This is a genomic window from Streptomyces sp. NPDC005263, assembly GCF_042872365.1.
Classification (GTDB): domain Bacteria; phylum Actinomycetota; class Actinomycetes; order Streptomycetales; family Streptomycetaceae; genus Streptomyces.
The window spans coordinates 111,977-168,909 of record NZ_JBIAKJ010000011.1 but is presented as its reverse complement, the minus strand read 5'-3'; the positions used below and the strand labels follow the sequence as shown (position 1 = coordinate 168,909).

Sequence of the window (56,933 nt, the reverse complement as noted above, 5' to 3'; positions counted from 1 at the left end):
GAAAAGAGGCTCGGCGATGAGTGCGCCGAAGGCCGGAACGGCCAGAGCGACGATCTCTCGATCGTGCCGTCGCCGGGCAGCCCTGACGGGCGCGGGAGCCTGTGTCATGGGCATCAATCTAATCATCCACAGGTAAGAGATGCAATCTGTTATTGACCCTTACTTCGGTGACGTGGGCGCCCGCGCTGCGATGTGACTTCATGTGATCTTGGTCCGACTGGGGAAGTTTTTCTTCTGCACAGCCGGTGGACGGTAAACCTGCAGCTCAGACCGGTTACCGCAGAATGGGATGAAGCTTGTTCACAGCCCTGTCCACCGGGTCGTGCACAGGTTTTGTGGAGTTCTCCACAGCATCTGGGCCGTCGTCCACATGGCCTGTGGATAACCAGATTGGCTGACGGTGCCCGCGGGCCTACGGTGGTCCGGCGCCCACTCCGTCCGTCGGCCTGAAAGTCATCACAGAACCGACGCGTCAGCACCGGAGTTGGGCCTCTCACTTGTCAGTGCCGTGCCGTAGAAAAGAGGGGCACGGCAGAGGTCCGCTTCGCGGACGGGAGGAGGTGGCTCGGGTGAGCATTTCCGAGCCCTTGGACGATCCTTGGGCCGACAGTGGTCCCAGTGATCGTCTGCCCTCTTCCCGTAGACGCGGGAACGGAGCCCGGGGCCGCGACGAGCAACACGACCGCGGTGGGGACGGGGCCTGGGACGGTGGTGGTTCGGCCTTCGAACGTGTGCCGCCGCAGGACCTCGATGCCGAGCAGTCCGTTCTCGGCGGCATGCTCCTGTCCAAGGACGCCATCGCCGACGTCGTGGAGATCCTGAAGGGCCACGACTTCTACAAACCCGCCCACGAGACCGTCTACCAGGCGATCCTCGATGTCTACGCCAAGGGCGAGCCGGCCGACCCCATCACCATCGCCGCCGAGCTCACCAAGCGCGGTGAGATCAACAAGGTCGGCGGCGCATCGTACCTGCACACTCTCGTCCAGACCGTGCCGACGGCGGCCAACGCCGAGTACTACGCGGAGATCGTCCATGAGCGGGCGGTGCTGCGCCGCCTGGTCGAGGCCGGTACCCGCATCACGCAGATGGGATACGCGGCAGAGGACGACGTCGACGAGATCGTCAACCGCGCCCAGGCGGAGATCTACGCGGTCACCGAGCAGCGCACCAGCGAGGACTATCTGCCGCTCGGCGACATCATGGAAGGTGCCCTCGACGAGATCGAGGCGATCGGTTCCCGTAGTGGCGAGATGACCGGCGTGCCCACCGGCTTCACCGACCTCGACTCGCTCACCAACGGCCTGCACCCGGGCCAGATGATCGTCATCGCGGCCCGTCCCGCCATGGGCAAGTCCACGCTCGCGCTCGACTTCGCCCGTGCGGCGTCGATCAAGAACAACCTGGCCAGCGTCATCTTCTCCCTCGAAATGGGCCGCAACGAGATCGCCATGCGTCTGCTGTCGGCCGAGGCGAGGGTCGCGCTGCACCACATGCGTTCCGGCACCATGACGGACGATGACTGGACCCGCCTGGCCCGCCGGATGCCCGAGGTGTCGTCCGCTCCGCTCTACATCGACGACTCCCCGAACCTCTCGATGATGGAGATTCGCGCGAAGTGCCGTCGGCTGAAGCAGCGCAACGACATCAAGCTCGTGATCATCGACTACCTCCAGCTGATGCAGGCCGGTGGTTCGAAGCGTTCCGAGAGCCGTCAGCAGGAGGTCTCGGACATGTCCCGTAACCTCAAGCTCCTGGCCAAGGAGCTCGAGGTCCCGGTGATCGCGCTCTCGCAGCTCAACCGTGGTCCCGAGCAGCGCACGGACAAGAAGCCGATGGTGTCCGACCTGCGTGAGTCCGGCTCCATCGAGCAGGACGCCGACATGGTGATCCTGCTGCACCGTGAGGACGCCTACGAGAAGGAGTCGCCGCGCGCGGGCGAGGCGGACATCATCGTGGGCAAGCACCGTAACGGCCCCACGGCCACGATCACGGTCGCCTTCCAGGGCCACTACTCCCGGTTCGTGGACATGGCGCAGACCTGATCCGGGACTGATCCGACCGGGGTGGCCGGCGTCGGCTCCTGTCAGGCGGACTAAGCTGTGCGGCCATGAATACCGGGACGGCATCGCGCCACACACGGATTGGTGACCCGGTGCTCTTCTGAGCGCCGTGCGGGCCGGTGTGGGCCCGCCGTTTGATCGGGGATCGTGCGCTGCTGCGCGGGCTCCGCCTCCGTCGTGTTGATCACAGGCTCAACACATCAACCACGACAGGAGAGTTCATGCCCACGAAGACGCTGCGGATTCCCACCACGGACGGCCAGGCTGACGCCTTCGCAGCCTTCCCCGACCGCGCCGAGCGGCATCCAGGGGTGCTCATGTACGCGGACGGTTTCGGCATCCGGCCGGTGCTGCGCGAGATGGCCCGCGAACTGGCCGGGCACGGCTACTACGTGCTCGTCCCCAACTCCTTCTACCGGCACGGACCGACACCGGTGATCGAACTTCCCGAGTACATCGGAGAAGAGGCTCGGCCCGCGGTCTTCGCCCAGCTGATGCCCCTGATCGAGGCGCACACCGCCGAACGTGTCCTGAGCGACGCCGACGCCTACCTCAGGTTCCTCACCACCCAGCCGGAGGTCGGCGCGGGACCGGTCGCGGTGACCGGCTACTGCATAGGCGGCCTCTACGCGATGCGCACCGCCGCAGCCCACCCCGGCCAGGTGGCGGCCGTCGCCGGATTCCACAGCCCCGTGAGCGCCGACGGACCCGAAAGGGATCGGCTCCTCGAAAGGATCACCGCCGAGATCCATCTCGGCCACGCCGAAACCGATGTGACACCCGAGGCTCTCGGCGAGCTCAACCAGGCCCTGGACACAGCCGGTGTCAGCTATACCTCCGAGATCTACCCCGGCACCCTCCACGGCTTCACCATGTCCGACACCGACGCCTTCAACCCCGCCGCACTGCAGCACCACTGGGACCGCCTGCTTCCCCTCCTCGGCCGCACACTGGCCAACAGTGAAGCCGAGCGGCACAACAAATGAAGTCGACGCCCGCCGGGTCCACGGGGTGGACTGGTGGAATGACGACACCTCAGGAAGAGCTGCTGCCCGGTACCCGCCGTGCCTTGCTGCACCGGATCGCCGTGGCTCAGGCTGAAGGGCGAGCCCCCTCACTGGTCGCCACCGTGGTGCGGGGCGGGCGAGCCGTGTGGCACGGCTCGCGGACATCGGTGGACGGACACGGCCCCGACGAGGACGTGCAGTACCGGATCGGTTCGATCACCAAGACCTTCACTGCCGTTCTCGTCCTGCGGCTGCGCGACCAAGGCGTGCTCGACCTCAACGACCCGTTGGAGAAGCATCTGCCCGGCACCGGGGCGGGGGAGGTGACTGTCGCCGAACTCCTCGCCCACACGGGTGGGTTGGCGGCCGAGTCGCCCGCGCCATGGTGGGAGCGCACCCCGGGGACCCTGCGGCAGGAGCTCACCGACGTCCTGGGCGAGCAGCCCTTCCGGCATCCGATCGGGCGCCGCTTCCACTACTCCAATCCGGGCTACACGCTGTTGGGAGCGCTCGTCGAAAAGCTGCGTGGGGCTCCGTGGGAAGAGGTATTGAGGCGTGAAGTGCTCGAACCTCTGAACCTGCGCCGCACGAGCGTGCAGCCGCAGGCGCCCCATGCCGGTGGCTGGGCGGTGCATCCCTGGGCGGATGCGATGCTCCCGGAGCCGGCCGAGGACCTGGGCCGGATGGCACCGGCCGGTCAACTGTGGTCGACGACAGGTGATTTGGCGCTCTTCGCTGCCTTCCTCGCCAAGGGGGACGATCGGGTGCTCGGCGCGCGGAGTGTGCAGGAGATGCACACTCCGGCAGCGCCGGCGGTGGTCGTGGATCTCGTGGACGGTGCCACCTACGGGCTTGGCTTGCAGATCCAGCATCGGGACGGCCGAGTGCTCGTGGGGCACTCGGGTTCACTGCCGGGGTTTCTGGCCAACCTCACCATCAGCGTGGCGGACGACGTCGCGGCCGTTGTCCTGGCCAACTGCACCTCCGGGCCACTGCTGGCCGACGCGGGGGCCGATCTCGTTCGGATCGTCGCCGAGGCAGAGCCGCGGATTCCCGATCCCTGGCAACCTCTGGCCGAAGTCGACGCGTCGGTAATGGAATTGGTCGGCCAGTGGTACTGGGGGACCCATGCCTTCGGTCTGCGACTGATGGCCGACGGGGTCGTCTCACTGGAGCCGCTGTCCGGCCATGGCCGCCGTTCGCGGCTCCGTGCCAACGGCGACGGCACCTGGACCGGCCTGGAGGGCTACTACGCCGGAGAGCTCCTGAAGGCCGTACGGCGGCCGGACGGATCCGTGAGCCACCTCGACCTCGGGTCGTTTGTGTTCACGCGTCAGCCGTACGAGGAGGGGTCCTCCGTGCCGGGTGGGGTGGACCCCGAGGGGTGGCGGGGGATCGGTTAGACGTCCTCGCGCATGGGGGTCTGTTTCACGTGAAACAGACCCCCATGTCAAGCGGCACCGATGTCACAGGTGGAGCTTGAAGCCCACGTGTGAGGCCGCGAAGCCGAGCCGTTCGTAGAAACGGTGGGCGTCCGTACGTGTGGTGTCCGAGGTCAGTTGAACCAGTTGGCAGTCCTGGCGGCGGGATTCCTCGATGGCCCACTCGATGAGCCGTGTGCCCAGGCCACTGCCACGCTCATCGGCGTGGATGCGTACACCTTCGATGATCGACCTGGTGGAGCCGCGCCGGGACAGTCCGGGGATGACCGTGAGCTGAAGCGTGCCGACGACGCGGCCCTCGCGTACGGCGACCACCAGGTGCTGGTGAGGGTCGGACGCCAGACGCTCCAGCGCCGCCAGATACGGGGTCAGGTCATCCAGTGACTCGCGTTGGGCGCCCAGGGGGTCGTCGGCGAGCATCGCGACGATCGCGGGCACGTCGACCCTCGTGGCGGCCCGAATCTCAAGATCTTCCATGGGCGCACCCTAGGGCCGGGGCGTCACCGCAGGACAGCCCGCCTCCCAAAGTAGCAGTCGTTTGCAGATAAAGCGCGCCTGCAACTATTGTGTCCGTGTATTACGTGCTCTTGCAATCGTCTGGGAAGGTGTACCGCCATGCCGCTCGCGCTTCTTGCCCTCGCGATCGGGGCCTTCGGAATCGGAACCACCGAATTCGTGATCATGGGCTTGCTGCCGGAGGTCGCGGGTGACTTCGGGGTCTCCATCCCCACCGCCGGTTTTCTGGTGACCGGCTACGCCGTCGGTGTCATGCTCGGCGCTCCGCTGATGACCGTGCTGGGCACGAGGGTCTCCCGCAAGCGGATGCTGATGCTGCTGATGGGTCTGTTCATCCTCGGCAATCTGCTCTCCGCCCTTGCTCCGGCATTCGCCGTCATGCTGATCGGCCGTGTGGTTGCCTCCCTCGCCCACGGGGCGTTCTTCGGTATCGGCTCGGTCGTCGCGGCCGACCTGGTCGCACCCGACAAGAAGGCCGGCGCCATCGCGATGATGTTCACCGGTCTGACCGTGGCCAACGTGGTCGGTGTCCCGCTCGGCACACTCGTCGGGCAGTCCGCCGGCTGGCGCGTCACCTTCGGGCTCGTCGCGGCCCTGGGGGTCGTCGGCCTGTTCGGTGTCGCCCAGCTTGTTCCCGACATGCCCAAGGCCGAGGGCGTGCATCTGCGGCATGAACTGGCCGCGTTCAAGAACGCGCAGGTGCTGCTCGCGATGGCGATGACCGTCCTCGGTTTTGGTGGAGTCTTCGCGGCCATCACCTACATCGCGCCGATGATGACCCATGTCACCGGCTTCGCGGACGGCTCGGTCACCTGGCTGCTGGTGCTCTTCGGCCTCGGCATGGTCGGCGGAAACCTCATCGGCGGAACGTACGCGGACCGGGCCCTGATGCCGATGCTGTACGTCTCCCTGGGGGGCCTTGCCGTCGTACTCGCGCTCTTCAGCCTCACCGCCCACCACAAGGTCCTGGCGGCCGTCACGATCGTGCTGATCGGTGCTCTGGGCTTCGCCACAGTGCCGCCCCTGCAAAAGCGCGTCCTCGACCAGGCACACGGTGCCCCGACGCTGGCCTCGGCCGTGAACATCGGTGCCTTCAATCTCGGTAACGCACTCTCCGCCTGGCTCGGCGGCCTCGTCATCTCGGCCGGCCTCGGCTACACCGCCCCCACCTGGGTCGGCGCCGCCCTGGCAGTGAGCGCCCTGCTGCTCGCGCTGCTCTCGGCCGCTCTGGAGCGCCGCGGCAGCAGGACCAGCACGGTGGTCAGGCAGGGCGCGCCGTCGGACCAGCCCGCCGCCGCCTGCCACTGATCCGTGCCGGCCACCGCGCGCCGGTTCCTGGAACCTCCGGGGACCGGCGTCGTTCTGTCAGTGGGTCTCAGCCTGCCGCCACCGTCAGCGGAGCGAACCGCCGACTCCAGTCACCGGGCAGTTCCGCGATGCCATACGCCATCACCGCGTTGAAGGCCACGGACACCAGGCCCCGCTCCTTCGCCCACGCCAACAGCTCTTCGTGCCGTACGTCGATGTCCGTGCGCAGTGGGCGGTCGGAGTGGGCGGCGAGGGAAGCGAGCAAGGCCTGCGCAGTCCGGGTGTCGCGGGCGATCAGCGGGCCGACGACGTGGGTGTCCATGTTGGGCCACGCGCCCGCGTACCCGATGACCCGCCCGTCCTCCTCAGCAACGCGCAACTGGTCGGCGAAGGCGGGCAGACGGGTGATGATGTGGGTGCGATCGGCGCCGAACGCTTCCTCATCGAGTTGGAGGATGCTGGTGAGGTCTTCGGCGGTGGCCGGGCGGGTGGTGACCCCCGTGTGCGTCCCGTCCGGTGTGAAGTGGCCCTGTAGCATTTCGGCCCGGCCGATGACCTTGAACCCGAGTTCTTCGTAGAGCGGGCGGCCGTTCGGCGTGGCGTGCAGGGTCAGCGGTGTGGTGCCCATGGCCGAGACGACGTGCTGCATGAGTCGGCGCCCGACGCCCTGGCGGGAATGCCGTTCGGCGACCAGAACCATTCCGATGGCACCGAGGTCGGGGCGCTCCTGCAGGCCGTACTCGGTGATGACGCATGCGGCGACGAGCCCGCCTCCGGGGTCGTCGATGCCGTACCCCTTCCCGGCGGTGAGGAGGAGGCCCCACTTGTGTTCCTCGCGTGGCCACCCCCGGTCCTCGGACAAGTCGGCGCACGCGCTGTGATCACGAAGCGTCAGACGGCGGATGGGCAGAGCGCTGGAGGAAGGAGTCGGCACGCACGTCAGGCTGTCCGAGGTGTGCCCTCGACGTCTACCTGTTTCCGGGGGACGTATGAGCTTTTGGCCATGTCGTAGCCAACCCAACAGGGCCGCAAGAGGCGCTGGGTGTTTCACGTGAAACATCGACGAACGGATTCTGTCCAGGGGCAGACGATCAAGAAGCCGAAAATGCGCCCCGCTAGCCTCAGCGCATGGCGAGACTGCATCTCTTCGACCTCGATGGCACGTTGTTGCACGGATCCACGGCACCGGTGGAGATTTCCCGGCAACTCGGTCTGGAAGCCGAGACCGTGGCGCTCGACCAAGCCATGGGGGCGGGGCTGATCGGGCCTCGCGAGTACGCGGCGGAGGTGTACGCGTTGTGGGCCGACCTCACCGAGGCGCATGTGGCGGCGGCCTTCGACGGCGCACCGTGGTTGGCTCGGATCCGCGAGGTCTGGGCGGAGATCAGAGAAGTGGGTGACTACTGTGCCGTGATCTCACTCTCCCCGTCCTTCTTCGTGGAACGACTCATCGGCTGGGGTGCCCACGCGGCGCACGGTTCTCTTTTTCCCGCAGTGCCCTTCAGGGAACCGGTGGACCCCGCCGGAGCCCTCAGCGCAGCGGCCAAGGTGCGGATCGCCGACCGGCTGTGCGAGGAATTCGCTGTCGCGCGGGCCGACTGCGTCGCGTACGGCGACTCGCTCTCCGACAGGGACCTGTTCGGCGTGTTGCCGGTCTCCGTCGCGGTCAATGCGGATCGTCATCTGTCCGGCCTCGCAACCCACTCCTACATGGGGAGGGATCTGTGGGAAGCGTATTAATTGGTACGGCACGCCCGTTAATTGATGGAATTGATGGTTCCCTCCCCACTCAATTCGTGGTGGAGGAGGCGGGACTTGTGTGCAGACCGTCGGCCGGTATGGTCGACTCCGGTTCGGGTCGGGGCGAGGTGTGCATCCTGTGCACCCTGTGCGGACCCGGAGCAAGGCATTGCAGTTTAGCGGGACGGAGTGATTGAAGACCCGTATTTCCGGTTATGCGACCGGGGTGTCCCTACCGCGGTGGGAGGCTGCGGTGAGAGTCCTGCGGGCAATGTCACACTCTCGCCTTACTTGTCCGTACGGGACCGGAACACGGGTTGAATGTGGCCGCATCGGCTGCGGCAGCGAACGGGGTAAGCACGCCGTCTGTGGGGGAAGCAGGCACTTTCCGACCGAGGAAGTGCGCAGACCGACCGAAAGATGTTCGAGGCGAGGCACACCATGGACGCTCCGACCACCACGTCGGCCGACAACGGCACGTCCAGCGGCGGAGGCGGCTGGTTCACGCCGCACAAGCAGCCGACGCCCCCGGGCGGTGAACGGGAGGCAGCCGAGGGCAGCCGCCTTGCGGCGATGCGCCCCGTGGGCAGGACCACGGCAGGAACCGGCACCACCCCCCAACCGGAGGGACCCACCCCGTCCGCAACGGATGACGCCCAGCGGCCCCCCTCGCCGACCGCTGAACCTTCCGACCCGGCAGCGGACGACCTGCCGCCGCCCCTGACAGCCCCGGAACCGGCCCTGACAGGCGCCGCCGGCCCACCGCCGTCCGCACCCGGGGCCCCCTCGACAGCGCCCCCCGCTTTCACCCCCGCCCCCGCCCCCGTCACTGCGAGCGCCCCGAGCCCGGCTCCGCTCACCGACGCCGCGCTCGCGGTGGCCCCGCCCACCGGAGCCGAGCTCACCGAAGACCCGCCCACCGGTCAGAGTGTCCCGGTCCAGCCTCCCGCCCCGGCCGAGGACGCCTCTCCGGACGCCGTCCTCATCCGCAGGACCATGGCCGAGATCGGCCCGGTCGCCGACAAGGTCACGTCGTACTTCTACGCACTCCTCTTCGTGCGACACCCCGACCTCCGACCGATGTTCCCGGCGGCGATGGACGCCCAGCGGGACCGCCTGCTGAAGGCCCTGCTCACTGCGGCCGAGCACATCGACAACTCGAAGGTCCTCGTCGACTACCTGCAGAATCTCGGCCGCGGCCACCGCAAGTACGGCACTCGGGCCGAGCACTATCCGGCGGTCGGCGAATGCCTGATCGGCGCCCTGAGCAAGTACGCCTCCCGGTGGGACGCGGAGACGGAAGCCGCCTGGGTCCGTACGTACACGACAATCTCGCAGGTCATGATCGACGCGGCGGCCGCGGACGAACTGCGCGCCCCGGCCTGGTGGCACGCCGAGGTCGTCTCGCACGATCTGAGAACGCCGGACGTCGCGATCGTCACCGTCCGCCCCGACCAGCCCTATCCCTTCCTCGCCGGCCAGTACGCGAGCTTGGAGACACCGTGGTGGCCGCGGATCTGGCGGCACTACTCCTTCGCCTGCGCACCCCGCTCGGACGGTCTGCTGTCGTTCCACGTCAAGGCCGTCCCGGCGGGCTGGGTCTCCAACGCCCTGGTGCACCGCGCCCGTCCCGGTGACATCGTCCGGCTCGGCCCGCCGGCAGGTTCGATGACCGTGGACCACACCTCCGACAGCGGACTGCTCTGCCTGGGCGGCGGCACCGGCATCGCGCCCATCAAGGCGCTGGTGGAGGACCTGGCCGAGCGCGGGGAGCGTCGACCGGTCGAGGTGTTCTACGGCGCTCGCACCAACCACGACCTCTACGACATCGACACGATGCTCAGGCTTCAGCAGAACCACCACTGGCTCTCGGTCCGCGCGGTCGTCGACCAGCAGGCGCATCTCCAGCTCCCCGACGCCATACGCGAGTACGGTCCGTGGAACGAGTACGACGTCTATGTGTCGGGCCCACCCGGCATGATCCGCAGCGGGGTGAGCGCCCTCAAGGACATCGGCATCCCGTTCGAGCGCATACGCCATGACTCGTTGGAGGAGCTCGTCGCCGCCCAGTGAACCCCGGCCGCGGTCAGCCAGGTCCGAACCGTCAGCTGGGCCTGACGTCTGTCATCCGAGGTCCGGTGCGTGCATGGCGCGTACGCCTTCGATGTTGCCGTCCAGGTAGTGCCGCAGGGACAGGGGCACGAGATGGACGGATGCGATGCCGATCCGGGTGAAGGGCACCCGCACGATCTCGTACTCGCCGATGGGCTCGTCCACCTCAGGACCGTGACGCAGAGCGGGATCCATCGATTCCAGATGGCAGACGAAGAAGTGCTGCACCTTCACGCCGGTGGCGCCGCCGTCCTCGCCGATGTGCTCGACCGTGTCGACGAAGCACGGCACCACGTCGGTGATCTTGGCGCCGAGTTCCTCGTACACCTCGCGGTGGAGGGCGTCGATGACGGTCGGGTCGTCGGGCTCGACCCCGCCGCCGGGAGTGAGCCAGTAGGGATCCGTACCAGGCTTGGTGCGCTTGATCAGGATCAGGTCGTCACCGTCCAGCAGGACGGCGCGTGCGGTGCGCTTGACCACGGGTCGGACGGTCATGGGAGGAATGTGGCCCCGTTGGTTCCACGTGAAACATCGCGAGTTGTCACCGGGTGAATCCAGCCTGTCACCAGCGGAAATCGAGGCTCAGCACCAGTCGCCGGCCGTCCGGAGAAGCCACTCGTGTGCCCGTGCGATATGAGGCATCGCGAGCGTTCCGGTCCGCACCGACAGGAAGTACGTGCGTAGCGGTGGCACCGCGGGATCGTGCAGCGCGACGACGTCACCGCGCCGCAGAGCGGTGGCGCACAGATAGCGGGGCAGCACGGCGAGCCCGGCGCCCGCGGCCGCGCACGCCAGGGCCGCACGCAGGTCCGGGACGATCACGGTGCCCGGGGCGGCGGGGCGGGAGTCGAAGACGGAGGCCCAGTAGCGGGAGACGAAAGGCAAGGACTCGTGGACCTCGACCACGGGGACGCTCTCCAGCGCGTGTGCCCCCTTGAGTGCCAGAACGTTCTCCAGCGCTCGTGTGCCTCTGCGGCGGGGTTTTCCGGAGCCGAGCAGTTCGACCCACCGTGGAGCGGCGACCAGGACGTGTTCCTCGTCGCAGAGCGGAGTCGCCGTGAGCAGACCGCCGCGCGGACGGGCCGTACTGATGGCCAGATCATGATGTCCGGCGGCCAGCCCCTCCAAGGCTTCCTCGGCGTTCCCGAAGGAAGTGCGCAGCGCGAAACCCTGTCCGTCCTCGCCGGTCAATGCGGTGAGCGCCGGTAACGCCCGCTCGGCGGTGAACTCGGGAGGCCCGACGAGATGCAGGGTGCGCAGGGAGGACTCGTCGTCGAGGCCGGTCTCGGCGATCTCCACCAGGGCGTCGAGGTGCGGAGCTGCCTTGTGGGCGAGTTCGTCGCCGATGGTCGTCGGGGTCACCCCGCGGGCCTGCCGCAGGAACAGGGGGCGTCCCAACTGCCGCTCCAGCGTACGGATCTGCGAGGTGACGGCCGGCTGGGACAGTCCGAGCAGAGCGGCGGCGCGGGTGAAGGAACCGGCCCGGTGCACCGTCACAAAGGTGCGCAGCAAGGCCAGATCCATGGCGAACGCCCTCCCCTTCCCCTTCTCCCGCCCCGAGGCAGGGCCCAACTATAAATATGTCGATAGGCCTCTGTCGCTACTGTGATTGGACACTGACACAGAGTCAACTAGCCTTGGTCGGGTGGTTCTTCGCGCGCAGAACCGGGGACGGTCCGAGCCACGAGGGGGGAGGCTCGGACCGTCCGTTGTAGGTGGCGGAAGCCGCAAACGGGGCGGGTACGACGCGGTCAGGGTGCCGAGGCATCCAACGCACGCAGCACATCGGCCACCAGGTCCTCAGGGTCCTCGGCGCCGACCGAGAAACGGATGAAGCCCTCCGGCACGGCGTCGCCGCCCCACCGCCCACGCCGCTCGGCCGTGGACCGTACCCCGCCGAAACTGGTCGCCTCGTCCACCAGCCGCAGCGATGCGAGGAAACGGTCGGCCCGCGCGCGGGTGGCCAGCGTGAAGGAGACCACGCAGCCGTAGCGGCGCATCTGTTGCGAGGCGACCTGGTGCGAGGGGTCCTCGGGCAGCCCGGGATAACGCAGCCCGGTCACCTCGGGGCGCTCCCGCAGTGCCTCGGCCAGCACCAGGGCGGTCGCGTTCTGCCGGTCGACCCGCAGGTGCAGCGTGGCGATCGAACGGTGCGCGAGCCAGGCCTCCATGGGGCCCGCGATCGCCCCGGCGATCTTCCGCCAACGGCGTACGGCGGCCATGGCCTCGGCGTCGCGACCGGTGACGTATCCCAGGAGGACATCGCCGTGGCCGGTCAGCTGCTTGGTGCCGCTGGCCACGGAGAAGTCGGCGCCCAGCTCCAGTGGGCGCTGCCCCAGCGGTGTCGCGAGCGTGTTGTCGACCGCCACCAGGGCGCCACGCGCGTGTGCCGCTTTGACGAGCCGTCGGATGTCGCACACGTCGAGCCCGGGATTCGACGGGCTCTCGATCCACAGCAGCTTCACGCCGTCGAGGACATCGAGTTGAGCGTCGTTGCCGGTCGGCGCGGTCCGCACCTCGATGCCGTATGCCTCCAACTGGGCACGCACCAGCGGCAGCGCCTGGTAACCGTCGTCGGGCAGGACAACCGCGTCCCCCGCGCGCAGCTGTGAGAACAGCACCGACGAGATGGCGGCCATCCCGGAGGCGAAGACGAGCGTCTCGACGCCGTCCTGCCCGGGCGCTTCCAGACCGCCGATCGCGCGCTCCAGCAGGGTCCAGGTGGGGTTGTCGTCGCGGCCGTAGCCGTAGGGACCCGTCACCTCACCCGGCAGATGGAAGTGCGCGGCGAAGACGGGGCCGGGCAGGGTCGGCTCGTGCTTGACCGGCTCGGGCAGTCCGGCCCGCACCGCCCGCGTGCCGTCCCCGACGCCCGCAGAACCCGCCGTGCCGATCTCGTCGCCCTCGCCGGAGCCGCTCATGCTGCCCGCCCCTCCACATCCTCGCGTACCGCGGCGAGCAGACCCTCGCTCGCCGACTCCACCATCTCGAGGCACTCCTCGAAGCCGTCCATCTCCCCGTAATAGGGGTCGGGCACATCGAGGTCGGCGCCCGCGGCGGGATCGTAGGAACGCAGCAGCCGTACCTTGTCCGCGTCCTCCGGGGTGGGCGCGAGACGGCGCAGTGCCCTGAGGTGGCCGGTGTCGAGGGCGATGACGAGGTCGAGGTGGGAGAACCAGGAGGGCTGGAACTGCCGGGCGGTGTGCGTGCTGTCGTAGCCGTTGTCCACCAGAACGGACACCGTACGCGAGTCGGCACCGTCACCCTCGTGCCAGCCGCCCGTGCCGGCGCTGTCGATCTCCACCAGGCCGTCGAGCCCGGCCTCCCGCACGCGGGCACGGAAGACCGACTCTGCCATCGGGGAACGGCAGATGTTGCCCGTGCAGACGAAGCAGACGCGGTAGGTCATGGTGTGTTCAGTCCTCGTCGGGCAGGACGACGTGGAGCGCCCACGAGACGATCGAGATGATCAGGCCGCCCAGGACGGCCGTCCAGAAGCCCTCCACGTGGAAGCTCAGGTCGAGCTTGTCGGCCAGCCACGAGGTGAGCAGCAACATCAGGGCGTTGACCACCAGGGTGATCAGGCCGAGGGTCAGGATGAACAGCGGGAAGGTGAGTACCTTCACGATGGGCTTGACCAGGAAGTTCACCAGCCCGAAGACCAGGGCGACGAGTATCAGTGTCCAGATCTTCTTGCCGGTGCTGTCACCTGTCAGGGTGATCTTGTCCAGCAGCCAGACGGCGACCGCCAGGGCGCCCGCGTTGGCGATCGTCTTGACTACGAAATTCTTCATGTGTCTGATCGTGGCAGACGAGATCGGTTACGAGTACGGGCAGGGGCGGACTAAGTAGATGAAGGCATTCCGGTTGGATGAACTGGAGGCGGAGCGCGCCGCCAACGACGGCGCGTACCTGCAGTTCCTGCGCGAGCGGAACATGTCGGTCGGGCTGTACGCGCTCGACGCGGGCGAGCGCGACCCCCAGCAACCGCACAACCAGGACGAGGTGTACTTCGTCGTCAGCGGTCGCGCGGCGATCACCGTCGGCATGGAGACCACCGAGGTGGCGCGGGGCAGCGTGGTGTACGTACCGGCCGGTGTCGCACACAAGTTCCACCACATCAGCGAGGACCTCAGGGTGATGGTGGTGTTCTCTCCGCCCGAGAGGTGACCCACGACGTCAGGGTTCCCTAGGGGATCAGTCAGGGGCGGACAAGGGATGCGAGGCGTCCGCCGGCCACTTCCTCGCCCTAGCATCGAGTGCAGGACATTGGAAGATCCGGCACCAAGAGCGCCGGGTGTGGACAGGTATCGGAGAGGTTGGGGCGATGCGAGAGATCTTCGCGGGACTGCCGTGGTGGATTAAGTGGGTTGCGGTGCCGGTCATCGCCCTGGTCGTGTTCGGTGGGCTGATCGCCAGCGTCGTCGGCTTCGTCATCGGATTGCTGTTCAAGCTGCTGGTCTTCGTGGCGCTGGTCGGCGGACTGATCTACGTCGTACGGAAGTTCACCTCCAGCTCCTCGTCACGCAGCGACTGGTGATCGCCCGGTGCGACCGGGCCGTCTCGGGCGACAAGTGAGAGGTTCACGCAGGGCAACCGGCGATCGGTAACAGGAATCACCGGTTCCCTCGCGCGAGGGAAGTTTCCCGGGCAGGCCGTCTGCGAGCGACGAGGGGCGATTAGAGTCCGGACGCGTCGCGGGGGACGAGCCCCCGTGAGCGGCGTACCAGCCCTCCCGTGTTCCCCAGCACGGACCGCCCCCTCGCGCTTCGGGAGTGCCCCTTGGCCACGGTTGACACCGCCCACACGCAAACCCCCGGACCCCCCGCTGAGGCCCGGGTCGCCGTGCCGGCTCCGGAGTCCCGGATCCGCCCGCCCGAGCAACCCGCGGCGCCGACAGGACGCCCGCGCTCGTCGACGACATCCACCGAGCGGCCCGCGCTGTCCGGGCTTCCCGCACAGCCACGCTCGCCGGTGTCCCCACCCGCGCAGCGGCAGACGCGTCCCACGCAGCGGCAGACGCCTCCCGCCCAGCGGAACGCGACGGAATCCACCACGGCACCGCACTCCGCCACCCTGATCGGGTCGGTGCAGCGCGCCATGCGCCTGCTGGAGGCCGTCGCCGAGCACCAGCACGGAGCGCCCGCCAAGCAACTGGCCCGCGAGACGGGTCTGGCCCTCCCCACCGCGTACCACCTGCTGCGCACCCTCGTGCACGAGGGCTATCTGTCCCGGGACAAGGGACTGTTCTTCCTCGGTGAGGCGGCCGAGCGACTGGGCAGCAGCGGCGCGCGGCAGAAACGTCGCAGCACCGTCGTCGACACGCTCGCCGACTGGCGTGACGCCCTCGGGGTCCCCGTGTACTACGCCATGTACCGCGACGGCGAGATCGAGGTCGTGTGCGTCTCCGACGCCCCCGGCAATCCGGCGGTCGAGGAATGGGCCGACTTCCGCGAGACCGGGCACGCGCACGCCATCGGCCAGTGCCTGCTGGCCCAACTGGACGAGGACGACCGCCGCGACCACCTCGACCGGCACCCCGTGCAGTCCCTCACTCCGTACACGGTGCGTGACAGTCACACACTGCTACGGCGGCTCGAACGCCTACGACGGATGGACGCGGTGACGGAGCGCCAGGAGTACGCGCTGGGCGCGGTGTGCTCGGCGATTCCGATCACTGTGGGCACGACAGCCGCGACCATGGCCATTTCTCTTCCCGCGCACCAGGCTGATCGTCTGCCCGCGGCGACGCGGCAGTTGCAGAACGCGGTGGGGCGGCTTCTCGGGTCGCTCGCGCTCTCTATCAGTATCTGAAAACTCACTCCTTGTGATCTAGCGTACACGTTCAGCAAGATGCCAACAGTGTCAGAGGGATCATTCCCGGCCAGACGACGTCACACGACGGGGTAGGCGATGCGAGAGTCCGTACAGGCAGAGGTCATGATGAGTTTTCTCGTGTCCGAGGAGTTGTCCTTCCGCATCCCGGTGGAGCTGCGCTACGAGACCTGCGATCCGTATGCCGTCCGGCTGACCTTTCATTTGCCCGGTGATGCCCCGGTGACCTGGGCCTTCGGTCGTGAGCTGCTGGTCGACGGAGTGGGGCGGCCGTGCGGGGAGGGCGACGTACGGGTCGCACCCGCGGACGCCGACACGCTGGGTGACGTACTGATCCGGCTTCAGGTCGGCAGCGACCAGGCCCTGTTCCGCTCGTCCACGGCACCGCTTGTCGCGTTCCTCGACCGCACCGACAAGCTGGTGCCGCTGGGCCAGGAGGGTGCACTTGCCGACTTCGACGCCCACCTCGACGAGGCGCTGGACCGCATCCTGGCGGAGGAGCAGAGCACGGGCTGAAACGCTACGGCACGCAGGAACGCTTCTGTTCGGGTGATGCCAGGGAGTGCGACGGAGGAGGTGCGCCGAGTCCTGCCGAGCCTTCCCCGTCAGTGCTTGCGTCGACGTCCCTTCCCGCCGCGTGCCGGAGCGGGGCGGTCGACCACCGGCACCGGTCCCGTCCCTGTGACTCCCGCCCCTGCCACGGCGGCGGACGTCGCCGTTTCGGGCCGGTCGGCCGAGACCACCAGGGCCGCGAGGGCCGTGGTGACCGGCACCGAGGCGACCAGGCCGATCGAGCCCACCAGCGTGCGCACGATCTCCTCGGCGACCAACTCGCTGTTGGCGACCGCCCCCACGCTGCTCTGGGCGATCGAGAAGAGCAGCAGCAGCGGCAGGGCGGCGCCCGCGTAGGCGAGGACGAGTGTGTTGACGACGGACGCGATGTGGTCGCGGCCGATGCGGATGCCCGCGCGGTACAAGCCGCGCCAGCCCATCGACGGGTTGGCCTCGTGCAGTTCCCAGACCGCCGACGTCTGGGTGACCGTCACGTCGTCCAGGACACCGAGCGAACCGATGATGACGCCGGCGAGCAGCAGACCGCTCATGTCGATCGACGGGTACAGGCCGTGGATCAGTCCGGTGTTGTCGTCGGTGTTGCCGGTGAGCGCGGCCCAGCCGATGAACTGCGATCCCAGAACACCGATCAGGAACAGCGAGATCAGGGTTCCGAGCACTGCCACGGAGGTCCTGGCCGACAGTCCGTGGCACAGGTACAGCGCGATCAGCATGATGGCGCTCGCCCCGATCACCGCCACGAGCAGAGGGTTCGAGCCCTGCAGGATCGCGGGCAGGATGAAGAAGTTCAGGATCATGAAGCTGATGGCCAGCGCGACCAGTGCCATCACGCCGCGCAGTCGGCCCACCACCACCACGGCGATGGCGAAGATCCCGGCGAGCAGCGCCATCGGCAGCCTGCGGTTCACGTCGGTGACCGAGTACTGAAGGTCTTTCGGCGCGGAGGGCTCGTAGGCGACCACGACCTTCTCGCCCTCGTGCAACTGCCGCGATTGATCCGGCTGCACGATCTCCGTGAACGTACGGCCCTTGTCCTCGCCGGAGTCGACCCGGATCGTGGCCCGCTTGCAGGTGCCGTTCGCCTGTTGCTGGGCGGACGAGCCCCCAGCGGTGGACGTGTCGCCCGTCGGAGCACCCCCGGAGGCGTTCACCGACTTGCAGCTGAGGCTCACGACCTTCGTGACCGTCGCCTGCTGCGTCTGCCGGTCGAAGCCGACGCCGGTTCGCTCGTGAGCGGGCGCGCCCCCGGGCCACAACACCGCGAGCCCGATCAGCACCGCGGCCCCGAACGGGATCAGGATGGCGGCGATGACCTTGCGCAGGTGCTGGGAGACGGGGGCAGCCGGAGTATGACTGTGGCTGTGACCGTGTGAGTGCCCGGGCCCACCGCCCTCGAGATCCGGCCCCGGTCCATCACCGTCACCAGGCCCGTGGCCATGACCGCCCCCGTGCCCGCCGCCCTCGCCTGGCCCGGACCGTGGACCGGGGCCGCCCCCGGAACCGCGCCCGTGTCCCGGTCCGCCACCGGAACCGTGCCCATACGCCGGCCCGTCACCGGGCCCGTACCCGCCCCCGGGCCCTTGCCCGGCACCGGGCCCCTGCCCACCACCGGCCCACTGCCCACCACCGGCCCACTGCCCGCTACCAGAGCCATGGTCGCCATCTCCGCGACCGAACCCGCGGCGCGGTTCGGGCGGCGGGTACCCAGGCTGATCTGTCGTGGTCACCGACCGATCATCGCAAGAACGACAGGGGCCCTCTGTTCAGCGCGCCCGAATTGACGCTAGCGTGGAGCCACCTTTGAACACGCGGGAGCTCGGAGCACCGGGCTGAGAGGGCGCTGACCTCCGTCCCAGCCATGTTTCACATGAAACATCGCCACATGTGAGTGATGTTGCACACGAAACGTCGGCAGACGGAAGCGGCTGCGTCGACCGCCGAACCTGTTACCGGGTAATGCCGGCGTAGGGAGTAGGTCACATGACCAACAAGGACGCACGCACGCCTGCCTCCGTTCAGGACGAAGAGTCCCAGGAGGCCGGGAAGTCCATCGGCTGGCACAAGGCGTATGTCGAGGGCTCACGCCCCGATCTGCGGGTGCCGGTCCGACAGGTGCACCTCACCAACGGTCAGTCGGTCACGCTGTACGACACGTCCGGCCCGTACACCGATCCGCTGGTCGAGACCGATGTCCGCAGGGGTCTGTCGCCCCTCCGAGAGAACTGGATCGTCGGTCGCGGCGACACCGAGGAGTACGCGGGCCGCCCCGCCCGTCCCGAGGACGACGGGATCAAGCACACCTCACCCCGAGGGGGCCTGCGCAATCTCGACGCGGTCTTCCCAGGACGGCCCCGACTGCCGCGCCGCAGTCGCGACGGGAACGCGGTCACTCAACTCGCGTACGCCCGCAGGGGCGAGATCACGCCCGAGATGGAGTACGTGGCCCTCCGAGAGAACGTTTCCCCCGAGGTGGTCCGGGAGGAGATCGCGGCAGGCAGGGCCGTGCTCCCCGCCAACGTCAACCACCCGGAGATCGAGCCGATGATCATCGGCAAGCGGTTCCTGGTGAAGGTCAACGCCAACATCGGCAACTCCGCGGTCACCTCCTCCATCGAGGAGGAGGTCGAGAAGATGACCTGGGCGACCCGCTGGGGCGCCGACACGGTCATGGACCTGTCCACCGGCCGCAACATCCACACCACTCGCGAGTGGGTGCTGCGCAACTCCCCTGTTCCCATCGGCACGGTGCCGCTCTACCAGGCCCTGGAGAAGGTCGACGGCAGGGCCGAGGAACTGACCTGGGAGATCTACAAGGACACGGTCGTCGAACAGGCCGAGCAGGGCGTGGACTACATGACGGTCCACGCGGGCGTACGGCTGCCGTACGTACCGCTGACGGCGAACCGCAAGACCGGCATCGTCTCCCGCGGTGGGTCGATCATGGCCGCGTGGTGCCTCGCGCACCACAAGGAGAGCTTCCTGTACGAGAATTTCGAGGAACTCTGCGAGATCCTCGCCGCCTACGACGTTACGTACTCGCTCGGCGACGGCCTGCGGCCCGGTTCCATCGCGGACGCCAACGACGAGGCGCAGTTCGCCGAGTTGCGCACGCTCGGGGAACTCAACCGGGTCGCCAAGCGTTTCAACGTACAGACCATGATCGAAGGCCCGGGACATGTCCCGATGCACAAGATCAAGGAGAACATCGACCTTCAGCAGGAGATCTGCGATGAAGCTCCGTTCTATACGCTCGGCCCGCTGACGACGGACGTTGCGCCGGCGTACGACCACATCACCTCCGGTATCGGTGCCGCGATGATCGCCTGGTGGGGCACGGCCATGCTCTGCTACGTCACGCCCAAGGAGCACTTGGGCCTGCCCAACCGGGACGACGTCAAGACCGGTGTCATCACCTACAAGATCGCCGCCCACGCAGCCGACCTCGCCAAGGGGCACCCAGGTGCGCAGGAGTGGGACGACGCGCTGTCCGACGCCCGCTTCGAGTTCCGCTGGGAGGACCAGTTCAACCTCGCCCTGGACCCGGACACGGCACGGGAGTTCCACGATGAGACGCTGCCGGCCGAGCCCGCGAAGACGGCTCACTTCTGCTCCATGTGCGGACCCAAGTTCTGCTCGATGAAGATCTCCCAGGACATTCGCCGCCGCCACGGCGGAAGCCCGGAGGAGATCGAGGAGGGCATGGCCCAGAAGTCCAAGGAGTTCGCGGCAGCGGGCAACCGCGTGTATCTGCCGATCGCGGACTGACCCGGCAGCCCTTCCGCCCGGCACAGGTCCCCGTTCCTGACCGGCCCGCTGGGACGTGGGCCGGACAGGGGGCTTGAAGCCGGCGGAAGCCCCCGACGTCGGTCATCGGCTTGCGCTCCCCTGAGTGGGGGCGCAAGCCGTGAGGGCGGAGCCCGACTGCTACTCGGGCTGGTGGTCCGGACCCCCGAAGTCCGGGCTGGTGTAGTCCGGGCTCGTGAAGCTCGGGCGCGAGCCGCCGGCGCCTTCGTCCGGGCTGCTGAAACCGGGACGGCCGTAGCCCAGGTTCGGCATGCGGCTGGTCGGTGCCGGTGGTTCCATGCGGCGCAGTGCGGCGGTGCCGGGGTCCGCGAGCGCCTCTCGCAGAAACGGCATGATGCCGCGCTCCAACAGTGCCTCGCGCCAGTCTTCCCTGGCCCGGGTCACTTCCGCGCTCATCTCGCCGTACGCACCGGCCGCGAGCGCGGGCCTGTTGCGCAGGGCGGTGAGGAGCAGTCCGACGGCGGCGACGAGGATCGCTGCCGCGGTCACGGCACCGAACACCCATCCGGTAGTGAGCATGGTCTGGGCGAACGCCGGCTCGGGGTCGAGCATCTTCAGGATGTAACCCACGAGCAGGAAGATCGCCGCGGCGGTTCCGGCCAGGACGGGTGCCAGGACAGCGACGACGGCGATGGCGCCCGCGCCGGTGGTCTCGGCGACCTCTCCCATGGTGGCGGCGAGCCCCATCGTGCCGGTGCCCGGATCCGCGGATCCGGTTTCGCGGTTGGACGACGGGGTGGACGGCGCCGGGTGGCGCAGTTCCTCGCGGACCTTCACATAGTGCTGGTACTCGGTCGCCGCGGCCGCCGTGATGAGTGCGGTGGCGTTGAGCGCCATGGTGCGCAGCTGTTCCGGGTTGAGCCGTTGTCCGACATCGGCCAGTTCCGGTCGGTGTGGTGCGGAGCGCAGCACCTCATCGAGGATCCGCTCGTAATCCTGGCGGTCCTCGCTCAGCAGGTGCTGCGGAACGCTGTTCATGTGCATCCCCCGATGCTCCGTAGGGCTTGGGGCTCGCACGCTGACGAGCCGTCGGGCAGAAACGGAGGGGAGCCTGCTACGGATAAGCCGATGGTAGAGCGATGACGGTACGGCGTGACAGGGGGTTTACCTAAAATGCCCTGTGGCCAGTACCGTCGTCGGTCGGACCTCCGTGGGGGAGCGCCTGCCCTGTGAACGTTCAGATATCCAACGGCAGTTGCTGGACCAGCAGCTTTCCGGCCATGGTCACGCCGCCGTCCATCGCGATGGCGAGTCCCTCGGCGTAGAGATGCGCCCCCTCGACCACGGGACCTGAGGGGTCGTCGCCGTCCTCGGAGCCGACCTGGCCCAGGAGGTAGGGGATGGGGCTGTGGCCGTGGACGATCCGGGTGCCGCCGTACGTGTCGAGCAGGGAACGCACATGGTCGGGGCCGCCTTCGTCGCGGAAGGAGAAGCGCCTCGTGAACTTGCGGAACAGGTCCCACACCTCGTCCGCGTCATTGCGCGTGATCGTCTCGCGAACGGTGTCGTTGACCGCTTCGATCGAGTCGCCGTAGTCGAGGTAGGCCGTGGTGTCGGAGTGCACGAGCAGATGGCCGTCGACCTCCTCCATGGCGTCGAGGCGGGCCATCCACTGCAGATGGTGGTCCTGGAGACGGTCCATGTCGGTCTTCTGACCGCCGTTGAGCAGCCAGGCCGCCTGGAAGGTGGCGGTGCCCGCGCCGGAGTTGACGGGAGTGTCGCCGAACCGCTTGGCACCGAGCAGCAGCAGCTCGTGGTTTCCCATGAGCGCCTTGCAGTAGCCGCCTGCCGCGGCGGCCTCGGCGGACAGCCGCATCACGAGGTCGATGACGCCGATGCCGTCCGGGCCGCGGTCGGTGAAGTCGCCGAGGAACCACAGCCGGGCGGTGCCCGCGCACCAGTTGCCCTCGGCGTCCAGGAGCCCCTTCTCCTGGAGGGCGCCCACCAGCTCGTCGAGGTAACCGTGCACATCTCCGACGACGAACAGCGGGCCGGGGCCGGCCGTCGGCTGCGGGGCCGGGACGGGCTCGGGATCGACGGCCGTCTGAAGCGTGTCTCCCCGGTTGATGACCGGCAGGTCGCGCTCCGTGGGGGTGTAGCCCTCCGGATGCTGCAGCGGTTCCTCGACCGGGCTGACCGTGTCACCGGCGTGCACGCCCTGCGGGTACGGACCGGTCTCATGGACGTACGCGGGCACCCGGAAGTCGCGCAACGTCGCCGTCCGCTCCACCTCGGGTCCCTGACCGGCCCCCTGAGTCATCAGACCCCTCCACCATCGCGCCGCACCTGCACCGCATCGGACTGCCTGGTCGCAGCGGCCCGCGGTGTCGTGCGCCCATCATAGGAATGCGGATCGCGCTGTGTGATGACCCAGGGGTGGTGAATCCCATCAAGACTCCAGTTCATCGCGGCTTTCGCCCCGATTGCGCAGGTCTTCGACCGCCCTGTGACCAACGTCGCTGCGGGGGTGACGGCCCTTGTCCCGCCGCGTGGAACGCGCTTGCCATCCCCCAGCCGCCGCGGCGCTACTTCTCCTCGGGTGACCGCGGCGGGCTGACCGTCGTCCGCGGCGGACGTCGCTGGGACGAGGTACGCACGATCAGCTCGGTCGGTATCACCTGCTCGACCGGCTGGTCCGACGCGACCCCCTCGATGGCGTCGATGAGGAGCTGGACGACGGCGGTGCCGATATGGCGCGGCTTCAGCGAGAGCGTGGTGATGGGGGGCTCGGTGTTGGCGTACACGGCGGATTCGCTGCAACACACCAGAAGCAGGTCGTCGGGCACGCGCAGCCCGTAGCGGCGGGCCGCGGTGAGCAAGTCGGTGCCGTTCGGGTCGAAGAGACCGTAGACGGCGTCGGGGCGGTCGGGGCGGGCGAGCAGCCGGTCCGCGGCGACGGCGCCCGCGCACGGATCGTGCGCGGGATAGGCCTCGTACACCGGATCCTGGCCCACACGCTCGCACCAGCGCAGGTAAGCGGTGGTCGACAGATGGGTGTACGTGTCCGTGGTGGTTCCGGTCAGCAGACCGATCCGCCGGGCGCCGGCGTCGGCCAGGTGGTCGAGGATGCCGAGTACGGCGGCCTCGTGGTCGTTGTCGACCCAGGCGGTGACCGGGAGCGGGCCCGCCGGGCGGCCGTCGGAGACGACCGGTAAACCCTGCCGGACCAGCTCGCTGACGACCGGGTCCTGGTCGGAGGGGTCGATGACGACCGTGCCGTCGAGGGCGACGTTCGACCACACGTCGTGGCGGGAGGTCGCGGGGAGGATGACGAGGGCGTAGCCGCGGGCGAGTGCGGCCGAGGTGGCGGCCCGTGCCATCTCCGCGAAGTACGCGAACTCGGTGAAGGTGAAAGGTTCATCCCCGTATGTCGTCACGGTCAGACCGATCAGTCCGGACTTGCCGGTACGGAGTGTGCGGGCGGCCGCCGACGGTCGGTACCCCAGCCGGTCGGCGACCTCGCGGACATGGCGTCGGGTGGCGTCCGGGAGCCTGCCCTTCCCGTTGAGGGCGTCGGAGACGGTCGTGATGGACACTCCGGCGGCGGCGGCGACGTCTCTGATGCCCGCCCGCCCCGGCCGACTGCCTCGCCGTGAGGTTTCCGCGCGGCTCACCTGGTGCTTCCCTGCTGCTGTCATGGCGAGCCGATAGTAGGGCTCATGCGGTGGGGTAGGGCGGACGCATATGCACGCGTTGACAGGCACGTTTCTGCAAGGTGTTAGTGGGTCAATAGCCTTGGAAACTAAGGTAGTTGAGTGATCCAGAAGCAGGAGGTGACTTGTCGGCGCGCACCGGCCTGCCAAGTATCTGATGTTTCGAAGCGGTCTCAACTCACCTTTACGGGGGACGCGCGCCACGGCGCGAGCTACCGGCGCGTAGATATATGTAGCCGCGCCCCTGGATTCGTACGCCTTCGTACGGTGATGCCCTTGATGGTGGTGACGACGTCGGCCGCGACGCTCGAGATGAGTGCCGCCGGCGGACGAGGTCACCGCGCACCTGTACGCAGCGGACCCGAATCCTCATAGGGTGAGGAGCATGGGAGCCGGTGGTGCTGACGTCCGCCGGTGGTCAGGAGGAGGACTGTGGTGAGCGAGACGAACCCCAAGCTGCGTGCCGAGCTGGAGGGTATCCCCGCCTATGTGCCGGGCAAGCCCGCCGCGGCCGACGGCCCGGTCGCCTACAAACTGTCCTCCAACGAGAACCCGTATCCGCCGCTGCCCGGCGTGCTGGAGACCGTGGCGGCCGCCGTCTCGTCGTTCAACCGCTACCCGGACATGGCCTGCACGGGCCTGATGAACGAACTCTCCGAGCGCTTCGCCGTTCCGCTGTCCGACCTGGCCACCGGTACCGGCTCGGTCGGGGTCGCGCAACAGCTGATCCAGGCGACCTCGGGACCCGGCGACGAGGTGATCTACGCCTGGCGGTCCTTCGAGGCGTATCCGATCATCACCCGGATCAGTGGGGCCACGCCGGTGCAGGTGCCGCTGACGTCGGGCGATGTGCACGACCTGGACGCCATGGCGGACGCGATCACCGAGCGGACCCGGCTGATCTTCGTCTGCAACCCCAACAACCCCACGGGCACGGTCGTACGGCGGGCCGAGCTGGAACGGTTCCTCGACCGGGTGCCCGGGGATGTGCTGGTCGTGCTGGACGAGGCGTACCGCGAGTTCATCCGGGACGCCGAGGTGCCGGACGGCGTGGAGTTGTACCGCCGGCGGCCGAACGTCTGCGTTCTGCGCACGTTCTCCAAGGCGTACGGCCTCGCCGGCCTGCGTGTCGGCTTCGCGATCGCCCATGAGCCGGTGGCGGCGGCGCTCCGCAAGACCGCGGTGCCCTTCGGCGTGAGCCGGATCGCGCAGGACGCGGCGATCGCCTCGCTGCGGGCCGAGGACGAACTGCTCGGCCGGGTGGGCTCGCTGGTGTGCGAGCGCACCCGCGTGGTCGACGCGTTGCGGGCCCAGGGCTGGACGGTGCCGGAGACCCAGGCCAACTTCGTGTGGCTGCGGCTGGGGGAACGCACGGTCGAGTTCGCACAGGCGTGCGAGCAGTCGGGGGTGATGGTCCGGCCGTTCGCGGGCGAGGGTGTGCGGGTCACGGTCGGGGAGACCGAGGCGAACGACATCTTCCTCAAGGCGGCCGAAGGGTTCCGCAAGGAGCTCTAGCCACGGCTGTGACAGGGGGGTTTCCCGAGAGGGGGACCCCCCTTCGAGTGTCGAAAATCCGTGCGTCATAATTGCTTGTGAATGTGAACGCGTTCACAAGCGTGTCCCGATTGATCCAGTGATGTGTGTAACAAACGGGACAAAAGCCCGCTGTACCTCGGCGACGTAAGGAGAGTGACGACGTGGAACTGGCTCTGGCGCCGGAGACCCTGGCGCGTTGGCAGTTCGGGATCACCACCGTCTACCACTTCCTGTTCGTCCCGCTGACGATCTCGCTGGCCGCTCTGACGGCCGGACTGCAGACCGCGTGGGTGCGCACGGAGAAGGAGAAGTACCTCAGGGCCACCAAGTTCTGGGGCAAGCTCTTTCTGATCAACATCGCGATGGGTGTGGTCACCGGCATCGTGCAGGAGTTCCAGTTCGGCATGAACTGGTCCGACTACTCACGCTTCGTCGGCGACGTCTTCGGCGCCCCGCTCGCCTTCGAGGCCTTGATCGCCTTCTTCTTCGAGTCCACCTTCATCGGCCTGTGGATCTTCGGCTGGGACAAGCTGCCCAAGAGGATCCATCTGGCGTGCATCTGGATGGTCTCGATCGGCACGATCCTGTCGGCGTACTTCATCCTGGCAGCCAATTCCTGGATGCAGCACCCGGTCGGCTACCGGATCAACGAGGCGAAGGGACGGGCCGAGCTCACCGACTTCTGGCAGGTACTGACCCAGAACACCGCGCTCGCCCAGGCCTTCCACACCCTCTCCGCGGCCTTCCTCACCGGCGGCGCCTTCATGGTCGGCATCTCCGCCTTCCATCTGCTGCGCAAGAAGCACATCCGCGAGATGAAGACCTCGCTGCGCCTCGGCCTGGTGACCGTCGCCATCGGCGGCCTGCTCACCGCGGTCAGCGGGGACACCCTCGGCAAGATCATGTTCGAGCAGCAGCCGATGAAGATGGCCGCCGCCGAGGCGCTGTGGGACGGCGAGGCACCCGCACCCTTCTCCGTCTTCGCCTACGGCGACGTCGACGCCGGCCACAACAAGGTCGCCGTAGAGATCCCGGGCCTGCTGTCCTTCCTCGCGAACGACGACTTCAGCTCGCATGTGCCGGGGATCAACGACGTCAACAAGTCCGAGCAGGAGAAGTTCGGTCCCGGTGACTACCGGCCCAACATCCCGGTCGCCTACTGGGGCTTCCGCTGGATGATCGGCTTCGGTATGTCGTCCTTCGCCATCGGGCTGGCCGGACTCTGGCTGACCCGCAAGAAGTTCCTGCTGCCGCAGCACCTCAGGGTCGGCGACGACGAGGTCCCGCATCTTGTCCTCTTCGGGAAGAAGGCGCTCGGACCGAAGCTCACCACGTGGTACTGGCGCCTTGCGATCTGGACCCTGGCCTTCCCGCTGATCGCCAACTCCTGGGGCTGGATCTTCACCGAGATGGGCCGCCAGCCGTGGGTTGTCTACGGCGTCCTGCAGACCCGGGACGCGGTCTCCCCCGGTGTCTCCCAGGGTGAGGTCCTCACCTCGATGATCGTCTTCACCAGCCTCTACGCCATCCTCGCCGTCATCGAGGTCAAGCTGCTGGCGAAGTACGTGAAGGCCGGCCCGCCCGAGCTCACCGAGGCTGACCTCAACCCGCCCACGAAGATCGGCGGCGACTCCCAGGACGCCGACAAGCCGATGGCCTTCTCCTACTAGGCCGAGGGAGCTGCACAGCCATGGAACTTCACGACGTCTGGTTCGTACTCATCGCCGTCCTGTGGACCGGCTACTTCTTCCTGGAGGGCTTCGACTTCGGGGTCGGCGTCCTCACCAAGCTGCTCGCCCGCGACCGGACCGAGAAGCGGGTGCTGATCAACACCATCGGCCCTGTCTGGGACGGCAACGAGGTGTGGCTGCTGACGGCCGGCGGCGCGACCTTCGCCGCCTTCCCCGAGTGGTACGCCACGCTCTTCTCCGGGTTCTACCTCCCCCTCCTGCTCATCCTGGTCTGTCTGATCGTCCGGGGGGTCGCCTTCGAGTACCGGGTGAAGCGGCCCGAGGAGAACTGGCAGCGCAACTGGGAGACAGCGATCTTCTGGACGTCGCTGATCCCGGCTTTCCTGTGGGGTGTGGCCTTCGGCAACATCGTGCGGGGCGTCAAGATCGACCGGAACTTCGACTACGTCGGCACCCTCTGGGACCTGCTCAACCCGTACGCGCTCCTCGGTGGTCTGGTGACCCTGACGCTGTTCACCTTCCACGGCGCGGTGTTCACAGCGCTCAAGACGGTCGGGGACATCCGGGTGCGGGCGCGGAAGATGGCGACGGTCGTCGGTCTGGTCGCCGCGGTCCTGGCGCTGCTCTTCCTGCTGTGGACTCAGGTCGACGGCGGGGACGGCGCGAGTCTGATCGCGCTCGTCGTGGCGGTCGGCGCACTGGTCGCCGCTCTCGTGGCCAACCAGGCCGGGCGTGAGGGCTGGTCGTTCGCGCTGTCCGGTGTCACCATCGTGGCCGCCGTGTCGATGCTGTTCCTGACGCTCTTCCCGAACGTCATGCCGTCCTCGCTCAATGCGGACTGGAACCTCACGGTCACGAACGCCTCGTCGAGCCCGTACACCCTGAGGATCATGACGTGGTGTGCGGCGATCGCCACGCCGATCGTCATGCTCTATCAGGGCTGGACCTACTGGGTGTTCCGCAAGCGGATCGGTACGCAGCACATCGCCGCCGACACCGCTCACTGAGTCCGACGGGGGTGTGGGAGCGTGGTTACGCGTTGTTTCACGTGAAACACGGTGGACGGCACCCCCTGGACCGAAGGGCATGTTTCACGTGAAACCGATCGATCCGCGTCTGATCCGGTACGCCCGCACCACTCGCCTCTTTCTGGCGGCGGTCGTCGGCCTGGGTGCCGTCGGTGCGGGACTGGTCATCGCGCAGGCGATGCTCATCGCCGAAGTGGTGGTGGGAGCTTTCCAGCACGGCATGTCCGTCGCCGGCCTCCGCACCCCCCTGCTGCTGTTGGTGGCCGTCGCGGGTGGGCGTGCCCTGGTCTCCTGGCTCACCGAACTCGCCGCGCACCGTGCGAGCGCGGCAGTGAAGTCGGAGCTTCGGGGGCGGCTGCTGGAGCGAGCTGTCTCGCTGGGGCCCGGGTGGCTGAGCGGACAACGGACGGGATCACTGGTCGCGCTCGCCACGCGGGGGGTCGACGCTCTCGACGACTACTTCTCACGCTATCTGCCGCAGTTGGGCCTCGCGGTGGTCGTGCCGGTGGCGGTGCTGCTGCGGATCGTCACCGAGGACTGGGTGTCCGCGGCCATCATCGTCGGAACGCTGCCGCTCATTCCGGTTTTCATGGTGCTGATCGGCTGGGCCACACAGTCCCACATGGATCGTCAGTGGCGGCTGCTGTCCCGGTTGTCCGGGCACTTCCTGGACGTGGTGGCCGGCCTGCCGACCCTGAAGGTGTTCGGGCGGGCCAAGGCGCAGGCGGATTCCATCCGGCGCATCACCGGGGAGTACCGGCAGGCGACCATGCGGACGCTGCGGATCGCCTTCCTCTCTTCCTTCGCGCTGGAGTTGCTGTCGACGCTGTCCGTGGCCCTGGTCGCTGTGACCATCGGCATGCGGCTCGTGCACGGGGACATGGACCTGTACATCGGCTTGGTCATCCTGGTGCTCGCGCCCGAGGCGTATCTGCCGCTGCGGCAGGTGGGAGCGCAGTATCACGCGGCGGCTGAGGGGCTGGCCGCCGCGGAGGAGATCTTCTCGGTGCTCGAGACGCCGGTGCCGGCCTCGGGCCGCGGCGCCGTGCCGGCCGGTGCCCTGACCTTCGAAGGGGTCACCGTCCGATATGCCGGACGGTCGGCGGACGCGGTGACTGACGTGTCCTTCGCCGTCGAGCCCGGGGAGACCGTCGCGCTCGTCGGGCCGAGCGGTGCGGGCAAGTCGACGCTGCTCAATGTGCTGCTGGGATTCGTGCGGCCCAGCGAGGGCCGGGTCCTGGTCGGGGGAGTGGATCTCACCGAGGCCGATCTGGGGCAATGGCACTCACGGATCGCATGGGTGCCACAGCGACCGCACCTGTTCGCCGGGACGATCGGCGAGAACGTGCGCCTCGCTCGTCCGGACGCCGATGACACCGCTGTACGGCGTGCCCTGGCCGACGCCGGTGCCCTGGAGTTCGTCGACGCGTTGCCGCTGGGCGCCGACACGGCGCTGGGCGAGGACGGGGCCGGGCTGTCCGCAGGCCAGCGGCAACGCCTGGCCCTTGCCCGGGCATTTCTCGCCGACCGGCCAGTACTGCTGCTCGACGAACCGACGGCGGCACTCGACGGGGCGACAGAGGCCGAGGTCGTGGAGGCGGTGCGGCGACTGTCCGAGGGACGGACCGTGCTGCTGGTGGTGCACCGGCCGGCGCTGCTCGGGGTGGCGGGCCGGGTGGTACGGCTGGCGGAGCCTCGTTCCTCCGTTCAGATGGAAGGCGCGGCCCGGACGCCCGAGGCGGCTCCGACCGAGGCGGGAGCCAGTACCGCTGCGGATGCGCCCGAGACTGTCGTGCCGGTCTCCCAGGCTCATGGCGTCCTCGCCCGCGTGCGCGCCCTGTCCGGCGCCCGGCGCGGACAGTTCGCTCTCGCCCTGCTGCTGGGCAGCCTCGCGCTCGGCAGCGCCGTCGGCCTCATGGCCACCTCCGGGTGGCTCATCTCGCGAGCCTCACAGCAACCGCCGGTGCTGTATCTGATGGTGGCCGTGACGGCGACGCGGGCCTTCGGGATCGGACGGGCGGTCTTCCGCTACGCCGAGCGTCTCGTGTCGCACGACGCCGTGCTGCGCATGCTGGCCGACACCCGGGTCGCCGTGTACCGGCGTCTGGAGCGGCTGGCGCCCGCCGGACTGCGGCGCACCCGGCGAGGCGACCTGCTGTCCCGGCTCGTCACTGACGTGGACGCCTTGCAGGACTACTGGTTGCGCTGGGTGCTGCCCGCCGGTGCCGCCGTGGTCGTGTCGGCCGCGTCCGTCGGCTTCACCGCCTGGCTGCTGCCGGAGGCCGGGGCCGCTCTCGCCGTCGGACTGCTGGCGGCCGGCGCGGGTGTCCCGCTGGTCACCGGTGCCGTCGCGCGACGGGCCGAGCGCAGGCTGGCCCCCGCCAGGGGAACCCTGGCGACCCGGGTGACCGACCTGCTCAGCGGGACCGCCGAGCTGACCGTCGCCGGTGCGCTGCCCGGACGGACCGCCGAGGCGCGACGGGCCGACGGGACGCTCACCCGGATCGCCTCGCGTACGGCCGCCGCCACCGCGCTCGGTGACGGGCTCACCGCGTTGATCTCCGGCCTGACCGTCGTCGCGAGCGCTCTCGTGGGCGCCCAGGCGGTCGCCGACGGGCGGCTGGGCGGCGTGGCCATGGCGGTCGTCGTCCTGACCCCGCTGGCCGTCTTCGAGGCCGTCCTCGGGCTGCCGCTCGCCGTGCAGTACCGCCAGCGGGTGCGCAAGAGCGCTGAGCGTGTGTACGAGGTGCTGGACGCGCCCGAGCCGGTACGGGAGCCGGAGCGGCCCCAGCAGGCACCCGCGTCCCCCTTCCCTGTCGTTGTGAAGGGCCTGACCGCCCGGCACGCCGGACAGGACCGGGAGGCTCTCGCCGGAGTCGGCCTCGCTCTGGAGGAGGGACGCCGGATCGCCGTGGTCGGGCCGTCCGGGTCCGGCAAGACGACGCTCGCACAGGTGCTGCTGCGGTTCCTGGACGCCCAGGCGGGCTCGTACACCCTGGGCGGCGTGGATGCTCACGCGCTGGACGGTGACGACGTACGGCGGCTTGTCGGCCTGTGTGCGCAGGACGCGCACCTTTTCGACAGCTCGGTGCGCGAGAACCTCCTCCTCGCCAGGAAGGACGCCAGTGAGGGCGAACTGCGGGAAGCGCTGCGGCGGGTTCGGCTGCTCGACTGGGCCGACGCTCTGCCCGACGGTCTGGACACGCTGGTCGGCGAGCACGGGGCACGGCTGTCGGGCGGGCAGCGGCAGAGGTTGGCGCTGGCCCGGGCGCTGCTGGCCGACTTCCCCGTCCTTGTGCTCGACGAGCCCGCCGAGCATCTCGACCTGCCGACGGCCGACGCGCTCACCGCAGACCTGCTGGCCGCTACCGAGGGTCGGACGACCCTGCTCATCACCCACCGGCTGGCCGGCCTGACGGCCGTCGACGAGGTGATCGTGCTGGACGAGGGGCGTGTGGTGCAGCGGGGGCCGTACGCGGAACTGGCCGCGGCGCCGGGGCCGTTGCGGGGGATGGCGGAGCGGGAGGCGGCGGCGGACTTGCTGGTGGGGGCGCGGTAGGAGCAGATCCGCCGGCGGGGCGCCATCTGCCGGCAAGGGCGGGTGTGCGAGGGACAGCCGATTCGGTTCGACGCTCCGTCACAAGGGCGGGGTACGACGGGCGGTGCGGCAGGTTCCGTACTGACCCATCTGCCGCAACCGGTCCCCCGGCCGCAGGACTTGAACAGGACGCACTCCCGTCGCCGGGTCACGATCGCTGATATGCGCTCACCTCGCTGTCATCCGCTGCTCGTTCCGGCGCTGCTGTGCGCGGTCGCGGTGCTGGCGGCCCGTCCCATCTACGCCGCCGACGGCGAAGGGGAGGGTGGGCAGGATGCCGCGGCCTTGGGGATCAGCGCGCAGGTGGCCCGGCTCTACGAGGACGCGGCCCTCGCCACCGAGCGGTACGAGGCGGGCCGCCGCGAGGCCGACACGAGGCGGGTGCAGGTGCAGCGGGCCGAGGTCCTTCTCGACCGTGAGCGGCGGGAGATCGCCGTGCTCCATGAGGACCTGGGGCGGATCGCGCGGGCCCAGTACCGCAGTGGCGGTGGGATGCCGCTGGCCGCGCAGATCATCCTGGCCGACAGTCCCGATGACCTGATGCGCGGCCAGCACGTCTTCTCCCAGTCGCAGCTCACGGTCGACAACGCGATCGGCAAGAGCCGTCGGGCCGAGAGCCGACTGGCCGCGGACGAGGGGAAGGCGGCGGCTGCCTGGCAGGACCTTGAGCGGCGGAGCTCCGAACTCGCCGACCTGAAGAAGGACATCGAGCGGAAGCTGGAGCAGGCGCGGTGGCAGCTGCAGGGCCAGGCCGACGCCTCCGTCGCGGCGGGTTCCTGCCGCGGGGCTGTCCGGCTGGACCAGCCGCCGGTGGCCGTCACGAGCGCGTGGGTCGCTCCGGTGGAGTCGTACCAGTTGTCCGCCGGTTTCGGCAGTGGTGGTGCCCGGTGGGCCAGACGGCACACCGGGCAGGACTTCGCGGTGCCGATCGGCACGCCCGTCCGGGCGGTGGGCGCGGGGCGCGTGGTGAAGGTGTCGTGCGGCGGCGCGTTCGGCATCGAGGTGGTCGTGAAGCACGCGGGCGGCTACTACTCCCAGTACGCCCATCTCGCCGCCGTCACCGTCGACCAGGGTGACAAGGTGAGGCCTGGCCAGTGGATCGGACAGTCGGGCACGACCGGCAACTCCAGCGGCCCGCATCTGCACTTCGAGGTGCGGGTCACGCCGGAGATGGGGTCGGCGGTGGATCCGGTGCCGTGGTTGTCGGCGCGAGGCGTGCCGGTGGGATGAGGCCCGCACGGGCACGGGGGCCACTCGGGGTCTGATGGGCCCAGTCGGGGCGCTCGGCTGTCTCGGGCTCTGGGTCCGCTCTATCCTCGCTCCGCCAGCAGCCGCTCGATCACGACGGCCACCCCGTCGTCGTTGTTGGCGACGGTACGTCCGGAGGCCGCGGCGATCACATCCGGGTGTGCGTTGCCCATCGCGTACGACTGGCCCGCCCAGGTGAGCATCTCGACATCGTTCGGCATGTCCCCGAAGGCGACGACTTCCTCGTGCGAGATCCCGCGTTCGGCGCAGCACAGGGCGAGCGTGCTGGCCTTGGAGACCTCGGGGCCGCTGATCTCCAGCAGGGCGCTGGGGCTGGAGCGGGTCACGTTCGCGCGTTCGCCGATGGCGAGGCGGGCGGTGGTGAGAAAGGCGTCCGGGTCGACGGTGGGGTGGTACGCGAGGATCTTGAGGACCGGCTCGTCGGCACCGGGGGCGTCCGGCGCCAACAACTCCTCGGCCGGTGCGAGGAAGTCGGGAATCTCCATGTGGAGCTTCGGATAGTCGGGCTCCTGGTAGAAGCCGTACGTCTGCTCCACCGCGTACACCGTGCCGGGTGCCGCCTCGCGCAGCAGCCGTACGGCGTCCAGCGCGTTCTTCCGGGCCAGCTCCCGCACCTTCACGAACCGGTGGGCACCCGGGCCGCCGTGCAGATCGACCACGGCCGCGCCATTGCCGCAGATCGCCAGGCCGTGGCCGTGGACATGGTCGCTGACGACATCCATCCAGCGGGCCGGGCGGCCGGTGACGAAGAAGACCTCGATGCCCGCCTCCTCGGCGGCGGCGAGGGCCGCGACGGTGCGCGGCGAGACCGACTTGTCGTCGCGCAGCAGGGTGCCGTCCAGATCGGTGGCGATCAGTCGCGGCGGAACGGCGGCGGCCGGGGTTTCGGGCTGTCGAGTCGCTGAGGTCACCCGGCCATTCTCCAGCAGATCACCCGCACGTCTGTGCGGAGACCGCACAGGAGCGAAGCCACCGCCTCTCACCTGCGCCGTCACCGCAACTGGGCGGGCGCGTCCATGGCGATCTGCTCGAAGATCTTCTCGTCGGCGGCGAAGTCCGATTCGGGGATGGGCCAGTGGATCACGATCTCGGTGAACCCCAGATCCTGGTGCCGGCCCGCGAAGTCCACGAACGCGTCGAGGGACTGGAGCGGGCGGTCGCGGTCCGGGGTGAAGCCGGTCAGCAAGACCCTGTCCAGCTCGCGCACGTCCCGCCCGACCGCGGCACACGCGTCGGCCAGCTTCTCCGTCTGCCCGCGAAGGGCCTGAACCGACTGCTCAGGAGTGCCGTTCTCGTACAGCTTGGGGTCGCCGGTGGTCACCCAGGCCTGCCCGTACCGCGCGGCGAGCTCCAGGCCACGCGGCCCGGTCGCGGCCACCGCGAACGGCAGCCGGGGGCGCTGGAGGCAGCCGGGGATGTTGCGCGCCTCGTGCGCCGAGTAGTGCTCGCCCTCGTACGACACTCCCTCGGTGCCGTCCTCGGTCAGCAGCCGGTCGAGGAGCGACACGAACTCGGCAAATCGATCGGCACGCTCACGCGGGGTCCACGGTTCCTGTCCGAGCACCGTGGAGTCGAAGCCGGTGCCGCCCGCGCCGATACCGAGCGTGACCCGCCCGTCGGAGATGTCGTCCAGGGAGATCAGCTCCTTGGCGAGGGTCACCGGGTGCCGGAAGTTCGGCGAGGTCACGAGCGTGCCGAGGCGCAGAGTGTCGGTGGCACCCGCGGCGGCGGTCAGCGTCGGGACGGCACCGAACCAGGGTCCGTCGCGGAAACTGCGCCAGGACAGGTGGTCGTAGGTGTAGGCGGTGTGGAAGCCGAGCTGCTCAGCGCGCTGCCATGCCGAACGGCCGCCCTCGTGCCAACGACGGTACGGAAGGATCACGGTGCTCAGACGCAGACTCATGGTTCGAGCGTATGCGGACGAGTGAGTTCCACATAAAACGGTCACGCATGGTCATCGCACACGTTCGCTGAGTCAAGGGCCGAGCTTGATCATCGGCGTCCGGCGGCCGTCAGCGCGGCTCGGGAAACCGCAGTACTGCGGGGGCACGGCCTTCGTCAGCCACACCCCGTTGGCGCTGACCTGGAAGACAAGGCCGTCCCGGTGCATGGCGCCGGCGTCCACCGACAGCACGACGGGCCGGCCGCGGCGGGCTCCGACGCGGGTCGCGGTCTCCCGGTCGGGCGAGAGATGGACGTCGTGCCGGTTCATGGGTCGCAGCCCCTCCGTACGGATCGCGTTCAGAGGTCGGTCCGTGGTCCCGTGGTAGAGATACGGCGGCGGGGTCGCCGGTGCCAGCCCGAGGTCGATGTCGATGCTGTGACCCTGGCTGGCGCGGATCCGGGTGCCGTCGACCGCGAAGCGCTGCTTGTCGTTGGCGGCGACCACGTGGTCCAGCTCGTCCCGGCCGAACCGGAAGCCGTGAGCCGCGGCCGCGGCGATCAGTTCGTCGATCTCGACCCATCCGCCCTCGTCGAGGATGAGCCCGATCCGTTCCGGCTGGTGCCGAAGGTGCTTCGAGAGGTACTTGGACACCTTCACGGTCCGTCTCTCGATCCTCTCCCTCTCGTTCTCGTTCATCCCACCAGCGTGCCGGGAGAGATCTGAATCACGCGAATGATTGTGCTCCGGATGTTTGATCCACAGCCAAGTGCGGTTATCCACAGGGGAATTGGCGATTCTGTGGACAACTGGCCTTTCAGTAAGGTCGCTTCGTCAAGGTCAACTAATCGGCGGTGACTTGAGGCGATCCGGTCCAAGGGTCGGGCCCGCACCTCTCGTTCGGCGGTGAGCGGCGACGAACTCGAAGGCGCGCGCCGCGCCAACCAGCGCCTCTAGGGCCCGGATTGTCTCCCTCGGGATCGTCACGAAACGCGTCCGGTCCTCAGGCGGCGGGGCTGCTTCCGCTCCTGGGGCCACCACAAGTGCGGTACACGAACAGGCGTGTGCGCCGGGCGAGTTCGATGTCCACCGTCTGTTGCCTGAGGGGGCGCAGCCGTCGTAGGAGTGAGGCCGCTACGGACGCCTCCGCGACGGTCGGACGGTGCGGCCTGCCGCAACACGGCGAAAACGTTCTCGGTGTGAACTTGTGAACTCCCGTGCACGGAAGGCGATGTGCGAGACCAAGCCCTCAACTCCCTGAAGTGGGGCCGAGACCGCGGTGACTCACAGCGGCGGATCCAGCCGTGCGACAGCCCTCAACACCCCTGGCATGAGGCGGGACATGAGGCGGGCACCCCGGGCTTCCGGCGTCACCGGGACCACCGCCTCGTTGCGCACCACCGCCCGCAGGATCGCGTCGGCGACCTTCTCCGGGGGATAGTTGCGCCGCCCGTACAGACGCGCGGCCCGCTGCCGGCGCCGCTTCTCCTCGGCGGCGTCCACGCCCGCGAACCGCGCGGTGGAGGTGATGTTGGTGTTGACGATGCCGGGGCAGATCGCGCTCACCCCGATGCCCTGGCCGGCCAGTTCCGCGCGCAGGCACTCGCTGAGCATCAGCACCGCCGCCTTGGAGGTGCTGTAGGCGGGCAGCACCTTGGAGGGCAAGTACGCAGCCGCCGAAGCGGTGTTGACGATGTGTCCGCCCTGTCCCCGCTCGGCCATCTGCCTGCCGAAGAGCCGGCAGCCGTGGATCACACCCCACAGGTTGACGTCAAGGACCTTCCTCCAGTCCTCGGAGGTGGTGTCGAAGAAGGAGCCGGAGAGGCCGATGCCGGCGTTGTTCACCAGGACGTCCACCACGCCGTACTCGGCGGCGACCTTCGCGGCGAGTTCCTCCATGGCCTGCTCGTCCGAGACATCGACCGTCTCCGCCCAGGCCTCGGAGGCGCCGAGCAGCCGGGACAACTCGGCGGTCCGCAGCGCTGCCTCCGCGTCCCGGTCGACGGCCAGCACGCGCGCGCCGGACTCGGCGAACGCCAGCGCGGTGGCTCGCCCGATGCCGCTGCCCGCGCCGGTGACCAGGACGAGCTGCCCACCGAACCGCTCGGCGTACGCGCCGGTCGCCGTTGTGGCAGTCGGCCTTCCGCGTTCCACCGACGTCACGAACTCGGTGATCCAGGCCGTCAGTTGGTCGGGACGGGAACGAGGGATCCAGTGCTTCGCCGGCAGCACCCGACGGGTCAACTGCGGAGCCCACCGTTCCAGTTCGTCGTAGAGCCGCTCCGACAGGAACGCGTCTCCCAGGGGCGTGATGAGCTGCACGGGGGCGTGCGCGTAGGCGTCCGGGCGCGGACGGCGCAACCGGGCGCGGACGTTGTCGCGGTACAGCCACGCCCCGTGCACCGCGTCCACCGGCAGCGACGAGGTCGGGTAGCCCCCGCCGGGGACCTTCTCGGCACGCTCCAGAATGCGGGGCCAGCGCTTGCCGAGCGGGCCGCGCCAGGCCAGCTCCGGCAGCCCGGGCGTGTGCAGCAGATACACGTACCAGGACTTGGCGCCCTGGCCGAGCAACTGGCCGACCCGGCGCGGAGTGGGGCGCGTGAGGCGCTCGTTGATCCAGTGGCCGAAGTGATCGAGGGAGGGGCCGGACATCGAGGTGAACGAGGCGATCCGGCCCTCGGCGCGTTCGACCGTGACGAACTCCCAGGACTGCACCGAGCCCCAGTCGTGCCCCACCAGGTGCACCGGCCGGTCCGGGCTGACCGCGTCCGCGACAGCCAGGAAGTCGTCCGTCAGTTTCTCCAGCGTGAACCCGCCGCGCAGCGGCTTCGGTGCAGTGGACCGGCCGTGCCCGCGGACGTCGTAGAGCACGACGTGGAAGCGCTCGGCAAGCCGGGGCGCGACCTCGGACCACACCTCCTTGCTGTCCGGATAGCCGTGCACCAGGACGACCGTCGGCGCCGAGCGGTCCCCCAGCTCGACGACGCACAACTCGACCCCGCCGGTCCGTACCCGGCGCTCGCGCGCGCCGTGCGCCCCCGTCGATCCCGACTGCGAAAGGCCCGTCACATGTCCTCCGCCCAGCGTCGCGGTCCCCCACGCTCGAACGAGCTCGCGCGGCGGGATCCGACGCGGACCGTTCGGTCCCCGGACCAGGCGAAAGGCAAGTCCGCCGTAGTCATGCCCCCACCCATCCACCTCGGCCGCACTCGATGCGGTACGTGCCCGTAACCTGACACCGGCGAATGTGACAGTCGCCGAAGGCCCGGTCAATAGGCCTGCCCCGGGGCTGTGGACAACAGGGTGGATGTGGACAACCCCGCCCCGCGTTGTGCGACCTGAGCGTGACCCCTAGGGCCCCGTACGACTCCAGGTTGATATGAAGACAGCTCTGCGGAGTGACGACCGGCGTGGCGCGCGTCACTAGGGTCGAAGACGTGACTGTGATCGCGACCGAAAGCCTGAGCAAGCGGTTCCCCCGGGTGACCGCGCTTGACCGGCTCTCCGTGGACGTCGGACCCGGTGTGACCGGACTCGTCGGAGCCAACGGAGCCGGCAAGTCCACACTGATCAAGATCCTGCTGGGTCTGTCCCCCGCCACCGAGGGCCGCGCCGAAGTGCTCGGCCTCGATGTCGCCACCAAGGGCGCCGACATCCGCGAGCGGGTCGGCTACATGCCGGAACACGACTGCCTGCCGCCCGACGTATCGGCCACCGAGTTTGTCGTCCACATGGCGCGCATGTCCGGCCTGCCGCCGACCGCCGCGCGCGAGCGCACCGCGGACACGCTGCGCCACGTCGGCCTGTACGAGGAGCGCTACCGCCCCATCGGCGGCTACTCCACCGGCATGAAACAGCGCGTGAAACTCGCGCAGGCCCTGGTCCACGACCCGCAGCTGGTCTTCCTGGACGAGCCGACCAACGGCCTCGACCCCGTCGGCCGGGACGAGATGCTCGGCCTCATCCGCCGCATCCACACCGACTTCGGCATCTCGGTCCTGGTCACCTCCCACCTGCTGGGCGAGCTGGAACGCACCTGCGACCACGTGGTCGTCGTCGACGGCGGCAAGCTTCTGCGCTCCAGCTCCACCACCGACTTCACCCAGACCACCACGACCCTCGCGATCGAGGTCACCGACACCGACGAGCACCCCGACGGCACCCGCGCGGTGCGCGACGCGCTCCACGCACGCGGGGTCGAGGTCGTCGACAGCGGCGGCGGCCTGCCCGGCGCCGGACATGTGCTGCTGCTCACCGCACAGGGCGAGGAGACATACGACCTGATCCGCGACGTGGTCGCCGACCTCGGTCTCGGCCTGGTGCGCATGGAACAGCGCCGGCACCACATATCGGAAGTCTTCACGGACAGCGACGAACAGCGTGACGCGGAGCGGAAGGAGGCGGTCGGCCATGGCAACTGAGCACCCCGTAGCAACACCCTCAGGTGACCAGACACGCATCCACAACATCGGCTACCGCGCCTACGACGGCCCGCGCCTCGGCCGCGCCTACGCCCGCCGCTCCCTCTACTCGCAGTCCCTGCGCGGCGCCTACGGCCTCGGCCGCTCGGTGAAGTCCAAGGTGCTGCCGATGCTGATGTTCGTGGTGATGTGCGTGCCCGCGGCCATCATGGTGGCCGTCGCGGTCGCCACGAAGGCCAAGGACCTGCCCCTCGACTACACGCGCTACGCGATCGTCATGCAGGCCGTCATCAGCCTGTACGTCGCCTCGCAGGCACCCCAGTCCGTCTCGCGGGACCTGCGCTTCAAGACCGTACCGCTCTACTTCTCACGGCCCATCGAGACCGCCGACTACGTGCGCGCGAAGTTCGCGGCGCTGGCCTCGGCACTGTTCGTCCTCACCGCCGCCCCGCTGCTGGTGCTCTATGTGGGCGCCCTGCTGGCCAAACTCGACTTCGCGGACCAGACCAAGGGGTTCGCTCAGGGACTGGTCTCCGTGGCACTGCTCTCGCTCCTGTTCGCCGGCCTCGGCCTGGTCATCGCGTCGGTCACCCCGCGCCGCGGCTTCGGTATCGCGGCCGTGATCGCCGTCCTGACCATCTCCTACGGTGCCGTCTCCACCCTCCAGGCCATCGCCGAGGCGCAGAACAGCACCGGATCCATCGCCTGGATGGGTCTCTTCTCGCCCATCACGCTCATCGACGGAGTGCAGTCCGCGTTCCTGGGCGCCAGTTCGGCGTTCCCCGGAGGGGTCGGCCCGACCAACGGGGAAGGCGTGATCTACGTCCTCGCCACCCTTGGTCTGATCGCCGCCTGCTACGGCCTCCTGATGCGCCGCTACCGAAAGGTCGGACTGTGACCACGCTCACCATCGACCACGTCTCGCGCTGGTTCGGCAACGTGGTCGCCGTCAACGACATCACCATGACCGTCGGACCCGGCGTCACCGGTCTCCTCGGCCCCAACGGTGCCGGAAAGTCCACCCTCATCAACATGATGGGCGGCTTCCTGTCCCCTTCCACCGGCACCGTCACCCTCGACGGACAGCAGGTGTGGCGCAACGAGGCGATCTATAAGCACATCGGCATCGTCCCCGAGCGCGAGGCCATGTACGACTTCCTCACCGGGCGCGAATTCGTCGTCGCCAACGCCGAGTTGCACGGACTGGGCGCCAAGGCCGCCCAGAAGGCGCTGGCCACGGTCGAGATGGAGTACGCGCAGGACCGCAAGATCTCGACGTACTCCAAGGGCATGCGGCAGCGCGTGAAGATGGCGAGCGCCCTCGTCCACGACCCGTCGCTGCTCCTGCTGGACGAGCCCTTCAACGGCATGGACCCGCGTCAGCGCATGCAGCTCATGGACCTGTTGCGGCGCATGGGCGACGAGGGCCGCACGGTGCTGTTCTCGTCCCACATCCTCGAAGAGGTCGAGCAGTTGGCCTGGCACATCGAGGTCGTGGTCGCCGGCCGGCACGCGGCCAGCGGTGACTTCCGCAAGATCCGCCGCCTGATGACCGACCGCCCGCACCGCTACCTGGTGCGCTCCAGCGACGACCGGGCCCTCGCGGCCGCGCTGATCTCCGACCCGTCGACGTCCGGCATCGAAGTCGACCTCGCCGAGGGCGCGTTGCGTATCCAGGCCGTCGACTTCGGCCGGTTCACGGCCCTGCTGCCGAGGGTCGCGAGGGACCACGGCATCCGGCTGCTCGCGGTCTCGCCGTCGGACGAGTCCCTCGAGTCCGTCTTCTCGTATCTCGTCGCGGCGTAGGAGGCCCAAGATGTACGACCCCACAGTCGCCCGACTCACCTATCGGGCCCTGCTCGGCCGGCGCCGGGCCCTCATCCTGGGCGCCCTGCCGCTGCTGCTCATCGTCCTGTCGGTCGTGGTGCGCGCCCTGGCCGGCGCCGACGACCAGACCGCGTCCGACCTGCTCGGCGGGCTCGCGCTCGCCACCATGGTGCCGATCATCGGAGTGATCGCGGGCACCGGGGCGATCGGCCCCGAGATCGACGACGGCTCCGTGGTCTACCTGTTGTCCAAGCCGATCAAACGGCCGACGATCATCTTCACCAAGCTCATCGTCGCGATAGCCGTGACGATGGTGTTCTCGGCGGTGCCGACCCTGATCGCGGGCTTCATCCTCAACGGCAACGGCCAACAGGTCGCCGTCGCCTACACGGTGGCCGCTCTGGTCGCCTCCATCGCCTACGCGGCGCTCTTCCTGCTGCTCGGCACCGTGTCGCGGCACGCCGTCGTGTTCGGGCTGGTCTACGCGCTGGTCTGGGAGGCCCTGTTCGGCTCCCTGGTGGCCGGGGCTCGCACGCTCAGTGTCCAGCAGTGGTCGCTGGCGGTGGCCCAGAAGGTCGCCGGCGGGGACCTGGTGACCTCGGATGTCGGACTGACGACGGCGACCGTCCTGCTGGTCGTCGTCACCGTGGCCGCGACCTGGTACGCGGGGCAGAAGCTCCGGTCGCTGACGCTCGCGGGCGAGGAGTAGGCGCTCCGATGTGTTGACATCGGCTTCACCTCCGCCTGGGCACACTGGGCGAACGGGGGACAAACAGGGGCGGCACAGGGCCAGGAGGACGGGGATGGCAGGCGAGACGCAGGGGTACGACGGCCGCGGACGGGACGGGGACGAGGTCTGGGACGACCTCGTCCTGGACGAGGACTTCATACGGTCCGCCGAGACGTCCGAACCGTCCGCGCGGGCGCGGATGCTCGCCGCGCGCTGGCGTACCGAGAAGCCCGAGCCGCAGCCCTGGCGTTCCGACGAGCCGCCCGCGGGATGGTTCTTCAGCAAGCGCCGGCGCAGGTGGCGCCGCCGGTGAGGGAGTTCGGGGCCACCCGTTAATCAGTGGCGCCGAACTCGGCGTACCGGCACAGTGGTGATGTCCAGGACGCCGGGATCGAGCCGGCGCCACACACCGGGGAGGAGCCGGACGATGTCCATGCACGACAGTACGTCCAGCTCCCACCAGGGCAGCCCGTGGCGGACTCCGGAGTAGTTACCCCTCCGTCGAGTTGGCCCCGTACGGGGAGCTGCCCGGGGCGGCCGCTTCGAGCACGCGGATCCCACTTCGCGTGAGGCCGCCCACCCGGAGGATTGGCCGAGTGGTAAGGCACTGGCTTGCTAAGCCATGGTCGGGGGTGACCCCGCGCACGTTCGATTCGTGCATCCTCCGCGAGACGTTGAAGCCCTCTGGGTCACTGACCCAGCAACCGCTCCAGCACCACCGCGATCCCGTCCTCGTCGTGGGAGGACGTCACCTCGTCAGCGACCGCCTTGAGTTCCTCGTGGGCGTTGGCCATGGCCACGCCGTACGAGGACCAGGCGAACATCGGGATGTCGTTGGGCATGTCACCGAAGGCGATCGTGTCCGCCGCCTTCATCCCCAGGCGGCGGGCCGCCAGGGACAGCCCCGTCGCCTTGGAGAGGCCGAGGGGGAGAAGCTCGACGATGCCCTCACCGGCCATCGCGACCGTCACGAAGCCGCCCGCGGCCCGGCGGGAGGCCTCCGCGAGCTGGTCGTCCGTGAGCGACGGATGCTGAATGTAGATCTTGTTCAGGGGGGCGGTCCACAGGTCGGACGCGTCCGTGAACGGCGTCGCGGGAAGCGCGCCGGTGACCGCGTAACCGGGCCCCACCAGCACCTCACCGTCCAGCCCGTCACGGCTCGCGGCGAGATACAGCGGGCCGACCTCCGCCTCGATCTTGGCCAGCGCCACCCCGGCCAGCTGCCGGTCCAGGGTCACCGACGTCAGCAGGCGGTGCTCACCGGCGTGGTACACCTGCGCGCCCTGGCCGCAGACCGCGAGGCCGTCGTAGCCGAGGTCGTCGAGGATGTGCCGGGTCCACGGGACCCCGCGGCCCGTGACGATGATGTGCGAGGCGCCCGCCGCGGTGGCCGCGGCGAGTGCCTCACGGGTGCGGGGCGCGACCGAGTCGTCGGAACGCAGCAGCGTTCCGTCGAGGTCGGTCGCGATCAGGCGGTAGGGAAAACCTTCGGCAGCGGACGTACTCACTTGGCGACCGGCTCCAGGACCTCACGGCCGCCCAGGTACGGACGCAGCACCTCCGGCACCCGCACGGAACCGTCGGCCTGCTGGTGGTTCTCCAGGATCGCCACGATCGTGCGCGGTACGGCGCACAGCGTGCCGTTGAGCGTCGCCAGCGGCTTGACCTGCTTGCCGTCACGGACCCGGATGGACAGCCGCCGGGACTGGAACTCGGTGCAGTCCGAGGTCGAGGTCAGCTCGCGGTACTTGCCCTGGGTCGGGATCCACGCCTCGCAGTCGAACTTGCGGGCGGCCGAGGAGCCGAGGTCGGCGGAGGCGACGTCGATGACCCGGAACGGCAGCTCCAGGGACGTCAGCCACTGCTTCTCCCACTCCAGCAGGCGCTGGTGCTCGGCCCGCGAGTCCGCCGGGTCGACGTACGAGAACATCTCGACCTTGTCGAACTGGTGCACGCGGAAGATGCCCCGGGTGTCCTTGCCGTGCGAGCCGGCCTCACGGCGGAAGCAGGGCGAGAAGCCCGCGTACCGCAGCGGGAGCCGGTCGGCGTCGATGATCTCGTCCATGTGGTACGCGGCGAGCGGGACCTCGGAGGTGCCGACCAGGTAGAGGTCGTCCTTGTCGAGGTGGTAGACGTCCTGGGCCGCCTGGCCGAGGAAGCCGGTGCCGGCCATCGACTGCGGGCGGACCAGCGCGGGCGTCAGCATCGGCGTGAAGCCGGCCGCCGTGGCCTGCCCGATCGCCGCGTTCACCAGCGCGAGTTCGAGGAGCGCGCCGACACCCGTCAGGAAGTAGAAGCGCGAGCCGGACACCTTGGCGCCCCGCTCGACGTCGATCGCGCCGAGGATGTGCCCGAGTTCCAGGTGGTCCTTGGGGTCGAAGCCCTCCGCGCCGAAGTCACGGATGGTGCCGTGCGTCTCCAGCGTGACGAAGTCCTCCTCGCCGCCCACCGGCACCTCGGGGTGCACGAGGTTGCTGAGCCGCAGGAGCAGCTCCTGGGTCTCGGCGTCGGCCGTGTCGCGCTCGGCGTCGGCTGCCTTGACGTCGGCGGCGAGCTGGCTCGCCTTCTTCAGCAGCTCCGCCTTCTCGTCCGCGGTGGCCCTGGGGATGAGCTTGCCGAGCGCCTTCTGCTCGGCACGCAGCTCGTCGAAGCGGACGCCGGACGACCTGCGCCGCTCGTCGGCGGACAGGAGGGAGTCGACGAGCGCGACGTCCTCTCCACGGGCACGCTGGGAGGCGCGCGCACGGTCGGGGTCCTCACGGAGCAGGCGAAGGTCAATCACGCGGTCAAGGCTACCGGTGCCGGGTGACGGCTCACGACTCACTATTCCGAGGCGCGCCGAATCGCCGCTTACGTTCCGTTATGAGTGAATTGCCGATCGTGTCAATAAAAGGCGTCTCGCTCCCTGGGACGAAGGAGGCGGGAGGCGTCGGGTTGACTCGATTCCCTTGTGTGGAGCGGAACTTGGAGGTGCGTTCGTCCACAAGGATCCACAGCCCCGAAAAGTTATCCACAGGGTGTGAGAAAGATCTGTGGATGCCGGAAGTGATCATTCCGAAAGGGACTCTCGGGGCGAAGGATTCCCGAGCCAAACCACCTTCACGCCCACTTTCGGGTGGAAATGGGCACCCCAGAGGGGGGAGTAAAGGAAACGGGTGGGCGAAGGGTGACCTACGGGAGTGTGGACGAACTTCAGCGTCGCAGGGCGATTTGTCGACCGGATACCACTTCGTTGTCGACTTGTCCCCAGGTCGAGAAGCTCGCCTGTGGATAACTCCTGTGGATAACTAAAATATGCAGGTAGGAGCGATTGGGGACCTCCGGGAAACATCCCAGAAACCTCCCGGAAACGCCCTAGAAACGTCCGTCCTGACAGCGCGCCACCCAGTCCGCCGCCGCGACGAACTCCTCGTCGGAGGTGCCGATGTACGGCTGCCGTACGTCCGCCACGCTGGCGTCCGCACGCGGGTAGGAACCGAGGAACCGCACCTGGAGGCAGATCCGCTTGAGCCCCATCAGGGCCTCGGCGACCCGGCGGTCGGAGATGTGCCCCTCGAGGTCGACGCAGAAGCAGTAGTTGCCGATGCCGGCGCCGGTGGGCCGGGACTGCAGCAGCATCAGGTTGATGCCGCGCGTCGCGAACTCGCCGAGCAGGTCGCGCAGACCGCCGGGGTGGTCGTCGCGTTGCCACAGCACGACGGACGTCTTGTCGGCGCCGGTCGGCGCGGCGGGCCGGGCGGGGCGGCCGACCAGCACGAACCGCGTCTGGGCGTTCTCCGCGTCGTGGATCCCGCTCTCCAGGGCCGTCAGGCCGTATCGGGCGGCCGCGAACTCGCCCGCGAAGGCGGCGTCGTACTGGCCCTCCTGGACGAGGCGGGCGGCGTCCGCGTTCGACGCGGCAGACTCCCACTGGGCGTCCGGGAGGTTCTTCTTGAGCCAGTTGCGTACCTGGGGCTGGGCGGCCGGGTGCGCGGAGACCGTCTTGATGTCCGACAGTTCGGTGCCGGGCCGGACCAGCAGCGCGAAGGTGATCGACAGCAGCACCTCGCGGTAGATCATCAGCGGCGCGCCCGCCACCAGTTCGTCGAGGGTCGTGGTGATTCCGCCCTCGACGGAGTTCTCGATCGGCACGAAGGCGGCCTCGGCCTCTCCGCCGCGGACCGCGTCGAGCGCCGACTGCACGGACACGTACGGGATCAGCTCCCGCGTCGCCGCTTCCGGAAGGGTGCGCAGGGCGACTTCGGTGAAGGTGCCCTCAGGGCCGAGATACGCATAGCTCGCTGGCATGACCTCACCCTAATGGGCCTTGTGAAACCCGGCGTAACCTTTCTGGCCCTGCCCCTCTCAGGGGTGACCTCACCCCTCCAGCAGCCGCTGTCCCACGTATTCCCCCCGGGCTGCCCCGCCGGGCACCGCGAACAGGCCGCTGGCCTCGTGGCGGATGAACTGCGACAGGGCGTCGCCGCGGTCGAGCTTGCGCTGGACCGGGACGAAGCCGCGCACCGGGTCGGCCTGCCAGCAGACGAAGAGGAGGCCCGCGTCGGGGGCTCCGTCCGCGTCGAAGCCGTCGTGGTACGAGAAGGGTCGGCGCAGCATCGCGGCGCCGCCGTTCTGGTCGGGGCGCGTGATGCGGGCGTGTGCGTTGATCGGGACGATCAGATTGCCCTGGGCGTCGGTCTTCTCCAGGTCCATCGCGGTCGTCTCGGTGCCTCCGGACAGCGCCGACCCGTCGGACTTGCGGCGCCCGATCACGTGCTCCTGGGCCCGGACCGAGAGCTTCTCCCAGTCGTCCAGGAGCATGCGGATCCGGCGTACGACGGCGTAGGAGCCGTTCGCCATCCAGCTGGGCGTGCCGGACTCGGGCACGAAGATCCGCTGGTCGAAGTCGGGCTCGGCGGGTTTCGGATTGCGGGTCCCGTCCATCTGGCCCATCAGGTTGCGGGCCGTCATGGGGTGCGAGGTGGCGCCGGGTGAACGGTTGAAGCCGTTCATCTGCCAGCGGAGCCGGGCCGCGCTGCCGGCGTCCTTCTGGACGGCGCGCAGGGCGTGGAACGCGACCAGGGCGTCGTCGGCGCCGATCTGCACCCACAGGTCGCCGTCGCTGCGCTTCTTGTCGAGGTGGTCCGAGGAGAAGTCGGGCAGCGGGTCCAGTGAGACCGGGCGCTGCTTCTCCAGCCCCGTCCGGCCGAAGAAGCTGTGGCCGAAGCCGAAGGTGATCGTCAGGGAGGACGGACCGGCATCCCGGGCCACGTCCGTGTCGTCCTGGAGCGCGGGCTCGCCCGCCATGAGCCGCTCGGCCGTCCGTGACCAGCGGCGCAGCAGCGCGGCGGCCTCCTTGCGGCCCGCGCCCGCCGCCAGGTCGAAGGCGACGAGATGACCGCGGGCCTGTAGGCCCTGGGTGATCCCGGGCTGATGTTTCCCGTGAAACATTGCCTGGTCCCTGCCCAGGGAGGTCAGCGGCGTGGCCCCGGCGGGCCTGGCGGTGTACCCCACGGCCCCGCCGGCCGTACCGAGGACGAGCCCGGTGGCACCGGCGGTCCCGAGCAGCTTCCGCCGCGTGACGCCCGCCGCCGAGCTCGCGGCCGGGTCGGAGGCCGCCTCCTCCGGCGCAGGCGCACCGGCCTGAGGCCGGTCCTGAGCACCGGCCTCAGGACCGGCAGGAGCAGGGGCTTGAGCACCGGCCTTGATACGGGCCCGGTCCCGGGCCTGGGGAATGGACTGGTCAGACATGTCGCGGGTCAGCCGATCTGCGCGTTCTTGGAGATGGTCGTCTGGTCGATGTCGGAGGTCCGCACGGTCACCGCGATCTTCCAGTCGCCGGCCACGGGGATCTGCACGCCGTTCGCCGACCAGTGGCCGGTGGTGATGTGGTCGGGGGTCACGGGCAGCGGCCCGATGTCCTTGGCCTCCAGGGTGAAGGCGACCTTGACCTCGGGGATGTCGAAGGCGCGGCCGTTGGGCCGCTGGACGTAGACGTGCATCTCGTTGCCGCCCACCCGCGCGGGGTCGAGGTCGACCGTCACGACGCCCTTGCCGTCCTCGCCGCCGGTGTCGAACGACATGTCCAGGGTCAGCGCGCCGGACGAGGAGGCCGAGGAGGAGGACGAGGACGTGGCGGCCGCCGCCTTGGCGTCCTCCTCCGTGCGCCCGGGTTCGGTCTGCGTCAGCACGGTGGTGACGGCGAGCAGGACGACGGCGACCCCGGCCTCGGCGAGCACGGAGCGGCGCAGCCCGAACCGGTTCGGGTCGGCGTCCCGCGCCCGCTTCTGCCGCGCCGCGTCCACCGCGGCCCGCTGCCGGGCGAGCTGTGCGTCCCGCTTGGAGCCACCGCCGGTCGCACCGTCCCCGTTCGAGGCACCGCTGCTCTTCGCACCGTCCTCCTTCGAGGCACCGCCGCCCTTGGCACCGCCGTCCTTGGCGACGGAGCCTTTGGCGTCACCGGCAGCGGCGTTGGCCGTGACCCGCTGCTTCTGCTGCTTCTGCGGCTTGTCCCGCTGGACCACCGTGTCCGCCAGCCGTGCCGTCCACCGCCGCGAGAGGTACCCGACGCCGACGAGCAGCGCCACGAGCCCGATCTTGACGAGCAGGAGTTGCCCGTACCGGGTGCCGGTGAACGCCGACCACGAGCCGAGCTGGCGCCACGACTGGTAGACGCCGGTCGCGATCAGCGCGACCACGCTGCCGAAGGCGACCTGCGAGAACCGGCGTACGGCGACCGCGTCGACGGGCCGCTCCGAGGGGGCCCGGTACAGCGCGACGAGCAGTGCGGTGAGCCCGCCGAGCCAGGTCGCCACGGCCAGCAGGTGGACGACGTCGACGGGCATCGCGATGCCGGCCTGGAGGCCGACGGAGGCGTGCTCGGACATCGCCCAGCTCGCGGCGATTCCGGCCGCCACGACGGTCCCGCCGATCGCCAGCCCGAAGGTCAGATCCCGCTTCTCCTCGTCCTCCCGCTTCTCGTACGCCCCGAAGAGCACCGCGATGAACAGTGCCGCCGCGGCGAGCAGCAGCAGCCGGGAAACCAGCGCGGCGCCCGTCTTGGTCTGCAGCACCTGTCCGAGCAGGTCGAGGTCGAAGATGTCGCCGACCTTCCCCGAGCCGGTGTAGGAGCCGCGCAGGAGCAGCAGGAAGAGGGTGGCGGAGGTGAGCGCCAGCCATCCGGAGACGACGAGCCGCTGCATGGCCCGTACGCCGGAGCCGCGCGGCCAGCAGGCGAGCACGAAGGCGGCGCCGCCGGCCAGCACGATGAAACCGGCGTACGACAGGTAGCGGCCGAACCCGTACAGCCAGCCGACCACTCCGCCGCCCGCCGTGCCGCTCGACACCGCGACCGATGTGGAGGAGGGCGCGCCGACCGAGAAGGTGTAGGCGCCGGAGACGGGATGGCTGTCCGCGGACACGACCTGGTAGGCGACGGTGTACGTGCCGTCGGGCAGTCCGCCGTGCAGTCGCACCGAGTAGGTCGTGCCGCTCACGTTGGACGGCTTGCCGTTCTGCACGGGCTTGCCCTTGGGGTCCAGCACGCGCAACGAGTCGGCGGACAGCGACACCTGCTCGGAGAAGGTCAGTGAGACCTGGGTGGGTGCCTTGTCGACCACCACCCCCTGCTGGGGGTCGCTGCCGGTCAGCGCGGCGTGCGCGGAGGCCGGAGCGGCCGTGGCGAGGAGCATTCCGGCGGCGGCCAGGAGCATCAGCACCAGGGTCCGGACGCGGGGGGCGATGGTCTGCGTCAAGGGGTTCCCTCCCTCAGTGTCCGGTTGTCGGGTTGTAGGTCGCCGACTTCACCGGCATCTTGACGACGACCGGGGCGGACTTGGTGAAGTGCAGTTCGACCGAGAGGGTCTGGCCCTGCTTCGGCTTGCGTTTCAGCTTGTCGAACATCAGATGGTTGCCACCGCTTTTGAACACGAGTTGACCATGTGCGGGGACGGGAAGGTCCGGGACCTCCCGCATCGAGCCGCCGACCGTCTCGTGCACGGTGATCTCGCCGGCCTGGTCGCTGGTGACCGAGGTCAGCTCGTCCTTCGTGGAGCTGTCGTTGACTATCGTCAGGAAGCCGGCCGCCATGTCGTCGGACACCGGCTGCGGGATGTAGGCGTCGGAGACGGACAGACCGCCCCCGCTGTCGGAGTCCGCGCCGCACCCGGCGAGGACGAGCGACAGGGCCAGGGTCCCGCCCGCCGCGGCGGTCAGGGAGGGACGCCTCACGGGTTCTCACCCTTGATGATCTTGGGGAGGTCCTTGGTGTAGTCGTCGACGGTGGCGTCCTCGCCGTACAGCACATAACCGGCGTCGGTCTTCGGGGAGAACGCGATGACCTGGGTGCCGTGCACGGAGACGAGCTTGCCGTTCTTGTCCTTGTGCGTCGGCTCGATGGAGATGCCGAGGGTGCGGGCGCTCGCCTGGATGGTGGCGAAGTCGCCGGTCAGGCCGACGAACTCGGAGTCGATGCCCTTGAGCCACTTGCCGAGCTCGGCGGGGGTGTCACGCGCGGGGTCCGTGGTCACGAACACCACGCGCAGCTCGTCCTGTTCGGCCTTGGGCAGCTGCTTCTTGGCGACGGCGATGTTGTTCATCGTCAGTGGGCAGACGTCGGGGCAGTGGGTGTAGCCGAAGTAGACCAGGGTCGGTTTGCCCGCGGTCTCCTTGCGGAGGTCGTACTTCTTTCCCTGGGCGTCGGTGAGCACCAGGTCCGGCTTCTTGAACGGCTGGTCGAGCACGGTGGCGGCCTTGTCCGAGCCGGACTCCTCGGAGACCACGGACACGGGCGAGCTGCTGTCGTCGCCGCTGCCGCACGCGGAGAGGGTCAGGGTGGCGGCGGCGAGCAGCGAGGCCACGGCGAGGGTCTTCTTGCGCATAGAAAAATGTCCCAGATGTGATGGTGCCGGTGTCCACCGGGGTCGTACCCGTACGACCCCGGTGGACGGGCGGGCGAGCGATCTCAGGCGGTGGTGCGCCGACGTCCGGCGAGCACGCCGTAGGCCACGCCCAGCGCGCCGACGACGATGCCGACGACGCCGAGGACGCGGGCGGTGGTGTCACTGCTGTCGGCGGGGGCGGCGGTCTCGGCGGCGGCGCCGGTGGACTTGGTGTCGTCGGAGGCATCCTCGGCCGCCGCCGAGCCGTGGTGGCCGTCCTCGGAGGCGGCGGACAGCGTGAGCACGGGAGCCGGCGTCTCGGGCTCCTCCTCGCCCTCCTTCTGCTCCTCGATCCAGCGCACGACCTCCTTGTTGGAGTACGTCTGGATGGCCTTGAAGACCAGTTGGTCCGCGTCCTCGGGCAGCGCGCCGACGGAGAGCGGGAACTTCTCGAAGAAGCCGGCCTTGATCCCGGCGCCGGTGGCGGTCCAGGTGACCTTGCTGACCGCCTCGGTGATCTGCTTGCCGTGTGCCTCGACGGGCTTGGCGAGCTTGGACTTGGTGACCTTGACGTCCCAGCCCGGTACCGGCTCCGGCATGACGGAGGCCAGCGGGTGGTCGGTGGGGAAATTGACCTCCACCTTGGTGGTGGAGGCGTCGTCGCGCTCGTTGGGGACCTTGAAGTCGATGACCGCGTAACCGCCCTTGGCCGCGACCCCCTCGGGCTGCACGCTGACGTGCGCGAACGCGGGCGAGGACAGGACGACGACGGCGGTGGCGGTGAGCGCGCCGACGGCGGCGAGACGAGAGGCCTTCATGGAGGGCACTCCACTTCGGTGAGGTTCCGGTGATGAGGAGGGGTACGCGTGCGTGCGCGCTCACTGGAGAGCGCGGGCACACGCGCGTGCCGCACGACGGCGGCCCTCCCCACGGACGTACGGGCGTACAGATGTACCGATGTACCGATGTACCGATGTACGAGGCTGTACGGAGCTGTACGGGATGTACCGAATGTGGAGTGTGCTGGGCGCGTCGCGTCAGGCGGCGAGGGAGAGCGCGACGGCGGCCGGCGGGCCCCGTCTGATCACCGTGTGCTGGAGCGCGGCGGGCCGTGGCCCCGGCGGCGCGTGGGAAGGGGCGCGCGGCGGTCGCGGGCCGGCCTCGGGCGTGCCCGGCAGCCCGGCTCGAAGGGCGCGCACCAGCGCGAGCGCCCCGCGCAGGGACCGTACGAGCGCCCCGTCGGCGACCGAGTGCGCCGACATCGCCGACAGTTCGGCGAGCCGTAGCAGGGCCAGGTCACCGCGGCGCAGCAGCCATCCGGCGGCGACGGCCGCGAGGACGTGGCCCAGCAGCATCGGCAGGGACGGCAGCAACGACATGGAGGAGCCCGCTGCCGTGGACGCGGCGTCCGCGGGGTGGCGCACGCCGCCGGTGCCCGTCGCGGACGTGGTGACCGGGTGGATCCTGGCGTCGGCGAGGATCCGATGGGCCTGGGCGGGGCTGAGCGCCGCGGCGGTGGTCCCGCACACGAGCCGAGCGGCCCGCTCGACCAGCGAGGCGTCCGACATCGAGGCCATCGACCCCATGGAGGTCGTCGAACCCATCGAACTCATGGCCGAGGCTGACGTCGAAGCCGCCGACGCGGTGGCCGTGACCGCGGCCGCGCCGTGCTGGCCCAGTCCGAACAGCACGTGCAGCACCGTCTGTCCGACGGCGAGCAGCGTCGCGATCCCGGGCAGCGACCGCTCACGTCCGGCGAGCGGCACCGCGACCAGGGCGACCCCCAGGAATCCCGCGCCCAGCGTCCACAGCGGAAGCGTGGTGCAGGAGGCGAGGGCGTGACCCGCGGCGGCCAGCACGACACAGACCGCGGCGAACACCGCGGCCCGCAGGACCCGGAGACCTGCACCGGGGCGCGCCGTGCGCGGGTGGGGGGCAGTCATGGCGGGCTCATCATCGCACTGGCCTTATGGACGCCATACGGCAGGTCCACAAGATGACGTACGGGCGGTACGACCGGATGGTCTCCTGTGTCGCGGACTGTCCCACATACACCGCAGGCCACGCCAGGTACATCCCCCGAATGAGCGGCATCACGTCATCGATGTGCTTACACCCCGGGCCTCGCGGCAATACGTAACGGTATGTCGAGCCGCAGCCAGGAGGCTGGAGCATGAGCATCTGGTGGTCACTCCATTTGCGGCGTGAGGCTGCGAGCGTTCCGCTCGCCCGTCGCCTGCTGCTCGGCACCATGGAGACCGCGGGCGTCGATCCCGATATCTCCTACGACCTGTCCGTCGCGCTCAGCGAGGCGTGTGCCAACGCCGTCGAGCACGGCGGGGACCTCGGATACGGCGAATCCTCGGGGGCGTTCCGGGTCACCGCCTACCTCGACGGCGAGAAGTGCCGTATCGAGGTCGCCGACTCGGGCCCCGGCTTCACCCGCGCCCAGCCCGCCCGGCTCGCCCCCACCGGGGCCGAGAACGGCCGCGGGCTGTGCCTCATCCAGGAACTCGCCGACCACGTCCAGATCGGCAACAAGCCCGGGCGGCGCGGTGCGGTGGTCCGCTTCGACAAGATCCTCAAGTGGCGCAAGGACGCGCCGCTGATGGCCGTGTGACGCCCGCATTCTCAGTCTGCGCACAGGGACCGCCCAGGTTCCTGACGGACGCCGTCCCTACGTTCATGGACATGACGGGAAACCACAGAGACACCTCGATCACCCGGCGCCGCGCTCTCGTGGTGACCGGCGGCACGGTCGCTGCCGGTGGCCTCGCCGCGGCCGGGTACCAGTCGGCCTTCGCCGACGACGCGTCCACCACCACGGCGTCCGCCTCCACCGCCTCGGCGACCTCCACCAGCGGTGCGTGCATGACGCTGATGTCGAGCGTCACCCAGGGGCCGTACTACCTGGACGGCGCCCTGGTGCGCAAGAACATCACCGAGGGCAAGAGCGGTGTCCCGCTGACCCTGCGCCTCACCGTCGTGGACGCCACCGACGGCTGCACCCCGGTTCCCGGCGCGGCCGTGGAGATCTGGCACTGCGACGCCTGGGGCTACTACTCCGGCTACCGAACACTTGCCCAGTGCTCCACCCTTCAGGGGGGAGGTGAAGGGCATCCTGCCCGTTGCGGCCTGGAGGGTCGCAGCGGCATGGCTAGAATCGCCTTGTCGGACAACGGAGTTGTCCGACCTACCGCCGGACGGGCGGGAAGTCAGGCCTGCGGAGGCCACGTAAGACCGACCCTCACCGGTCGGCAGAGGTCCGTGAAACAGGAACCCGCGGTGGTACTGCGTAGCAGTACGGACCGGAATCGCCTGCCCTCGGGCAGGCGAGGGCGTCAAACCACCCTCGACGACGACATGGTGTACGACGGTGGCGGCGCCGCCAGCGGGCTGCTGACCCTCAAGGCCGTGCACAAGAGCGACCCGTCCAAGGGGTACAAGGGTTCCCTCACCCTCGGCGTGGACCCCGACGCGGAGAACACCGGCGCGGGCAGCGGCGGTGGCGGCACGCCCCCGAGCGGTGCCCCGAACGGAGCCCCGAGCGGCGCTCCCACGGGCGCCCCGCCGAGCGGCGGCGCCTCCCCGTCGGCCCCGGCGTCCTCGTAACGCATGCGCAGCCGTGAGGACGACGCGTTGGCCCAGGCCGCCGTGGACGCGCTGACCGCACAACTGGCCCTGGCTCCCAAGCCGGGCCTGCCCGATCCGCGTGACCTCGCCGCCCGGGCCGGACAACGGGACCACGACTCCCTGCGCTGGTCGGCCAAGGCGCTCGGGCCCGGCCTCGTGGCGATGGCCGCCGCCGCCCGCCGCACCGGCGAACCCACACCCCAGCTCCGTACCGAACTGGGCGCGATCGGCAGGTGCGCCGAACACTCGGTGGGCCTTGCCGGCGGCGGCCACCGGGGCGCCCTGTGGACGCTCGGCCTGCTGGTCGCGGCGGCCGCCCTCGACCCCGGTGCCGGGGTGCGGGAGGTGACCGCGGCCGCCAAGCGGATCGCCGCGCACCCCGACCGACGGGCACCGCGGCGGCCCTCACGCGGCTCGTCGATCTCGGCGAAGTACGGGGCGGCCGGCGCGCGAGGTGAGGCACGGGCCGGATTCCCGCACGTACGGCGGGCGTTGGACGCCCTCGCGGCAGCACGCACCGCCGGCGCCACGGAGGACCAGGCCCGCCTGGACGCCCTGCTGACCGTGATGTCCACCCTTCAGGACACCGAACTGCTGTACGTCACGGGCCCCGTCGGCCTGCGTCATGTCCAGGCGGGCGCCCGTGCGGTCCTGGAGGCGGGCGGTACGGCGACCGAGGCGGGCCGCGCGGCCCTGCACAGCCTCGACGCGGACCTCCACACGCGTGCGTGGAGCCCTCGCGGCAGCGCCGGGCTGCTGGCGGGGGCGCTGTTCCTGGACGGGCTCGCGGTGACGGTGGGTGCCCGAGGGCGGGTGGCCGTGGGCTAGTGCCGCGACGGGGCGAACATTGCCTGCCGCCGCACTGGTGAGAGGCCCGACGAACAGCCGGACCGCACGGGCCCGTTCACGAGGCCCGACGGCGTCAGCTCGCGAGGACGGGCCGTTCCCGCTCCGCCCGGCGATGGGCCCGGCGGGTCGCCGGGCCCATCGCGTACGACGCCGCCAGCGTCGCCCCGCCCAACAGCAGCCATCCCGGGGTCCCCCACTCCACCAGCAGCGAGGTGAGGACCAGCGGGCCGAGGGTACGGGCGACGGTCACGCCGGTGCCGAAAAAGCCCTGGTACTCGCCCACCCGGTCGGCCGGGGCCAGGTCGAAGGAGAGCTGCCAGGAACCCGCCGACTGGCCCATCTCCGCGATCACCTGCAGCACCGCACCGGCGACCAGCACCCCGACGGCCACCCACGGCGAGGCGCCCGCGGACAGCGCGAACACCGCGCACGCCGCCAGCATGACCCACCCCGACCGCCGCACCGCGCGGGTGGCCGACGCCAGGGAGCCGACCCCGCGCGCCATCCGCACCTGGAACGCCATCACCGCCCCGGTGTTGAGCACGAACAGCGCGGAGACCACCCAGGTGGGTGCGTCCGTGCGCTCCGCGATCCACAGCGGCAGCCCGAGGCTGAGCAGCGGCATGCGCAGCAGCAGCACGGTGTTCAGCAGCGTGACGATCACGTAGGGGCGGTCCCGCAGCACCCCGAGATCACGACGCCCGGGGCGCGGGCCACGGCGTCCGACACGGGACGCACGTGCGGGCGCCACCCCCGGCAGTCGTGCCAGCAGGCCCGCGCACACCAGGAAACTCACCGCGTCCAGCGCGAGCACCCCGAGATACGCCGTCCTCGTCCCGGCGTGCAGCGCGAGCCCGCCCAGTCCCGCGCCCACCGCCAGCCCGGCGTTCAGCGTCGACTGGAGGTGGGCCAGCAGCCCGGTGCGCTCCGGGGCGGACACCAGCCCCGCCAGCAGTGCCTGCCGGGCCGCGGCCAGTCCCGACTGGGCGGCGGCGTATCCGCAGGCGGCCGCGACGAAGGGCAGGAACCCGCGTACGACGAGGAAGGACGCGACCGCGAGGGCCGTGGCCAGCGCCAGCAGCACCGCCGTCCCGCGTGCACCGCGCCGGTCCGCGAGCCGCCCCAGCGGCACCCCCACCAGCGAGCCGACCGCCCACGCGAGGGTCAGCCCGAGTCCCACCCGCGCGGGGGCGAGCCCGACGACGTGGGTGAAGTAGAGCGCCGACGTCACGTAGTAGGCGCCGTCACCGACGGAGTTGGTCAACTGGGCGACGGCCAGCACGCGTTGCGGGCCCGAGGGCGGGATGAGCGAGTTCGTCATACCGCGACCCTAGGAGGGGGGTGGACCCGTCGGCAGACCCAATCCGAGCGCCTTTCAGTGGCCCAATTCCAGGACCTTCCCGAGCGCCTCCAGCGCCTGCGGGTACATCCGCTCCCCGGGCGTCCCGTACCCCACGACCAGCCCCTGCGGCCGTCCCTCGACGCCCGGCGTGTGCCAGTGCTCCCCGAGATGCCCCACCGTGAGGCCCGCCGCCTCCGCCCGCTCCAGCACCGCCGC

At 69.5% G+C, this 56,933-nt stretch carries 51 protein-coding genes and 1 tRNA gene (2 of these 52 running past the window's edge); 25 read left to right on the top strand and 27 right to left on the bottom strand.

The window, feature by feature from the left end; genetic code table 11:
• Positions 1-108, bottom strand: partial view of an MATE family efflux transporter gene (locus ACFYRY_RS37055; protein ID WP_389156010.1) — the 5' portion only. It extends 1,230 nt beyond the left edge of the window; only the first 108 of its 1,338 coding nucleotides appear in the window; its start codon is at positions 106-108; its stop codon lies beyond the left edge, outside the window.
• Between the two features lie 461 nt (positions 109-569).
• Between ACFYRY_RS37055 and dnaB the strand changes: the two genes are divergently transcribed.
• The 3 genes from dnaB to ACFYRY_RS37040 all read left to right on the top strand — a co-directional run bounded on the left by dnaB (position 570) and on the right by ACFYRY_RS37040 (position 4,473).
• Positions 570-2,045 carry a replicative DNA helicase gene (gene dnaB, locus ACFYRY_RS37050; RefSeq protein WP_389156008.1) on the top strand — a complete coding sequence of 492 codons (1,476 nt, stop codon included), beginning with the start codon at positions 570-572 and terminating at the stop codon, positions 2,043-2,045.
• 239 nt (positions 2,046-2,284) lie between these two features.
• On the top strand, positions 2,285-3,049 hold the full coding sequence (locus ACFYRY_RS37045; protein ID WP_389156005.1) for a dienelactone hydrolase family protein: 765 nt from the start codon (positions 2,285-2,287) through the stop codon (positions 3,047-3,049).
• A 38-nt stretch (positions 3,050-3,087) separates the two neighbouring features.
• On the top strand, positions 3,088-4,473 hold the full coding sequence (locus tag ACFYRY_RS37040; RefSeq protein ID WP_389156002.1) for a serine hydrolase domain-containing protein: 1,386 nt from the start codon (positions 3,088-3,090) through the stop codon (positions 4,471-4,473).
• A gap of 63 nt (positions 4,474-4,536) precedes the next feature.
• Here the strand turns inward: ACFYRY_RS37040 and ACFYRY_RS37035 are convergent, their stop codons facing one another.
• Complete coding sequence (locus ACFYRY_RS37035; protein WP_389156000.1) at positions 4,537-4,989, bottom strand: GNAT family N-acetyltransferase; 453 nt, start codon at positions 4,987-4,989, stop codon at positions 4,537-4,539.
• A gap of 138 nt (positions 4,990-5,127) precedes the next feature.
• Here ACFYRY_RS37035 and ACFYRY_RS37030 point away from each other — a divergent pair, with 138 nt between their 5' ends.
• The gene (locus ACFYRY_RS37030; RefSeq protein WP_389155997.1) at positions 5,128-6,336 is read left to right on the top strand and encodes an MFS transporter; all 1,209 of its coding nucleotides are present in this window, start codon (positions 5,128-5,130) and stop codon (positions 6,334-6,336) included.
• Between the two features lie 67 nt (positions 6,337-6,403).
• On the opposite strand, the gene ACFYRY_RS37025 is transcribed toward ACFYRY_RS37030, so the two are convergent.
• A complete protein-coding gene (locus tag ACFYRY_RS37025; RefSeq protein ID WP_389155994.1) occupies positions 6,404-7,270 on the bottom strand; it encodes a GNAT family N-acetyltransferase in 867 nt (288 codons plus the stop codon).
• Between the two features lie 194 nt (positions 7,271-7,464).
• On the opposite strand from ACFYRY_RS37025, the gene ACFYRY_RS37020 reads away from it, so the two are divergent.
• Both ACFYRY_RS37020 and ACFYRY_RS37015 read left to right on the top strand, forming a co-directional pair.
• A complete protein-coding gene (locus tag ACFYRY_RS37020; protein ID WP_389155991.1) occupies positions 7,465-8,076 on the top strand; it encodes an HAD family hydrolase in 612 nt (203 codons plus the stop codon).
• A 441-nt stretch (positions 8,077-8,517) separates the two neighbouring features.
• Positions 8,518-10,149: a globin domain-containing protein gene (locus ACFYRY_RS37015; RefSeq protein WP_389155989.1), complete on the top strand. Its 1,632-nt coding sequence runs from the start codon at positions 8,518-8,520 to the stop codon at positions 10,147-10,149.
• A gap of 51 nt (positions 10,150-10,200) precedes the next feature.
• On the opposite strand, the gene ACFYRY_RS37010 is transcribed toward ACFYRY_RS37015, so the two are convergent.
• From ACFYRY_RS37010 to ACFYRY_RS36990, 5 genes are all read right to left on the bottom strand, one after another.
• Complete coding sequence (locus ACFYRY_RS37010; protein ID WP_389155986.1) at positions 10,201-10,683, bottom strand: NUDIX domain-containing protein; 483 nt, start codon at positions 10,681-10,683, stop codon at positions 10,201-10,203.
• Positions 10,684-10,770: 87 nt separating this feature from the next.
• On the bottom strand, positions 10,771-11,712 hold the full coding sequence (locus ACFYRY_RS37005; protein WP_389155984.1) for a LysR family transcriptional regulator: 942 nt from the start codon (positions 11,710-11,712) through the stop codon (positions 10,771-10,773).
• Between the two features lie 227 nt (positions 11,713-11,939).
• Complete coding sequence (locus ACFYRY_RS37000) at positions 11,940-13,109, bottom strand: cystathionine gamma-lyase (RefSeq protein ID WP_389155981.1); 1,170 nt, start codon at positions 13,107-13,109, stop codon at positions 11,940-11,942.
• Positions 13,106-13,597 (bottom strand): low molecular weight protein-tyrosine-phosphatase, encoded by a 492-nt coding sequence (locus tag ACFYRY_RS36995; protein ID WP_389155978.1) that lies wholly within the window; start codon positions 13,595-13,597, stop codon positions 13,106-13,108. Before ACFYRY_RS36995 ends, ACFYRY_RS37000 begins: the two co-directional genes overlap by 4 nt.
• Before the next feature lie 7 nt (positions 13,598-13,604).
• Entirely contained in the window at positions 13,605-13,982 is a 378-nt protein-coding gene (locus ACFYRY_RS36990; RefSeq protein WP_389155976.1) for a phage holin family protein, read from the bottom strand.
• A 58-nt stretch (positions 13,983-14,040) separates the two neighbouring features.
• Between ACFYRY_RS36990 and ACFYRY_RS36985 the strand changes: the two genes are divergently transcribed.
• The 4 genes from ACFYRY_RS36985 (at position 14,041) to ACFYRY_RS36970 (ending at position 16,539) form a co-directional block, all read left to right on the top strand.
• Positions 14,041-14,358 (top strand): cupin domain-containing protein, encoded by a 318-nt coding sequence (locus ACFYRY_RS36985; protein WP_389155973.1) that lies wholly within the window; start codon positions 14,041-14,043, stop codon positions 14,356-14,358.
• A 157-nt stretch (positions 14,359-14,515) separates the two neighbouring features.
• On the top strand, positions 14,516-14,728 hold the full coding sequence (locus ACFYRY_RS36980) for a DUF5326 family protein (RefSeq protein ID WP_389155970.1): 213 nt from the start codon (positions 14,516-14,518) through the stop codon (positions 14,726-14,728).
• Positions 14,729-15,264: 536 nt separating this feature from the next.
• Positions 15,265-16,002, top strand: a complete 738-nt coding sequence (locus ACFYRY_RS36975; RefSeq protein ID WP_389156256.1) for an IclR family transcriptional regulator — start codon at positions 15,265-15,267, stop codon at positions 16,000-16,002.
• A gap of 99 nt (positions 16,003-16,101) precedes the next feature.
• Entirely contained in the window at positions 16,102-16,539 is a 438-nt protein-coding gene (locus ACFYRY_RS36970) for an SsgA family sporulation/cell division regulator (RefSeq protein WP_389155967.1), read from the top strand.
• Between the two features lie 89 nt (positions 16,540-16,628).
• On the opposite strand, the gene ACFYRY_RS36965 is transcribed toward ACFYRY_RS36970, so the two are convergent.
• Positions 16,629-18,323, bottom strand: a complete 1,695-nt coding sequence (locus ACFYRY_RS36965; RefSeq protein ID WP_389155964.1) for a YibE/F family protein — start codon at positions 18,321-18,323, stop codon at positions 16,629-16,631.
• A gap of 253 nt (positions 18,324-18,576) precedes the next feature.
• On the opposite strand from ACFYRY_RS36965, the gene thiC reads away from it, so the two are divergent.
• Complete coding sequence (gene thiC / locus ACFYRY_RS36960) at positions 18,577-20,361, top strand: phosphomethylpyrimidine synthase ThiC (protein ID WP_389155961.1); 1,785 nt, start codon at positions 18,577-18,579, stop codon at positions 20,359-20,361.
• A gap of 159 nt (positions 20,362-20,520) precedes the next feature.
• On the opposite strand, the gene ACFYRY_RS36955 is transcribed toward thiC, so the two are convergent.
• From ACFYRY_RS36955 to ACFYRY_RS36945, 3 genes are all read right to left on the bottom strand, one after another.
• Entirely contained in the window at positions 20,521-21,384 is an 864-nt protein-coding gene (locus ACFYRY_RS36955) for a hypothetical protein (protein WP_389155958.1), read from the bottom strand.
• 193 nt (positions 21,385-21,577) lie between these two features.
• Positions 21,578-22,660, bottom strand: coding sequence for a metallophosphoesterase (locus ACFYRY_RS36950; protein ID WP_389155956.1), 1,083 nt, complete (start codon positions 22,658-22,660; stop codon positions 21,578-21,580).
• A 265-nt stretch (positions 22,661-22,925) separates the two neighbouring features.
• Positions 22,926-24,038 carry a LacI family DNA-binding transcriptional regulator gene (locus tag ACFYRY_RS36945; RefSeq protein WP_389155953.1) on the bottom strand — a complete coding sequence of 371 codons (1,113 nt, stop codon included), beginning with the start codon at positions 24,036-24,038 and terminating at the stop codon, positions 22,926-22,928.
• A 450-nt stretch (positions 24,039-24,488) separates the two neighbouring features.
• On the opposite strand from ACFYRY_RS36945, the gene hisC reads away from it, so the two are divergent.
• From hisC to ACFYRY_RS36920, 5 genes are all read left to right on the top strand, one after another.
• Positions 24,489-25,568: a histidinol-phosphate transaminase gene (gene hisC / locus ACFYRY_RS36940; RefSeq protein ID WP_389155950.1), complete on the top strand. Its 1,080-nt coding sequence runs from the start codon at positions 24,489-24,491 to the stop codon at positions 25,566-25,568.
• A gap of 182 nt (positions 25,569-25,750) precedes the next feature.
• A complete protein-coding gene (locus tag ACFYRY_RS36935; protein ID WP_389155947.1) occupies positions 25,751-27,259 on the top strand; it encodes a cytochrome ubiquinol oxidase subunit I in 1,509 nt (502 codons plus the stop codon).
• A 20-nt stretch (positions 27,260-27,279) separates the two neighbouring features.
• Positions 27,280-28,287, top strand: coding sequence for a cytochrome d ubiquinol oxidase subunit II (gene cydB / locus ACFYRY_RS36930; protein ID WP_389155945.1), 1,008 nt, complete (start codon positions 27,280-27,282; stop codon positions 28,285-28,287).
• A gap of 88 nt (positions 28,288-28,375) precedes the next feature.
• Positions 28,376-31,867 (top strand): thiol reductant ABC exporter subunit CydD, encoded by a 3,492-nt coding sequence (gene cydD / locus ACFYRY_RS36925; protein ID WP_389155942.1) that lies wholly within the window; start codon positions 28,376-28,378, stop codon positions 31,865-31,867.
• A gap of 201 nt (positions 31,868-32,068) precedes the next feature.
• A complete protein-coding gene (locus tag ACFYRY_RS36920; protein WP_389155939.1) occupies positions 32,069-33,136 on the top strand; it encodes a peptidoglycan DD-metalloendopeptidase family protein in 1,068 nt (355 codons plus the stop codon).
• 80 nt (positions 33,137-33,216) lie between these two features.
• Here ACFYRY_RS36920 and ACFYRY_RS36915 read toward each other — a convergent pair whose 3' ends face one another.
• From ACFYRY_RS36915 to ACFYRY_RS36900, 4 genes are all read right to left on the bottom strand, one after another.
• On the bottom strand, positions 33,217-34,086 hold the full coding sequence (locus ACFYRY_RS36915; RefSeq protein WP_389155936.1) for a Cof-type HAD-IIB family hydrolase: 870 nt from the start codon (positions 34,084-34,086) through the stop codon (positions 33,217-33,219).
• Positions 34,087-34,166: 80 nt separating this feature from the next.
• A complete protein-coding gene (locus ACFYRY_RS36910) occupies positions 34,167-35,078 on the bottom strand; it encodes an LLM class flavin-dependent oxidoreductase (RefSeq protein ID WP_389155933.1) in 912 nt (303 codons plus the stop codon).
• A 72-nt stretch (positions 35,079-35,150) separates the two neighbouring features.
• Positions 35,151-35,756 carry an RNA 2'-phosphotransferase gene (locus ACFYRY_RS36905; RefSeq protein WP_389155930.1) on the bottom strand — a complete coding sequence of 202 codons (606 nt, stop codon included), beginning with the start codon at positions 35,754-35,756 and terminating at the stop codon, positions 35,151-35,153.
• 585 nt (positions 35,757-36,341) lie between these two features.
• Positions 36,342-38,126, bottom strand: a complete 1,785-nt coding sequence (locus tag ACFYRY_RS36900; RefSeq protein WP_389155927.1) for an SDR family oxidoreductase — start codon at positions 38,124-38,126, stop codon at positions 36,342-36,344.
• 374 nt (positions 38,127-38,500) lie between these two features.
• Between ACFYRY_RS36900 and ACFYRY_RS36895 the strand changes: the two genes are divergently transcribed.
• The 6 genes from ACFYRY_RS36895 to ACFYRY_RS36870 all read left to right on the top strand — a co-directional run bounded on the left by ACFYRY_RS36895 (position 38,501) and on the right by ACFYRY_RS36870 (position 42,702).
• Positions 38,501-39,478, top strand: a complete 978-nt coding sequence (locus ACFYRY_RS36895; protein ID WP_389156254.1) for an ABC transporter ATP-binding protein — start codon at positions 38,501-38,503, stop codon at positions 39,476-39,478.
• Positions 39,468-40,376, top strand: coding sequence for an ABC transporter permease (locus ACFYRY_RS36890; RefSeq protein WP_389155925.1), 909 nt, complete (start codon positions 39,468-39,470; stop codon positions 40,374-40,376). Before ACFYRY_RS36895 ends, ACFYRY_RS36890 begins: the two co-directional genes overlap by 11 nt.
• Entirely contained in the window at positions 40,373-41,284 is a 912-nt protein-coding gene (locus ACFYRY_RS36885; protein ID WP_389155923.1) for an ABC transporter ATP-binding protein, read from the top strand. The genes ACFYRY_RS36890 and ACFYRY_RS36885 overlap by 4 nt, the downstream gene beginning before the upstream one ends.
• A gap of 10 nt (positions 41,285-41,294) precedes the next feature.
• Positions 41,295-42,014, top strand: a complete 720-nt coding sequence (locus ACFYRY_RS36880) for an ABC transporter permease subunit (protein WP_389155920.1) — start codon at positions 41,295-41,297, stop codon at positions 42,012-42,014.
• A gap of 94 nt (positions 42,015-42,108) precedes the next feature.
• Positions 42,109-42,348 (top strand): hypothetical protein, encoded by a 240-nt coding sequence (locus ACFYRY_RS36875; protein WP_389155917.1) that lies wholly within the window; start codon positions 42,109-42,111, stop codon positions 42,346-42,348.
• A gap of 269 nt (positions 42,349-42,617) precedes the next feature.
• A tRNA-Ser gene (locus ACFYRY_RS36870) sits at positions 42,618-42,702 on the top strand.
• Positions 42,703-42,724: 22 nt separating this feature from the next.
• Here ACFYRY_RS36870 and ACFYRY_RS36865 read toward each other — a convergent pair.
• The 9 genes from ACFYRY_RS36865 to ACFYRY_RS36825 form a co-directional block, all read right to left on the bottom strand.
• Positions 42,725-43,543 carry an HAD family hydrolase gene (locus tag ACFYRY_RS36865; protein WP_389155914.1) on the bottom strand — a complete coding sequence of 273 codons (819 nt, stop codon included), beginning with the start codon at positions 43,541-43,543 and terminating at the stop codon, positions 42,725-42,727.
• Entirely contained in the window at positions 43,540-44,817 is a 1,278-nt protein-coding gene (gene serS, locus ACFYRY_RS36860) for a serine--tRNA ligase (RefSeq protein ID WP_389155911.1), read from the bottom strand. Before serS ends, ACFYRY_RS36865 begins: the two co-directional genes overlap by 4 nt.
• Before the next feature lie 572 nt (positions 44,818-45,389).
• Positions 45,390-46,322, bottom strand: coding sequence for a prephenate dehydratase (pheA, locus tag ACFYRY_RS36855; protein WP_389155908.1), 933 nt, complete (start codon positions 46,320-46,322; stop codon positions 45,390-45,392).
• A gap of 69 nt (positions 46,323-46,391) precedes the next feature.
• Entirely contained in the window at positions 46,392-47,765 is a 1,374-nt protein-coding gene (efeB, locus tag ACFYRY_RS36850; RefSeq protein ID WP_389155906.1) for an iron uptake transporter deferrochelatase/peroxidase subunit, read from the bottom strand.
• A gap of 8 nt (positions 47,766-47,773) precedes the next feature.
• The gene (locus ACFYRY_RS36845; protein ID WP_389155903.1) at positions 47,774-49,768 is read right to left on the bottom strand and encodes a copper resistance CopC/CopD family protein; all 1,995 of its coding nucleotides are present in this window, start codon (positions 49,766-49,768) and stop codon (positions 47,774-47,776) included.
• 13 nt (positions 49,769-49,781) lie between these two features.
• Entirely contained in the window at positions 49,782-50,243 is a 462-nt protein-coding gene (locus ACFYRY_RS36840; protein WP_389155900.1) for a copper chaperone PCu(A)C, read from the bottom strand.
• Complete coding sequence (locus tag ACFYRY_RS36835; protein ID WP_389155898.1) at positions 50,240-50,893, bottom strand: SCO family protein; 654 nt, start codon at positions 50,891-50,893, stop codon at positions 50,240-50,242. Before ACFYRY_RS36835 ends, ACFYRY_RS36840 begins: the two co-directional genes overlap by 4 nt.
• 83 nt (positions 50,894-50,976) lie before the next feature.
• Positions 50,977-51,711 (bottom strand): YcnI family protein, encoded by a 735-nt coding sequence (locus ACFYRY_RS36830; protein WP_389155895.1) that lies wholly within the window; start codon positions 51,709-51,711, stop codon positions 50,977-50,979.
• A 219-nt stretch (positions 51,712-51,930) separates the two neighbouring features.
• A complete protein-coding gene (locus ACFYRY_RS36825; RefSeq protein ID WP_389155892.1) occupies positions 51,931-52,836 on the bottom strand; it encodes a hypothetical protein in 906 nt (301 codons plus the stop codon).
• A 230-nt stretch (positions 52,837-53,066) separates the two neighbouring features.
• On the opposite strand from ACFYRY_RS36825, the gene ACFYRY_RS36820 reads away from it, so the two are divergent.
• The 3 genes from ACFYRY_RS36820 to ACFYRY_RS36810 all read left to right on the top strand — a co-directional run bounded on the left by ACFYRY_RS36820 (position 53,067) and on the right by ACFYRY_RS36810 (position 55,354).
• The gene (locus ACFYRY_RS36820; protein WP_389155889.1) at positions 53,067-53,513 is read left to right on the top strand and encodes an ATP-binding protein; all 447 of its coding nucleotides are present in this window, start codon (positions 53,067-53,069) and stop codon (positions 53,511-53,513) included.
• 71 nt (positions 53,514-53,584) lie between these two features.
• Entirely contained in the window at positions 53,585-54,505 is a 921-nt protein-coding gene (locus ACFYRY_RS36815) for a protocatechuate dioxygenase (protein WP_389155887.1), read from the top strand.
• 3 nt (positions 54,506-54,508) lie between these two features.
• Positions 54,509-55,354, top strand: coding sequence for a triphosphoribosyl-dephospho-CoA synthase (locus ACFYRY_RS36810; protein WP_389155884.1), 846 nt, complete (start codon positions 54,509-54,511; stop codon positions 55,352-55,354).
• A 94-nt stretch (positions 55,355-55,448) separates the two neighbouring features.
• Here the strand turns inward: ACFYRY_RS36810 and ACFYRY_RS36805 are convergent, their stop codons facing one another.
• On the bottom strand, positions 55,449-56,696 hold the full coding sequence (locus ACFYRY_RS36805) for an MFS transporter (RefSeq protein WP_389155882.1): 1,248 nt from the start codon (positions 56,694-56,696) through the stop codon (positions 55,449-55,451).
• Between the two features lie 54 nt (positions 56,697-56,750).
• Positions 56,751-56,933, bottom strand: partial view of a PLP-dependent aminotransferase family protein gene (locus ACFYRY_RS36800; RefSeq protein WP_389155879.1) — the 3' end only. 1,236 nt of this gene lie beyond the right edge of the window; only the last 183 of its 1,419 coding nucleotides appear in the window; its start codon lies off the right edge, out of view — the gene reads right to left on this strand; the stop codon is at positions 56,751-56,753.

What these genes read in the sequence shown, in the direction of transcription:
- ACFYRY_RS36910 (WP_389155933.1), bottom strand. Translation starts at nt 35,078, where the DNA reads ATGAGTCTGCGTCTGAGCACCGTGATCCTTCCGTACCGTCGTTGGCAC.
- ACFYRY_RS36815 (WP_389155887.1), top strand. Translation starts at nt 53,585, where the DNA reads ATGACGGGAAACCACAGAGACACCTCGATCACCCGGCGCCGCGCTCTC.
- ACFYRY_RS36890 (WP_389155925.1), top strand. Translation starts at nt 39,468, where the DNA reads ATGGCAACTGAGCACCCCGTAGCAACACCCTCAGGTGACCAGACACGC.
- ACFYRY_RS37040 (WP_389156002.1), top strand. Translation starts at nt 3,088, where the DNA reads ATGACGACACCTCAGGAAGAGCTGCTGCCCGGTACCCGCCGTGCCTTG.
- ACFYRY_RS36950 (WP_389155956.1), bottom strand. Translation starts at nt 22,660, where the DNA reads ATGACTCAGGGGGCCGGTCAGGGACCCGAGGTGGAGCGGACGGCGACG.
- ACFYRY_RS36880 (WP_389155920.1), top strand. Translation starts at nt 41,295, where the DNA reads ATGTACGACCCCACAGTCGCCCGACTCACCTATCGGGCCCTGCTCGGC.
- efeB (WP_389155906.1), bottom strand. Translation starts at nt 47,765, where the DNA reads ATGTCTGACCAGTCCATTCCCCAGGCCCGGGACCGGGCCCGTATCAAG.
- ACFYRY_RS36835 (WP_389155898.1), bottom strand. Translation starts at nt 50,893, where the DNA reads ATGCGCAAGAAGACCCTCGCCGTGGCCTCGCTGCTCGCCGCCGCCACC.
- ACFYRY_RS37015 (WP_389155989.1), top strand. Translation starts at nt 8,518, where the DNA reads ATGGACGCTCCGACCACCACGTCGGCCGACAACGGCACGTCCAGCGGC.
- ACFYRY_RS36995 (WP_389155978.1), bottom strand. Translation starts at nt 13,597, where the DNA reads ATGACCTACCGCGTCTGCTTCGTCTGCACGGGCAACATCTGCCGTTCC.
- ACFYRY_RS36820 (WP_389155889.1), top strand. Translation starts at nt 53,067, where the DNA reads ATGAGCATCTGGTGGTCACTCCATTTGCGGCGTGAGGCTGCGAGCGTT.
- ACFYRY_RS36920 (WP_389155939.1), top strand. Translation starts at nt 32,069, where the DNA reads ATGCGCTCACCTCGCTGTCATCCGCTGCTCGTTCCGGCGCTGCTGTGC.
- ACFYRY_RS36830 (WP_389155895.1), bottom strand. Translation starts at nt 51,711, where the DNA reads ATGAAGGCCTCTCGTCTCGCCGCCGTCGGCGCGCTCACCGCCACCGCC.
- ACFYRY_RS36905 (WP_389155930.1), bottom strand. Translation starts at nt 35,756, where the DNA reads ATGAACGAGAACGAGAGGGAGAGGATCGAGAGACGGACCGTGAAGGTG.
- ACFYRY_RS37000 (WP_389155981.1), bottom strand. Translation starts at nt 13,109, where the DNA reads ATGAGCGGCTCCGGCGAGGGCGACGAGATCGGCACGGCGGGTTCTGCG.
- ACFYRY_RS36990 (WP_389155976.1), bottom strand. Translation starts at nt 13,982, where the DNA reads ATGAAGAATTTCGTAGTCAAGACGATCGCCAACGCGGGCGCCCTGGCG.
- ACFYRY_RS37010 (WP_389155986.1), bottom strand. Translation starts at nt 10,683, where the DNA reads ATGACCGTCCGACCCGTGGTCAAGCGCACCGCACGCGCCGTCCTGCTG.
- ACFYRY_RS36825 (WP_389155892.1), bottom strand. Translation starts at nt 52,836, where the DNA reads ATGACTGCCCCCCACCCGCGCACGGCGCGCCCCGGTGCAGGTCTCCGG.
- ACFYRY_RS37005 (WP_389155984.1), bottom strand. Translation starts at nt 11,712, where the DNA reads ATGGATCTGGCCTTGCTGCGCACCTTTGTGACGGTGCACCGGGCCGGT.
- ACFYRY_RS37035 (WP_389156000.1), bottom strand. Translation starts at nt 4,989, where the DNA reads ATGGAAGATCTTGAGATTCGGGCCGCCACGAGGGTCGACGTGCCCGCG.
- ACFYRY_RS36805 (WP_389155882.1), bottom strand. Translation starts at nt 56,696, where the DNA reads ATGACGAACTCGCTCATCCCGCCCTCGGGCCCGCAACGCGTGCTGGCC.
- ACFYRY_RS36955 (WP_389155958.1), bottom strand. Translation starts at nt 21,384, where the DNA reads ATGCACATGAACAGCGTTCCGCAGCACCTGCTGAGCGAGGACCGCCAG.
- ACFYRY_RS36980 (WP_389155970.1), top strand. Translation starts at nt 14,516, where the DNA reads ATGCGAGAGATCTTCGCGGGACTGCCGTGGTGGATTAAGTGGGTTGCG.
- thiC (WP_389155961.1), top strand. Translation starts at nt 18,577, where the DNA reads ATGACCAACAAGGACGCACGCACGCCTGCCTCCGTTCAGGACGAAGAG.
- ACFYRY_RS36985 (WP_389155973.1), top strand. Translation starts at nt 14,041, where the DNA reads ATGAAGGCATTCCGGTTGGATGAACTGGAGGCGGAGCGCGCCGCCAAC.
- ACFYRY_RS37030 (WP_389155997.1), top strand. Translation starts at nt 5,128, where the DNA reads ATGCCGCTCGCGCTTCTTGCCCTCGCGATCGGGGCCTTCGGAATCGGA.
- cydB (WP_389155945.1), top strand. Translation starts at nt 27,280, where the DNA reads ATGGAACTTCACGACGTCTGGTTCGTACTCATCGCCGTCCTGTGGACC.
- ACFYRY_RS37020 (WP_389155991.1), top strand. Translation starts at nt 7,465, where the DNA reads ATGGCGAGACTGCATCTCTTCGACCTCGATGGCACGTTGTTGCACGGA.
- ACFYRY_RS36810 (WP_389155884.1), top strand. Translation starts at nt 54,509, where the DNA reads ATGCGCAGCCGTGAGGACGACGCGTTGGCCCAGGCCGCCGTGGACGCG.
- pheA (WP_389155908.1), bottom strand. Translation starts at nt 46,322, where the DNA reads ATGCCAGCGAGCTATGCGTATCTCGGCCCTGAGGGCACCTTCACCGAA.
- ACFYRY_RS36875 (WP_389155917.1), top strand. Translation starts at nt 42,109, where the DNA reads ATGGCAGGCGAGACGCAGGGGTACGACGGCCGCGGACGGGACGGGGAC.
- ACFYRY_RS36945 (WP_389155953.1), bottom strand. Translation starts at nt 24,038, where the DNA reads ATGACAGCAGCAGGGAAGCACCAGGTGAGCCGCGCGGAAACCTCACGG.
- ACFYRY_RS37045 (WP_389156005.1), top strand. Translation starts at nt 2,285, where the DNA reads ATGCCCACGAAGACGCTGCGGATTCCCACCACGGACGGCCAGGCTGAC.
- ACFYRY_RS36970 (WP_389155967.1), top strand. Translation starts at nt 16,102, where the DNA reads ATGCGAGAGTCCGTACAGGCAGAGGTCATGATGAGTTTTCTCGTGTCC.